Below are 54534 nucleotides of genomic sequence, written 5' to 3'. Positions count from 1 at the left end.
CGATGAGCGCGACGATCCGGACCCACGTCGCCCGCCCGCGGGTGAGCACCCAGGAGGCCGCGAACCAGAGCAGGGGCGCGGCGACGGCCAGCCACAGCCACGGCAGGAACATGGCGTCCGACACGAGGAAGGCCGCGCTCGGACGCAGCCGGAGCCCGCCGATCGCCCAGCCGACCGCGAAAAGCAGGTACGCGCCGCCGATCACCCCGTACGCGACGAGCGCGACGTTGCCGGTGCCCGCCGGCTCGTCGGTCTCGGTCCCGGCGCCGGTCTTCTCCTCGGACGGGGTCGCCGGCTCGGACGGGGTCGCCGGCTCGGGCGTGCGGTTCGGCGCGGGCGACGGGTCCTTCGGCGCGGGGCGCCTCGCGGGTGCGGCCGAGGGATCCGGCTCGTCGCCGTCCCAGTGCAGCGCGTCATCGGGATCGGAAGTCATGGTTCCAGCGTAGCGACGGAGATCGCCGCGCCCGGCCGCCCCGCTCCCGGGCCGCACCGCGACCGTGGCTGCGGCGCTCAGACCGGGTCGGCGACCGTGAGCACCGCGACGGGCTCTGACCGGAGCCCCTCCGGGATCGCGATGTCGACGGTCCCGTCCGAGCGCCGGACGAGCGGGGCGGCGGATCCGTCCGCCCAGCGGGCGTCGGCGGACCCGGCGAGCTCGGCCGGCAGTGCGAGGGTCCCGGCCGCGGGGTCGAGCGCGTGCACGTGCACGCCTGCGTTCGATCGCGTGTAAGCGCGCGGGGCGCCGACCGTCTCCCCGGCCCGGATCCAGGGTCGCGTCCCGTAGATCGACGCTCCGTTCGTCCGGAGCCAGGATCCGAGCTGGCGCATCGCCTGCCGCTGCAGCTCCGGGATCTCCCCGGCCGCGGTGGGTCCGACGTTGATGAGCAGGTTGCCGTTCTTGGCGACCACGTCGACGAGCAGGCGGATCAGGGCCGCGCCCGACATCGACTGCCGCTCGTCCTCGGCCTGGTTGTAGCCGAACGAGTAGCCGAGCCCGCGGGTGGACTCCCAGGGGCGGTCGATGATGTCGGGGATGTGCGTGTACTCCCGGGTGAGGAAGCCGTGGTACGGGACGCCCCAGCGGTCGTTCACGACCCCGTCCGGCACCCGCTGGAAGTAGCGGCGCAGCAGCGCGGCGACCGCGAAGTCGTCCCGCCCCTTGCCGCCGTCCGGCCACTCGATGTCGTTCCACAGCAGGTCGGGTGAGAACCGCTCGACGAGCTCGTCGAGCTGCGCCGCGGCGTAACGGGAGAAGGGAACGTCGTTGCGGCGGTACCGGAACAGGTCGGTGTCCGACTCGATCGCCGGGAAGTCGCTCGCGTGCCAGTCCAGGGCGCCGGAGAAGTACACCCCGAACCGTGTGCCGGCGCGGCGGGCGGCGTCGTGGAACTCGGCGATGAGGTCGCGCCGCGGGCCGCGGCGCGCGGCGGTGAAACCGGTCGTCGCGCTGTCCCAGAGGCAGAAGCCCTCGTGGTGCTTCGTGGTCGGCACGATGTAGCGCGCACCCGCGCCGACGAGCTCGCCGACGAACCCGTCGGCGTCGAAGGCCGAGGCGTCCCAGAGGTCGGCGAGGTCCTCGTACGAGGTACCGGAGCCGTAGAGCTCCTGGTGCCGCAGCCAGGTCGGGCTGCCGGCGATCCGCACGGTGTTGCCGTACCACTCGGCGTACTGGTGCCACGCGTACGCGTCCTCGGTGGGGATGTGCACGCCCTCGCCGTGCTGCACGGCCCAGGCCGGCACCGAGTACAGGCCCCAATGCACGAAGAAGCCGAGCTTGGCGTCGCGGTACCACTCCGGCACCCCCTGCGACGGGTACTCCGGCGCGGCGGCGCCGAGATCGGGTCCGGTGCGCTTCTCGAAGTCCATCATGCGGTGATCCCCTCTCCGCGGCGGCTCACGTGGGCCTCGAAAGCCGGAGCACCGCTGGTGTCGAACGGGTAGACGCCGGGTGCGAGGCGGTGGTGGCCGAGTCGCAGCAGGTCCTGGTCGACGCCGCCCGGGGTGAGCGCGAGGGTCCAGTCGGCGGAGAGATCGTAGAGCTCGGGCTCGAGATAGCCGATCTTGACGATGACGACGTCGGCGGCCTCCGGGTCGATGCCGAGCATGCGGAAGTCGTCGAGGTGGTGGAAGGGCTTGCGGCGTTCGGTGACGATCGCGTGCACGCTGCCCGCGCGGATCACGACCTGCGTCCCGGCCTCGGGATCGCCGCCGGTGATCGAGAACACCTCGCCGGTGATCGTCACCGGCCCGCGCGGGCCGGGATCCACCCGACCGCCCACCTCCAGGGTCACGGTCGCGCCGACGCCCGCGGCCTCGGCCTGAGCGACCGCCGCGGGGTCGAACACGGAGGCGTGCACGACGAGTCGGCCGGGCTCGGCGAGGTCCTCGCGGACGAGCAGCTCGCCGAGCGTCCAGGACACGTCGCCCGCGCCGCCCGCGGTGGGGTTGTCGCCCGAGTCGGAGATCAGGTAGGGCCGTGCCGCATCCGGCGCGAGGGCGCGGTCGAGGGCCTCGCCGAGCGTTGCGGTCGGGCCGACGAAGACGAAGTCGGCGCGCGCGTCCCAGTACTGCCGGGCCAGACGCTCGGCCTCGCGCGCGATCAGCTCGCGATCGTCGCCCGTCACCATCGCGATCGCCATGTTGCGCGGTTCGTCGGCCCAGGCGTAGCCGACCCAGATCGCCGCGTCGACGACGCCGTCCCGGGCCTCGACGTCCGGCACCTGGGCGTAGATCCCGCGTGCCGGCTCCAGCCGGGTGCTGGTCTTCTCGCCGGGCAGCAGCACCGGCACCGGCACCCACGCCTTGTACGGGCGACGACGGAGCGGATCGGATCCGTGCGCGCCGCGCAGGCGGGCGAGCAGATTCCACACCGCGCGCTCCTTCGTGTTCATCCAGTCCTCGTGCGGCGCCATCCGGTAGCAGGTGAGGAGGTCGAGCGCGTCGCGCAGCACCTCGGAGACGTTGCCGTGCAGGTCCATCGACGTCGACACGAGCGCGTCGTCGCCGAGCTCGGCGCGGACGGCCGTGGCGAGATCGCCCTCCGCGTCCTGCATGCCGGCGACGCTCATGGCGCCGTGGATGTCGAAGAAGAAGCCGTCGAACGGGCCGCCCTCGGCCATCGCGGCGCGGATCCCCCGCACGATCGCGTCCTTCATCCGACCGTAGGTCTCGGGCGCCACGGCCCCGCCCGGCAGCGAACGGCCGTGGTGGATCGGCACCCACTCCGCGGCCTCGCGCAGCTCCCGCCCCTCGTCGAGGAACGGGTAGTAGCCGAGGAGCTCGGCGCCCTCGCGGATCGTGAAGGCCTCGTCGCCGGAGATGTGCGGCGAGAAGGTGCTGGACTCGATCGAGATCCCGGCGATCCCGATCCTCGGCCGGGGCAGGCCGCCCTCGGCGAGCGGGGGCAGCGGTCCCATCCAGACGGTGTCCGCCTCGGCCCGGACGATCGGTTCCGTGCGCTCGGTCATGTGGTTCTCTCCTGTCAGGCGGGGGCGAGGGCGGTCGGGGCGGGATCCGCGATGCGGGCGGCGGCGAGCGCCGCGGCGCCGAGGGCGACCGCGTCGGCGGAGATCTCCGCCCGCACGATCCGCAGCGGGAAGCCGGAGACCGGGGCGTCGGTGCGGATGGTCTCCGCGATGGCGGGCTCGAGCAGGTCCCAGGCCGCGTGCACGCCGCCGCCGATCACGACCATGTCGAGATCGACGAGGGAGGCCGCGGTCGAGGCGGCCAGCGCCGTCGCCCGCGCGGCGTCGGCGAAGACCCGGGCGGCCTCGGCCTCGCCGGCCCTGGCGCGGTCCGCGATCTCAGGGGCGTCCGCGGCGGATCCGGTCGCGCTGCGATACCGCTTCGCGATCGAGGTCCCCGAGGCGAGGGTCTCCAGGTGGCCGGTCTGGCCGCACGTGCAGACGAGGTCGCCGTAGCCGGGCGTGTGCCCGATCTCCCCCGCCGCGCCGTGCGCACCATGGTGCAGCGCCCCGTCGAGGGCGATCGCGCCGCCGACGCCGGTGCCGAGCATGATGCCCAGGACGTCGCTCTCCCCACGGGCCGCACCCCAGCGCAGCTCGCCGAGGAGGAACGCGTTCACGTCGTTCTCGATCCACACCGGCGCACCGAGCCGGTCGCCGAGCTCCGCCGCGAGCGGGAAGCCGCTCCAGTCGGCGAAGGTCGCGGACGCCGCCACGACAACGCCGCGCTCCTGGTCGATCACGCCGGCTGCGCCGACGCCCGCGCCGGCGAGCGGCACGCCGTGCTCGGCGCACAGGCCGAGCACGAGCTCCGCGGCCGCGTCGGCCATCGCCGTCCCGCCCTCGCGCGCCGGCGCCGGGACGACTCCGCGCGCGAGCACGGATCCCGCCTCGTCGGTGAGCACGGCCGATATCTTCGTCCCGCCGATGTCGATCCCGGCGACGACGGGCGCGCCGTTCCCCCGAGTTCCTGCGTCGTCGCTCATCGGCCGCCGAGTCCCGCCATCGCGATGCCCTTGACGAGGTGCTTCTGCAACACGATCACGAGGACCGTGGTGGGCACCATCGAGATGATCGCCGCGGCCATCTGCAGGTCCCAGCGGGTGCCGGTGAGCCCGGAGAAGGTCGCGAGGCCGACCGGCAGCGTGCCGTGCGCGTTGTAGTCGACGGTCACGATGAGCGGCCAGAGGTAGCTGTTCCAGAAGGAGAGGAACGTGAACACGGACAGCACGGCCACGGCGGACTTCGCGAGCGGCAGGATGATCTGCAGGAACGAACGCAGAGGGCCGGCGCCGTCGACGCGCGCCGCCTCCTCGAGCTCGTAGGGGATGCCGCGGAAGAACTGCCGCATGAGGAAGGTGCCGAACGCGGTGAACGCGAACGGGAAGATGAGCGCCTGGTAGGTGTCCACCCAGTTCAGCCACTGCATGACCTGGAACATCGGGATCACGAGCACCTCGGCGGGCACCATCAGGGTCGCGAGGAACAGCACGAACACGGCGTCGCGGCCCTTCCAGCGCAGCCGGCCGAAGGCGTAGCCGGCCGTCGTGGACACGATGAGCACGACGAGCGTGCCGGCGATCGCCACGAAGAACGAGTTGCCGATGTAGGTGAGGAACGGCCCGTACGCGAACACGTCCACGAAGTTCGACCAGCGCACCTCGGTGCCGATGAGCTTCGGCGGCATCGAGAACATCTGCTCGTTCGGCTTCAGCGCCGAGAAGAACGAGTAGACGAGCGGCGACACGAAGATCAGTGCCGCGAGATAGACGACCACGTGCGCGACGATCGTGCGCGCCCGCTCCCCCGCCGACAGCGGCGCCTTGGGCCGTCCGCGACGCTCCTGGGGAGCCTCCTCGACCTCGGCGAGGTCGGCGATCGCCGCCTCCTGCAGATCAGTGCTCATAGTGCACCCACTTCTTCTGCGCGCCGAACTGCAGCGCGGTGATCACGATGATGAGCGCGAACAGGATCCATGCGCCCGCGGCCGCGATGCCGAGATCCTGGAACTTGAAGCCCTGGTTGTAGATGAACTGCACGAGCGGCTGGGTGGCGTTGCCGGGCCCGCCGCCGGTGAGCAGCTGCGGCTGCGCGAACACCTGCAGCGACGTGATCATCGTCATGATCGTGGCGAAGAAGATCGACGGCGAGATCATCGGGATGACGACGCTCCACTGCATCCGGAACCCGGAGGCGCCGTCGATGCGGGCCGCCTCGACCACCGACTCGGGCAGCTGCTCCAGCGCCGCGGAGAAGATCAGCATGTTGTAGCCGAGGCCCTGCCACACGCTCATGATGACGACCATCGCCATCGCCCAGAACGGGTCGGCGAGGAAGTTCGGCAGCTTCATGCCGAACCAGCCCTGCGCGATCCCGTTGAACAGGCCCTGCGGCTGCAGCATCATCTTCCACACCAGCACGCTCGCGACCATCGGCGTCACGACAGGGATGAAGAAGAGCACGCGCAGCGCGCCGCGTCCGCGGATCCGCGGTCCGAGCGCCATCGCGAGGGCGAGGGAGCAGACGATGCTCAGCGGCACGTACGCGATCGTGAACACCGCGGTGTTGCGCATCGCCGGCCAGAAATCGGGGCTCGACGTGAACAGCTTCACGTAGTTGCCGACCCCGGAGAAGGTCTTGTCGCCGAACGTCGGCCAGTTGTAGAAGCTCATCACGATGGAGAGCACGACCGGCACGACCGTGAACACGGCGAGGCCGATCAGGGCCGGGCTCGCGAACGCGAGCGCCTGACGGCCCTCCGCCCTGGCGAGCGATCCCCGGCGGCGGGGAGGTGCGGTGATCGTCATGATCCTCCGTTCCGGAACAGGTCCCGGGCCCGGCGGGGCGTCGCCGGACCCGGGAGGCGGATCACTTGGCGAACTGCTGCTGCGCGCTCTGCAGCACGTCGCTCATCTTGGCCTGGCCGTTGTACACGCTGACCAGTTGCGGCTGCACGTAGGTGCCGACCTTCGACCAGTTGTCGGTGACGTACTGACCCTGGACGTTCGAGAACGCGGCCTTGAAGACCTCCTCGACCTGCGCGCGGAACTTCTCGTCGATCGACTGGAAGTACAGCGGCTGGCTCTCGGTGCGCGCCGGGTAGCTGCGGCCCGAGGAGGCGATGTAGTCCTGGGAGTCCTTGCTGAGCAGGGAGCCGAGCACCTTCAGCGCCGCGTCCTTGTTCTTGCAGGTCTTGGAGATGCCGTAGCCGGATCCGAGGATCAGGCTGAGCGGCTTGCCGGAGTCGGACGGCAGCGGCGCCATGCCCGCGGTGAAGCCGGCCTTGTTCTTCAGGTAGCTGACGGCGTTCCACGTGCCGTCGACGGCCATCGCGGCGTTGCCGTTGGAGTACTGGTCCTCGCCCCAGCCGCCGTCGGACGCGGAGGCGACCGGCAGCGCGACCTTCTGCTCGGTGACGAGGCCGGCGTACCAGGCGGCGGCGTCCTGGAACTTCTTGTCGGTGAGCTGCAGCTTGCCGCCCTGCGACGCCGGCTGCACGCCCGCCTTGTCGATCGGCAGCGCCTGCCACTGGAAGTCGCCCATGCCGACCGCGAAGCCCTGCTTGCCGTCGCGCGTGGCGGCCTTGGCCGTCGCCTCGAAGTCGGAGAAGCTCCAGCCCGGCTTCGGGGTCGCGGCTCCTGCGGCCTTCAGCTGGTCGGCGTTGTAGTAGACGAGCATGGTCGCGGTGTCGAAGGGCAGGCCGTACAGGTCGCCCTTGTTCTTCAGGATCTCCGTGGTGCCGGCGGCGAAGTCGCTCTCCTTGAGACCGGCGGTCTTCATGTCGTCCGCGGTCAGCTTCTGGAAGCCCGCGGTGTAGCTGGAGAGCATGCCGCTGTTCATCCCGGTGACGCAGGCCATGTTGCCCGAGGCCATGTTCGTCGTGAGCTTCGTGAAGAAGTCGTTCCACGGTGCGGTGCGCAGCTCGATCTTGAGGTCGGGGTTCTGCTTCTTGGCGACGTCGATCTGCGCCTTCAGGGCGGCCGTGTCGTCGGCGGAGCCCGCCCACATGTCGACGACGACGGTCTTGTCGTCGGCGCTGGCGGCGCCCGAGGCGCCGCAGCCGGTCAGCGCCAGGGCGGCGCCCACCGTGAACGCCGCGGCGGGGACGAGGTGAATCTTCTTCATTGAAATGCCTCCTCAGGCACGAACAGGGGGAATCTTCGTTTGGAATCGAACGAAGTTGATTCGGATTGGTGGGATCATCCTGACAGATGACCGGCCACATCGCGACCCGAACATCCGATGTTTTCCGAAGATCGTGAGAAACCCGTGATATTCAGAGACAAACGCCCCGACAGGTCAGTACAGTGGTCTTTGTTCGATGGCGAAAGAAGATCTCATGAACCCCTCACCCGACCGCCTCGCCCACGACTCCGCGAAGCCGGATCCCGCGGGCGATCACGCCCGTCGGATCGTGGAGCTCGTCGCGCGCGGCGAGGCGGCATCGCGCTCCGACCTCGCCGGCCTGCTCGGGCTCGCCCCGTCGACGGTGTCCCTGCGCGTACAGGAGCTGGTGGACGCGGGGATCCTCCGCGAGGACGGCCAGGGTCGCTCCTCGGGCGGGCGCCGTCCGCGGCGCCTGACCCTGGGCAGCACACAGCATCGCGTACTCGCGGCGGAGCTGGGCGGAGAGCACGCCCGGCTCGGGCTGCTCGACTTCGGCGGACACCTGCATCGGGTCCGCACCATCCCGATCCGGATCGCCGACGGCCCGGAGGCGACCCTCGACCTCGTCGAGGAGGGCCTGCGCGCGCTCGCTGAGGATGCAGACATCCGAGGTATCGGCATCGCCCTGCCCGGTCCCGTGCGATTCGAGACCGGCAGCGTGGATCAGCCGTCGCGCATGCCGGGCTGGCCGGGCTTCCGTGTCGGCGAGGCCCTCACGGAGCGGTTCGGGGTGCCCGCCGCGGTCGACAACGACGCGAACCTGATGGCCCTCGGCGAGCACTATCGCAGCCTCACCCGCGAGCAGCACAGCATCACCGTGAAGGCGGGCACGGCGATCGGGTCCGGCATCATCGTCGCCGGGTCCGTGCACCGCGGCGCCACCGCTGCGGCGGGCGACATCACCCACACCCTGATCGACGACGCCGCCGACATCCCGTGCTCCTGCGGCAACCACGGCTGCCTGGAGACGGTCGCGAGCGGCGCAGGGCTGGTCCGTCAGATGCAGGAGCGCGGCATCGACGTGTCCACCGCGGCCGAGGTGCTCGAGCGGGCGCGCAACGGGGACCCGATCGCGACCTCGCTCGTGCGCACCGCGGGCACGCGCCTGGGTCAGGTGCTGTCCGGGGTGGTGAACTTCTTCAACCCGCACGCGGTGTTCCTGACCGGGAGCATGAGCGCCAGCGAGCCCTTCCTCGCCGCCGTGCGCAGCCGGGTCTACGAGGCGTGCCACCCGCTGGCCACGCAGACGCTTCGGATCGAGTCCGCGCAGACGGGCCCCGACGCGGCGCTGTACGGCGCGGCGCGGCTCGCGATGGAGCAGATCGACCCGGTCTCCTGATCCGGGCTCGGCCCCTCCGGGCTCGGCCCTCGGGGGCTCGACCCTCGGGGCTCAGTTCCCCGGCGCCAGGGTCAGTTCGATCACCGGGATCAGCACGTCCGGGCGCCGCACGGGCAGATGCACCGTGAGCGTGCCCGCGGCCTCCCCCGCCGGCGTCATCAGCGTCGCCTCCTGGTCGGGATCGGTCACCGACGTCTTCAGCCAGGATCCGTCGTTCAGCAGCCGCGCGTAGGTCACCCGCTCGGCGAGCCTCTCGAGGTGCACGAAGCCGAGCGGCCAGCTGAACAGGTGCAGGTAGAGCCGATCCCCGCGCCGCGTGTAGACGCCCTCGCGCGGGGCCGGATAGGCGGCATGGCCGGCTCCGACGATCGCGCCGCGGTGCAGCCGCATCCATTCGCCGATCTCGGCGAGCACCGCCTCGTCGCGCGGCGCGATGCTCCCCCGCCCGTCGGGGCCGACGTTGAGCAGCATGTTGCCGTCCATCGAGACGGAGTCGGCGAGCATCTGCGCGAGCAGCACCGCGGACTTCTGGTCGTGGTTGTCGCGGTGGTAGCCCCAGGATCCGTTGATCGTCTGGCACGCCTCCCATACCTGCGGGACTCCGTCGACGACGAGCGGCGCGGTGGGCTGGTACTGCTCGGGCGTCACGAAGTCGCCGGGGATCCCGAGCCGGTCGTTCACGAGCATCTGCGGCTGCAGCTCGCGGCAGAGCGCGAGGAGCCCCTCCGCGTCCCAGTCCGCGGGCCCCTTGCCCTCCCAGCCGCCGGACGGCGCGGGATAGGTGAAGTCGAAGAACAGGTAGTCGATGTCGCCGTAGCCGCTGAGGAGCTCGCGCACCTGGCCGTGCAGGTAGGCGCGGTAGCGGCCCATGTCCCGCTCGTCGTTGCGTCCGCGCTCATCCTCGTCGCCTCGGCGCGGGTGATTGCCGTCCACCGTGAAGTCCGGATGGTGCCAGTCGATGAGCGAGTGGTAGAGCCCGACGCGCAGCCCCTCCACCCGCAGCGCGTCGACGTACTCGCGCACGAGATCGCGCCCGCACGCCGCGACCGATGTGTAGTCCGTGAGCGCGGAGTCCCAGAGGCAGAAGCCGTCGTGATGCTTGGTCGTGAGCACGACGTAGCCCATCCCGGTCGCCTTCGCCCGACGCGCGAGCGCCCGCGCGTCGAAGAGGTCCGGATCGAAGTGATCGACGTAGACGCGGTACTCCTCCGATGTCAGCCGCTCGTAGTTCTGCACCCACTCGTGCCGTGCCGCCCCGCTGTAGACACCGAAGTGCACGAACATCCCGAACCGGGCCTCGTCGAACCACTGCTGACGCATCACCGCATCCTCTCGTCTGTCAGCGACCATCCTGTCACAGACATCCGATGTCTGACGAGGGGATCCCCCGGCTCGTCATCTTCAACACCGTCGATTGGCGAATAAGGGTTGCCTTACCTATATTGGTGATGTCCCACCCGTGAACCGAAGGATCCCCCGTGAACCGTCGCATCCGCCTGATCTCCGCTGTCGCCGCCACCGCCGCGGCAGCCCTGACCCTCGCCGCGTGCAGCGGAACCGCATCCCCCGCCTCCAGCGGCGGAGACCTGGCCGGGCAGACCATCACCGTCTACAACGCCCAGCACGAGACGCTCGGCAAGGAGTGGATCGACGCCTTCACGAAGGCGACCGGGATCAAGGTCCAGGTCCGCAACGGCGACGACACCGAGATGTCGCAGCAGCTCATCCAGGAGGGCGACCGCTCCCCCGCCGACGTCTTCCTCACGGAGAACTCGCCGTCCATGACGGCGGTCGAGAAGGCCGGGCTGTTCACCTCGCCCGGCGACGAGGCGCTGAAGAACGTCCCGACCGAGTACCGCCCGTCCTCCGGCAAGTGGGTCGGCATCGCCGCCCGCTCGACCGTGTTCGCGTACAACACGACCAAGCTCACCGAGGCGCAGCTGCCGAAGTCGCTGATGGACCTGGCCGACCCGTCGTGGAAGGGCCGCTGGGCCGCATCGCCGTCCGGCGCCGACTTCCAGGCGATCGTGTCGGCCCTCGTCCAGCTCAAGGGCGCCGCGGCGGCCGAGGACTGGCTCAAGGCCGAGAAGTCGAACTCGGTCGCCTACAAGGGCAACAACACCGCGATGAAGGCGGTCAACGCCGGCGAGGTCGAAGGCGCGATCATCTACCACTACTACTGGTTCGGCGACCAGGCGAAGACCGGTGAGAACTCGAAGAACGTCGGGCTGCACTACTTCAAGAACCAGGATCCGGGCGCGTTCGTGTCGATCTCGGGCGGCGGTGTGCTCGCCTCGAGCAAGCACAAGGCCGCGGCGCAGAAGTTCCTCGCCTTCATCACCGGCGCCGAGGGCCAGAAGATCCTGCAGACGGGCACCTCGTTCGAGTACCCGGTCGGATCCGACGTGGCCGCGAACGCCAAGCTCGTGCCGCTCAAGGACCTGCAGGCGCCCACCATCGATCCGGCTACGCTGAACTCGAAGCAGGTCACCGATCTGATGACCCAGGCCGGCCTGCTCTAGGACACGAGATCACCACCACGACCGCTACCCGAAGGGCGGACGGAGCGCAACGGCTCCGGCCGCCCTTTGGCGCCTCCTCCTGGGGAGTCGTCGCCGCCGGTGTCGTCGTGGCCCTGCTCTCCCTGCTGCCGCTGCTGTTCGTCGTCGGAACCGCCGCCGGGATCGGCTGGTCCGCGTCGGCCGCGCTGATCTTCCGGCCGCGCGTCGGCGAGCTGCTGACGAACACGGTGCTGCTGGTCGTCATCACCGTGCCGCTGTGCGCGGTGATCGGCGTGGGCGGCGCCTGGCTCGTCGAGCGCACCTCGCTCTCCGGCGCCGGTGCCTGGGGCGCGGTGCTCGCGATGCCGCTCGCGATCCCGGCGTTCGTGAACTCCTACGCGTGGGTGTCGGCGATCCCGTCGCTGGCGGGGCTCGGATCCGGCGTGCTGCTCGCGACCCTGTCGTACTTCCCGCTGGTCTACCTGCCGGTGCGCGCGGCGCTCAACCGCCTCGATCCGGCCCTGGAGCAGGCGGCGGCGAGCCTCGGGCGCGGCCCGGTGCGGGTGTTCTTCGGAACCGTGCTGCCCCAGCTGCGCCTCGCTCTGCTCGGCGGGGCGCTGCTCGTGGGACTGCACCTGCTCAGCGAGTACGGCGCGTTCGCGCTGATCCGCTTCGACACGTTCACGACCGCGATCATGGACCAGTACCGGTCCACGTTCAACGGCTCGGCCGGCAGCATGCTGTCGGGCGTCCTGATGCTGCTCTGCCTCGCGCTGCTCGTGCTGGAGAGCCGTGCCCGCGGGCGGGCCCGGTACGCCCGGATCGGGTCAGGCACCCCGGCGCCGCCGCAGCGGATCCGGCTGCGCGGCTGGCAGGTCCCGACGCAGCTCGCGCTGCTCGCCCTGGGGATCGCGGCGCTCGGCGTCCCCGCCGTCGTGATCGGCGGCTGGCTCGTGCACGGCGGCGCGGCGGTCTGGCGGGTGGGCGAGCTCGTGCCGACCCTCCTGCAGACCCTCGGCCTCGCTCTCGGCGGCGGGGTCGTCACCGTGATCGCCGCGTTCCCGTTGTCGTGGCTCGCGGTCCGCCGCCCCGGTGCGCTCAGCCGGCTGCTGGAGCGGACGAACTACATCACGAGCTCGATGCCCGGCATCGTGCTCGCGCTCGCGCTGGTCACGGTCTCGCTGTTGTTCGTGCCGGCCCTGTATCAGACCACAGCCCTGCTGCTCATCGCGTACGCGCTGCTGTTCCTGCCGCGGGCGCTCGTGCCGCTGCAGGCCGGGATCGCGCAGGCGCCGCAGAGCCTGGAGGAGGCCGCGCAGGCCCTCGGCCGCCGGCCGCTGCGCGCGTTCATCGGCGTCACCCTGCGGCTGGTCGCGCCGGCGACTGCGGCGGCCCTGGCGATGGTGTTCCTCGCCGTCGCCGGAGAACTCACCGCGACCCTGCTGCTCTCGCCGATCGGCGTGCAGACACTCGCGACCCAGTTCTGGAGCCTTTCGAGCGAGATCGACTTCGCGGGCGCCGCGCCGTACGCGACCCTGCTGATCCTGCTGTCCGCACCGATGACCTACCTGCTCTTCCGCGAGTCCGCGCGCGCCTCGACGGCAGGCGCGCCCGTGGACGAGTCCATCCCCTCGAAGCCGGAGAGTGCATGACCGCGCACAACCTCGGATCCCTCGGCGCCGTGCCCTCCCCCGGCACGGGCCCGCTCCCCACCGCGCACCTGCAGGTCGCCGGCGTCACCGCCTCGTACGGCAGCCGCCGCGTGCTGCACGGCGTCGATCTCGCGGTGCAGCACGGCGGCATCACGGCTGTCGTCGGCGCCTCCGGATCGGGCAAGACCACGCTGCTGCGGATCATCGCGGGCTTCGAGCGCCCGGACAGCGGCGAGGTCGTGCTGGGCTCGGTCCGGGTCGCCGGCCCGGACGCGTGGGTGCCGGTGCACCGCCGCGACATCGGCTATGTCACGCAGGACGGCGGCCTGTTCCCGCACCTGACGGTCGCGCGCAACATCGCGTTCGGACTCGAGGACATGGGTCGCGACGCCCGCCGCGCGCGCATCGCCGAGCTGCTGGATCTCGTGTCGCTGCCGCAGGACGCCGCGGACCGTCGCCCCGACCAGCTCTCCGGCGGCCAGCAGCAGCGGGTCGCCATCGCCCGGGCGCTCGCCCGCGAGCCGCAGCTGATGCTGCTGGACGAGCCGTTCTCGGCGCTGGACACGGGCCTGCGCGCGGCGACGAGGGAGGCGGTCGCGCGGATCCTCACCGACGCCGGGACGACGACGATCCTCGTCACGCACGACCAGTCCGAGGCGCTCAGCTTCGCGGACCAGGTCGCCGTGATGCGCGACGGCCGCCTGGTCCAGACCGGGCACCCGTTCGTCGTGTACACCCGCCCGATGGACCGCGGCGTCGCGGAGTTCCTCGGCGACGCGATCGTCCTGGACGCCTGGCTGGACGGCTCCCTCGCCTCGTGCGCCCTCGGCTACGTGCCCGTACGCAATCCCCCGGCGCAGGGCCGCGTGCAGCTCATGCTGCGCCCCGAACAGGTGCAGCTGGTCGCGGACTCCCCCATCCGCGCGACGGTCGAGGACGGCGTGTACTTCGGCTCGGAGACCTCGGCGCGGATCCGCCTGGAGCCCCGCGCCGGCATGGATCCCCGACTCGATCCCGTCCCGCCGACCATCACGATCCGGCACGCCAACGCCGCGCTCGCCCGCCCCGGCCAGCGGATCGCGTTGCGCGTCGTCGGCGAGGGCGTCGCCTTCCCGGCCTGAGCCCGCCTATCCGCCCGCCCATCCCCTCCGGGTCGTCGAGCGAGAAACCGCGTTTCGTCTCGCTCCTCGCTGCGCTCGGGGCTCGCTCAACGACCGAGGCGGACGCGAGAACGATCAGCGCGCGGCCGAGCCCTCCCCTCAGGGGTCGTTGAGCGAGGACGCCGCAGGCGACCGAGACGAAACGCGGCACTCCTGCGAGAAACCGCGTTTCGTCTCGCTCCTCGCTGCGCTCGGGGCTCGCTCAACGACCGAGCCAGACACGAGAACGGGCGCCCCCGAAGGGACGCCCGTTCTGCGGAACTCGAAGGATCAGCGCGCGGCCGAGCCCTCCCTTCCGGGGTCGTTGAGCGAGGACGCCGCAGGCGACCGAGACGAAACGCGGCACTCCTGCGAGAAACCGCGTTTCGTCTCGCTCCTCGCTGCGCTCGGGGCTCGCTCAACGACCGAGCCGGACGCGAGAACGGGCGCCCCCGAAGGGACGCCCGTTCTGCGGAACTCGAAGGATCAGCGCGCGGCCGAGCCCTCGACCCAGGCCCGAAGGGCCGGCGGCCGCCCTGCGGCCCGACCAGCACAGTCCTCCGGGACTACGTCGAGGTCAGCGCGCAGCGCTGCCCTCGACGTAGTCCTCGTCGCTCTGCTTCCAGGCGAACAGGGCGCGCAGCTCCTTGCCGGTGGCCTCGATCGGGTGCCCCTGCTCCTTCTCGCGGAGTGAGAGGAACTCGGCGGCGCCGTTGTCCTGGTCCTCGATGAAGCGCTTCGCGAACGCGCCGGTCTGGATGTCCGTGAGGACGTCCTTCATGCGCGCCTTGACGCCGGCGTCGATGATGCGCGGGCCGGAGACGTAGTCGCCGAACTCGGCCGTGTCGGAGATCGACCAGCGCTGCTTGGCGATGCCGCCCTCCCACATCAGGTCGACGATGAGCTTGAGCTCGTGCAGCACCTCGAAGTAGGCGATCTGCGGCTGGTAGCCCGCCTCGGTGAGGGTCTCGAAGCCGGCCTGCACGAGGTGGCTCATGCCACCGCAGAGCACGGCCTGCTCGCCGAACAGGTCGGTCTCGGTCTCCTCGGTGAAGGTCGTCTTGATGACGCCGGCGCGGGTGCCGCCGATGGCCTTCGCGTACGAGAGGGCGGTCGCCCACGCGGTGCCGGAGGCGTCGCGCTCGACGGCGATGATGTCCGGGATGCCGCGGCCGGCGACGAACTCGCGGCGCACGGTGTGGCCCGGGGCCTTCGGGGCGATCAGGATCACGTCGACGCCCTCGGGAGCGTCGATGTAGCCGAAGCGGATGTTGAAGCCGTGCGCGAACGCCAGGGTCTTGCCCTCGGTCAGGTTCGGCGCGATCGACTCGCTGTAGATGCCGCGCTGGTGCTGGTCCGGCGCGAGGATCATGATGAGGTCGGCCCACTGGGTGGCCTCGGCGACGGTCTTGACCGCGAAGCCCGCCTCGGTCGCCTTGGCGATCGAGGTGGAGCCCTCCTTGAGGGCGATGGCGACCTCGACGCCCGAGTCGCGCAGGTTCATCGCGTGGGCGTGGCCCTGCGAGCCGTAGCCGACGATGGCGACCTTCTTGTTCTGGATGATCGACAGATCGGCGTCTGCGTCGTAGAAGATCTCGGTGCTCACTTGTGTTTCTCCTTGTTGGGGGGTCTCGTTGTCGGTTGCGGCGTTTCGTCTCGCTCCGCCTTCGGCGGTGCTCGCTCAACGACCGGATGTCAGGTCAGCTGCGCAGGACGCGCTCGGTGATGCTCTTGCCGCCGCGGCCGATCGCGAGCAGGCCCGACTGGGCGAGCTCCTTGATCCCGAACGGCTCGAGGGCCTTCAGCAGCGCCTCGACCTTGCCCTTGTCGCCGGTGACCTCGACGACGAGCGCCTCGGGCGCGTAGTCGACGACCGACGCGCGGAAAAGGCTGACCACCTCGAGCACGTTCGACCGGGTGTTGTTGTCGGTGCGGACCTTGATGAGCATGTGCTCGCGCTGCACGGACGCGCTCTGCTCGAGCTCGACGATCTTGATGACGTTGATCAGCTTGTTCAGCTGCTTGGTCACCTGCTCGAGCGGGAGGTCCTCGACGTCGACGACCACCGTGATCCGGGAGATCCCCGGAACCTCGGTCACGCCCACCGCGAGGGACTCGATGTTGAAGCCGCGGCGCGCGAACAGGCCGGCGACGCGGGTCAGGATACCCGGGGTGTCCTCCACGAGGAGGCTCAGGACATGCGTGGACATGGATCAGTCCTCCTCGTCGAAGGCGGGCGCGTGGTCGCGCGCGTACTGGATGTAGCTGTTGCTGACGCCCTGGGGCACCATCGGCCAGACCATCGCGTCGGCGCTCACGACGAAGTCGATCACGACGGGACGGTCGTTCGTCTCGAGGGCGAGCGTGATCGCGGCGTCGATCTCCTCCTCCTTCTCGACGCGGATCGCGAGGCAGCCGTACGCCTCGGCGAGCTTGACGAAGTCGGGGATCCGGATCGTCCCGTGCCCGGTGTTCAGGTCGGTGTTCGAGTGGCGGCCGTCGTAGAACAGGGTCTGCCACTGGCGCACCATGCCGAGCGAGGAGTTGTTGATGATCGCGACCTTGATCGGGATCTCGTTGATGACGCAGGTCGCGAGCTCCTGGTTGGTCATCTGGAAGCAGCCGTCGCCGTCGATCGCCCAGACCACGCGGTCGGGCTCGGCGACCTTGGCGCCCATGGCGGCGGGGACCGCGTAGCCCATGGTGCCGGCGCCGCCGGAGTTCAGCCAGGAGTTCGGGCGCTCGTACTTGATGAACTGCGCCGCCCACATCTGGTGCTGGCCGACGCCGGCCGCGTACACGGCCTCGGGTCCGGTGAGCTCGCCGATCCGCTGGATCACGTGCTGCGGGGAGAGCAGGCCGTCCTCGGGCGGCGTGAACCCGAGCGGGAACTCGCTGCGCAGACCGTCGAGGTACGCCCACCACTCCTCGATGTCGCCCTGGGCGCCACCGGTGAGGCCGCGGAAGGCGACCTCGAGGTCGGTGAGGACCTCGCGCACGCCGCCGACGATCGGCACGTCCGCCGTGCGGATCTTGGAGATCTCGGCCGGGTCGATGTCGACGTGCACGACCTTGGCGTTCGGGGCGAACAGCTCGGCCTTGCCGGTCACGCGGTCGTCGAACCGGGTGCCCAGCGCGACGAGCAGGTCGGCCTCCTGCAGCGCGAGCACGGCGGGGACCGTGCCGTGCATGCCGGGCATGCCGACGTGCTGCGGGTGCGAGTCGGGGAACGCGCCGCGCGCCATCAGCGTGGTGACGACGGGAGCGCCCGTGGTCTCGGCGAGCTCCTTCAGCTCCTTCGACGCGTTGCCGCGGATGATGCCGCCGCCCACGTACAGCACGGGCTTCTTCGCCTCCGCGAGCAGGGTCGCCGCGGCCTGGATCTGCTTGCCGTGCGCCTTGGTCACCGGGCGGTAGCCGGGCAGGTCGTACTTCGGCGGCCACACGAACGGAGCGCTGGCCTTCTGCGCGTCCTTGGTGATGTCCACGAGCACCGGGCCGGGGCGGCCGGTGCTGGCGACCTCGAACGCGGCGGCGATCGCGCCGGGGATGTCCTCGGGCCGCTTGACCAGGATCGAGTGCTTGGTGACGGGCATCGTGATGCCGACGATGTCGGCCTCCTGGAACGCGTCGGTGCCCATCAGGGTCGAGAACACCTGCCCGGTGATCGCGACGATCGGGATCGAGTCCATGTACGCGTCCGCGATCGCGGTGACGAGGTTCGTCGCGCCGGGACCGGAGGTGGCGATCGTCACGCCCACCTTGCCGGACGCCGTGGCGTAGCCCTCGGCGGCGTGGCCGCCGCCCTGCTCGTGACGGACGAGGATGTGGCGCAGCTCCGTGGAGTCGAGCAGCGGGTCGTAGACCTCCATGATCGCGCCGCCGGGAATGCCGAACACGTCGGTGACGCCGAGCAGCTCGAGGGAGCGGACGACGGCCTGAGCGCCGGTGAGGACGGGCGCCGCCGCCGGGCGGGCGGGCGGACGCGGGACGGCTGGTGCGGTGTCAGCGGTCATGAGTGATCCTTGCGGTGGTGAACGATCGGCGGAAGCGGCGGAGCGGGGCCCCGTCGCGGACGACTTCCCGACCGGGTCCGCCAGGGGCGGAGCGCGCGGGTCGGGGATGCTGGGCTGGAACGCCTCGGGTGCAGCGCGGAGAGGACGGCTCGGCTCGTCGGAACACGCCTCGACGGCTGGAGCCCGGCTCTGGCTCCCCGACGAGTGAGTCGAGAGCGCGAGCCGCGATATCGACCCGATTCAGATCACCATCGCGCCCGGCGGTCGGAAAGACGGCCGGAGCTCTGCGTCCGATCCGGGATCCGGTTGTGCCGATCACGGTTCGAACGTGCGACCAGCCTAACGCATGATCCGCCGTGGCCCCGTCGGGGACGGGCACGGTGGGGTGAGTCGCCCCCACGGCACGCGGGACCGACGGACGGTCGGATCCGTGCGTCAGGGGCATGGGAGCAGTCTATTGCCCGGCGGCCTCGGGCGCCGCCGGGCCTCCGCCCGGCGAGGCGGCGCGGAGATCGGCGAGCGCGGACAGGAATCCGGCGAGCTGGGCGGGATCCGCCACCCGCAGCGCCGCGGCGGTGTCTCCCCCGCCGATCCGCACGCCCAGGTCCTCGGATCCGAGCGCGCGCATGCCGTCCTCGTCGGTCACGTCGTCACCGGCGAAGAGCACGGCCGTGGCGTCGACGTGCCCGCGCAGACGCGCGAGCGCGACGTCCTTGCCTTCGTCCCGCCAGGAGAACTCGCGCAGATGGTGCCCGGTCCTCCGCCGCCAGGACGGGATCCGCCGCGGCGCCCACTTCTCCACGCGGATGAAGGCGAGCTCCTCCTGTCCGGGCGCGGCGGTGCGGGTGTGCACCCCGAACCCGAACGTCTTCGGTTCGTAGACGACGCCGTCCAGGTCCGCGATGAGCGTGCGCAGTTCGTCGATCACCTCGGCCCGGTCGGCGGGAGCGGTGCTCAGGTCGGTCTCCTCGCCCGTGTCGGGGAACCAGTACTGCGCGCCGTGCGAGCCCGCCAGCAGCACGGGCGACGCGTCGTCGTGCTCCGCGATCTCGCGCAGGTCGTGCAGGCTGCGCCCGGAGACGTAGGCGACGGACGTGCCGGGCAGCGCGGAAAGCCGGGCGACGGCCCGGACCGCGTCGGGCAGGGCCCGCGCCGTCATCGGATCGCTCACGTGCGGTGAGACCGTGCCGTCGAAATCGAGCGCCACCAGCAACCGCGGCGTGCGGGCGAGCGCGGCGAGCGCCTCGTCGGGCGCACCGGGGATCCAGTCCCGGGTCATCGCGTCCTCCGCACCGCGTCGAGGGCCACGAGGAACTCGTGCGACCACGCATTCACGTCGTTCTCCAGCACCCGTTTGCGCAGCGCGCGCATGCGCCGGGACTGCTCGCTCGCGGGCATCGCCACGGCCCGCATGATGGCGTCCTTGAGCCCCTCGATGTCGTGCGGGTTGACCTGGATCGCCTGCTTCAGCTCGTCCGCCGCGCCGGTGAACTCGCTGAGCACGAGCACGCCGCGGTGATCGCCGCGGGTCGCGACGTACTCCTTCGCCACGAGGTTCATGCCGTCCCGCAGCGCGGTGACGAGCATCGCGTCGGCCGCGAGGTACAGCGCGACCATCTCCTCCCGCGGGTATCCCTGGTGCAGGTAGCGGATCGCGGTGTGCTCCACCGTGTCGTGGTCCCCGTTGATGCGCGCGACCGCGAGCTCGATCTCGTCGCGGAGCTGCGCGTACGCGTCGACCCGCTCCCGGCTGGGGCTGGCGACCTGCACGAGGGTCACGTCCTCGACCGAGAGCGTGCCCTGATCGAGCAGCTCGCCGAACGCCTTGATCCGATGGCCGATCCCCTTCGTGTAGTCGAGCCGGTCGACGCCGAGCAGGATCTTCTTCGGATGCCCGAGCCCCTCGCGGATCTCCGCCGCGCGGGCGCGGACGTCGGGGCGGGCGGCGAGCTCGACGTACGGGGTGGTGTCGATCGAGATCGGGAACGCCCGGGCGACGACCGTGCGCGGGACGGACCCGGGGACCGAGACCGTCGTCCCCTTCGTGTCCAGGTGCAGCCGGCGCCGGACCGCGGTGAGGAAATTCGACGCGTCCTGCCCGCGCTGGAACCCGACCACGTCCGCGCCGAGCAGTCCGCGCAGGACCTGATCCCGCCACGGCAGCTGCGAGTACAGGCCGTGCGCGGGGAACGGGATGTGGTGGAAGTAGCCGATCGTCAGGTCGGGGCGGAGCTCGCGCAGCAGCTGCGGCACGAGCTGCAGCTGGTAGTCGTGCACCCAGACGGTGCCGTCCTGGCTCGCGGCGCGCGCCGCCCGTTCGGCGAAGCGCTGGTTGACCTGCACGTACGACTCCCACCACTCGCGGTGGTACTGCGGCGGCGAGATCACGTCGTGGTACAGCGGCCAGATCGTGTCGTTCGAGAAACCCTCGTAGTAGTCCTGCAGCTCCCGCGACGAGAGCGTCACCGGCAGCAGCCGGATGCCGTCGGCCGTGAACGGGGCGAGCTCGAGATCGGCCTGGCCGGGCCAGCCGACCCAGGCGCCGTCGACATCGTGCATGACCGCCTCGAGGGCGGCGACGAGGCCGCCGGGCGAGCGTCGCCAGATCTCCTCGCCGTCGGGGCCCTGCACGCGGTCGACCGGGAGCCGGTTGGCGACGATCACGAACGAGGCGGTGGGCGGTGGGCTGGACATGGGACGCTCCTCACGATGGGTGGGATTGCCCCTCCAGGCTAACGAACCGGATCGGGGACGCGGGCGGAGGCGGCCCGGCGACGACGCGCCAGGGCGAGGAGGGCGTTGCCCGCTCCGGCCAGCAGCACGAGCCCCGCGGCGACCACCGGAAGCACGAGCGCGGGCTGGGCGCCGGCCGCGTCGGCGACCTGACCGGTCGTCACGGCGCCGATCGCCTGACCGACGACCATGGCCGCGCCGAGCATCGTCATGACGGTCGCGGAGCGGTCGGCGGGCCCGAATGCGGCGCCCAGGCTGTACTGCGTGACGAGGGTCGGTCCGATGCCGAATCCCATGACCGTGAGCGCGACGAGCACGGCCGGGACGTCCCGCACCCCGAGCAGCAGCAGGCTGCCGCCGAAGAGGATCCCGGCGAACAGGAGCCACCGCGCCGGCAGCGCGAAGCGCGCGGGCAGGAACGCGACCCCGAGCGCGAAGATCGCGGACCCGACACCGAGCGCGCCGTACAGGAGACCCGCCTCCTCGGCCCTGCCGTGCTCGGTCATGAACGCGGTGAGCGAGGTGAGCATGGCGCCGAAGAAGATGCCGACGCCGAGCATGCCGGCCACGACCACGAGCAGCCGGATCCGGAAGAGCTCGGAGACCTTCGACGTCGCCCGCCCGTCGACGCCGCGGTGGACGGAGACATGGGACGCGCTGGGGTGCAGCGCGAACGCGCCGACGAAGACGAGGATCACGGCGGCGGCGATCACGAGCGGCATCCACGGCGCGATGAGCGACGCGAAGAGTCCGGCGAGGAACGGGCCGAAGACGAACACGGTCTCGTCTGCGGCGGACTCGTACGCCATCGTCGACGAGGTGGTCCGGGCGCGACGTCCGGCGGGGATCCGCTCCGCGATGATCATCACCAGCCGCGACCGCGACATCGGCGAGACCTGCGGGGCGGTGGCGCCGATCGCGAAGGCGCTCAGCAGCACGAACGGATCCTGCGCCGGCGAGTACACGACGACGGCGAGCGCGACGAGGGCGGCCGCGTTCGCGACGGCGAGGATCCCCAGCACCCGCCGCTGTCCGTACCGATCGGCGGCGGCGCCGAGGAGCGGCCCGAAGCAGGCGGTGCCGATGCCCACCGAGGCGGAGGTCAGCCCTCCCAGTGACAGGGATCCGCGGGCCGCGACGACGAGGGTCAGCGTGCCGACGACCATCATCGCGAACGGCAGCCGCGCGACGAACGCGATGAGGAAGTACGGCAGTCCGACGATGCGGAGCAGGCTCGGTGCGGGCGGTGCGGCGGTCGGGCCGGTCGGCGGGGTGGAGGCGGTCGGTGTCATGGCTCTCGCGGCGTCCTCGCGAGGGAGGGCGCAGGTCGGGTGCCGCCGCTGTCCGCCGGAAGTGCCGACGGCCGGTAGATGCACAACGGTGCGGACCGGAGTCCTGACCCGAGTCTACCGTTTCGTCGTGTTTCAGGCCCGCCGCATAAATAGGTTAGCCTTGCCTTACCCTTCCCGACCCCCGATCGAGGATCCGTGCGTTCGCCCACCCTGTCCCCCGCCGTCGACCTGCTGCGCGGCGCCCCCGACGCCGTCGCCCTGTGGACCGACGCCGGCGCGCTGACCTACGCCGATCTCGTGCACCGCGTAGCGGAGCGCGGGGCCCTGCTCGGCACGACCAGGCGGCTCGTGATGATCGCCTGCCGGAACACGACCGAGACGATCGTGACCTACCTCGCCGCCCTCGCCGGAGCCCACCCAGTCCTGCTCGCCCCCGGCGGCGACGGAGACGCCGACCGGCGCACGAGAGCCGCCCTCGTCTCCACCTACGACCCCGACATCGTCGCCGCCGAGGCCGCCCTCGACGTGCGCAGGGACGGATCCGCGCACCTCCTGCACGAGGACCTCGCCCTCCTCGCGAGCACCTCCGGATCGACCGGCTCCCCGAAGCTCGTCCGGCTGTCGGCGGAGAACCTCCGCTCCAACGCCGCGGCGATCTCCGAGTACCTGGGCCTCGACGAGCGCGACCGCGGGATCACCGCGCTGCCCCTGCACTACTGCTACGGGCTCTCGGTGATCAACAGCCACCTGCACGCCGGCGCCTCGGTGGCCCTCACCGAGCGCTCGTACCTCGACGACCGGTTCTGGGCCGAGGCCGCGCGTGCGCGGATCACCGGGCTCGCCGGAGTCCCGTACAGCTTCGCGCTCCTCGAGGCCGCCGGCGGAACGGAACGACTGCCGGGCAGCCTCCGCTACGTCACTCAGGCCGGCGGACGGCTGCCCGCGGAGAAGGTCGCCGCCCTCGCCCGCGCGGGCGAGCGGCAGGGGTTCTCGTTCTACGTGATGTACGGCCAGACCGAGGCGACGGCCCGGATGGCGTATCTGCCGCCCGAGGACGCGATCCGCGCGGCCGGCGCGATCGGCCGCGCCATCCCCGGCGGGGCGTTCCGGATCGACCCCCGCGACGGGGCCGTGGGCGCGGGCACGGGCGAGCTCGTGTACACGGGACCGAACGTCATGCTGGGTTACGCGGAGTCGGCCGGCGATCTCGCGCTCGGTCGCACGATCGACGAGCTCCGCACCGGCGACCTGGCCCGGTGGCGCGAGGACGGCTACGTCGAGATCGTCGGCCGGCTGAACCGGTTCGTGAAGATCTTCGGTCTGCGCATCGACCTCGACGCCGTGCAGCAGCATCTCGAGTCGCTCGGGATCCCGGCGCGCACCGCCGCCGTCGACGAGCGGCTTCTCGTGTTCGTCCGCCGCGTCCGCGACGTCGGCGCCGCCCGGGACGCCGTCGCCCGCCGGATCGGCATCCCTGCGCGCGACGTGATCGCGCATCGCGTCGACGACTTCCCGCTGACGTCCTCCGGCAAGTCCGACACCGCGGCGCTCGTCGCCCTCCATCACGTAGCGACCGCCGCCCCCACTCCCCGCTCCGCGTCCGCGGCGGGCACCATGGCCGCCGAGATCCGGGACGTCCTGGCCCTGTGCACGTCCCGCCCGGACGCCACCGCGCACGACAGCTTCGCCACACTCGGCGGCGACTCGCTCGGCTACGTCGAAGCCGCCGTGCGGCTGGAGGACCACCTCGGCACGCTGCCCCGCGACTGGCCCTCCCTCACCGCGGCCGAACTGGCCGCCATCGTGAACGCCCCCGCCGTGACCGCCGCAGAACCCGCACGACGCCGTGGCCTGCGCCTGCGCGACCTGGAGACGCCCGTACTGCTGCGAGCGCTCGCCATCGTCCTCATCGTGGGGACGCACGCGCATCTGTTCCGGGTCCAGGGCGGCGCGCACCTGCTGCTCATCGTCGCGGGCTACAACGTGGCCCGCTTCGCATTGTCCCCGGCTCCCGGATCCCGGCCGCGTCGCCTGCTCGCCGCGATCGGGCAGGTCGCGGTCCCCGCGATGCTGTGGATCGCGGCTCTCGTCCTGTTCACCGGGAGGTATGCGCCTACGACCGCGCTGCTCCTGAACAACGCGATGCCCTACAGCGAGCAGTTCACCTCCCAGTGGCAGTTCTGGTTCCTCGAAGCGGTGGTGTGGAGCATGATCGGGCTCGCAGCGGTGTTCTCGATCCCGGCGTTCGACCGGCTGGAGAGGCGGGCGCCCTGGGCCGTCGCTCTCACGACGCTCGTCGCCACCGCGGGGCTGCGCTACGCCCTCATCGGCGTCACCGCGCACGACAACGACCGGTACGCCCTGCCGATCGTGCTGTGGTGCATCGTGCTCGGCTGGGTCGTCGCGCGCGCCGAGAACACGCGGCGTCGTCTCGTCGCGTCCGCGGCGACGGTCCTCCTGGTCGCCGGGTTCTTCGGCGAGCCGCTGCGCGAGACGATCGTGATCGCGGGCGCGTTGACACTGATCTGGATCCCGGCGATCCGGATCCCCGCGGCGCTGCGCCCCGTGATCGCCGCGATCGCGTCCGCGTCCTTCTTCGTGTACCTGACGCACTGGGTCGTGTACCCGCCGTTCTCGCAGACGTCACCGCTGTTCGGCACGGTGCTGTCGTTCGCGGTCGGCATCGCCGCGTCGTATGCGCACCGCCGCGTGACGAGGGCTGCGCCGCGCCTGCTCGCCCGGGCACGCGCCCGCCGGCCCCGGCCGGGCCGCTCGGTCGCCCCGGACTGAGAACGCGAGGTACCGTGGGGGCATGCGCAACTACGTCTTCGCCAGCGGCCTGTTCAGCGCGGTGACCAGTGGGATCGCGCTGCTGCGCGGCTCGCGCGACGCGCCCATCACGTGGCGGGCGCTGCTGGCCTGGGCGAGCTGGGGCATCACGATCGCGCTCGCGATCGGCGCGATCGTCGACATGCGCAGGGACGAGCGGGGCGAGGTCGTCGCCTACGACTCCCCCGTCGCCGCCACGCAGCTCAAGCGCGCACGCAAGCAGCTCAAGGCCGACCTGAAGGCGGAGCGCGAGGGCCGGAAGGCCTGACGCCTCTCCCTCTCCGGATCCGGTTCAGTCGAGCCCGATCTGGTAGTGGATGAACCCGCTCCGATCCGCCACGCGGTCGTAGAGCGTCCGCGCGGTCCCGTTGCTCTCGGCGGTCAGCCAGTACACCTTCGCGCTGCCCGCGGCACGCGCCGCGTCCGTCACGTGGGCGATCAGGGCGCGGCCGACGCCGCCGCCGCGCACGTCAGCGGCGACGAACAGGTCCTCCAGGTACGTGTACGGCCCGATCGCCCACGTTGCCCGGTGCTCGAGCCAGTGCACGATCCCGACCGCGCGGCCGGCGTCGTCGCGCGCGATCGCACCGTGCATCGGCTCGGCGGGGTTCAGGAACCGCGCGAACGTGGTCTCCGTCACCTCCGGGGCGATCACGGACTCGTAGAACTCCAGGTACCCGGCCCAGAGCGTCAGCCAGTCGGCACGGTCATCGGCGGTCAGGGCGGTGATCGTCGTCATGCGCCGATCCTAGGGGCCGTCCCCGGCACCCGCCGACCGTTCATCGAGTGAGGACGAGCGCCTCCCCCTGACCGCCGCCGCCGCACAGCGCGACCACGGCGGTGCCGCCGCCGCGGCGCGCGAGCTCGTGCGCCATGTGCACGACGAGCCGGTTGCCGCTCGCTCCGATCGGGTGCCCGATCGCGATGCCGCCGCCGTGCACGTTCACGATCTCGGGATCCAGCCCCAGCTCCGTCGCGGACCGGGCGACGACGGCACCGAAGGCCTCGTTGATCTCGACGAGGTCGAGGTCGGCCGTCGTGATGCCCTGCTTCTGCAGCGCACGCTCGATCGCCCGCGCCGGCTGCGCCTGCAGCGAGTTGTCCGGGCCGGCGGTCTGCCCGCTGGCGCCGATCGTGACCAGCACGGGCCAGCCCTTGGCCTCGGCGTTCGCGCGCGTGGTGACGACGACCGACGAGGCCCCGTCGGAGATCTGCGAGGAGTTGCCGGCGGTGATGGTCCCGCCGACGGCGAAGGCCGGGCCGAGCTTCGCGAGCGTCTCCACCGTCGTGTCCGGCCGGATCCCCTCGTCGGCCGTGAGCACGATCGGCTCCCCGCGCTTCTGCGGCACGTGCACGGGCACGATCTCGGACGCGAACACGCCCGAATCGCGGGCCGCGGCCGCCCGCTGGTGCGAGCGGGCGGCGACCTCGTCCTGCGCCTCCCTGGTCAGGCCGAAATGCGGATTGTGCCGCTCGGTCGACGCCCCCATGCTCTCGTTGTCGTAGGCGTCGGTGAGGCCGTCGTACGCCATGTGGTCCAGCACCTCGACGGATCCGTACGTCCAGCCGTCGCGCGAGCCCATCATCAGGTGCGGGGCGCGGGTCATCGACTCCATGCCCGCGGTGACCACCGTGAGCGCGTCGCCGGTGCGGATCATCCGCGCCGCGTCGATGACCGCGGTCAGCCCGGAAAGGCACACCTTGTTCACGGAGTGCGACGGCACGTCCCAGCCGATCCCGGCGCCGATCGCGGCCTGCCGGGCGGCGTTCTGACCGGATCCGGCGGCGAGCACCTGACCGACGATCACGGCGTCCACCTCGGCGGGGTCGATCCCGCCCTGCTCCAGCGCGCCGCGGATCGCGAGCGCGCCGAGCTGCGGCGCGGTGAATCCGGCGAGCTGTCCCTTCAGCCGTCCCTGCGGGGTCCGCGCCGCCGCGACGACGACGACGTCCTCCGGGCTGTTCTCCTGTGCGGCGCTCATGCTCGCTCCTCCAATTCGGCGGCCACCCGCAGTTCGGGTTCGGTGGCCTTGATCACATCCTGCACCGTCACACCGGGGGCGAGCTCGACCAGGAGCAATCCGTCCGGGGTGACGTCGATCACGGCCAGATCCGTGATGATCCGGTGCACGACCCCCCTGCCGGTCAGCGGCAGCGAGCAGTCGTTCACGATCTTCGGCGAGCCGTCGCGCGCCACGTGCTCCATCAGCACGATCACGCGGCCGGCGCCGTGCACGAGGTCCATCGCGCCGCCCGGACCCTTGACCATCTTCCCGGGGATCATCCAGTTCGCCAGATCGCCGGTGACGCTCACCTGCATGGCGCCGAGGATCGCGGCGTCGACCTTGCCGCCGCGGATCATGCCGAAGCTGAGGCCCGAGTCGAAGAACGCCGCCCCGGGCAGCGTGGTGACGGTCTCCTTGCCCGCGTTGATGAGGTCGGGATCGACCGCATCCTCGGCCGGATAGGGGCCGACGCCGAGGATCCCGTTCTCCGACTGCAGCACGACGGTCACGCCGTCCGGCACGTAGTTGGGCACCAGGGTCGGCAGGCCGATGCCGAGGTTCACGTACGACCCGTCGGACAGTTCGAGGGCGGCGCGTGCGGCCATCTCGTCTCTCGTCAGCGCCATGTCTAGACCTCCCCGGTCCCTGAGCCCGCCGAAGGGCGCACGGTGCGCCTCTCGATCCGCTTCTCGATGTCGGATCCGACCTCGACGATCCGGTGCACGAAGACGCCGGGCAGGTGCACGCGGTCGGGATCCAGCTCCCCCGGCTCGACGAGCCGCTCGACCTGGGCGATGCATACGCGCCCGGCCATCGCGGCGAGCGGATTGAAGTTGCGCGCCGCCTTGTTGAAGATCAGGTTGCCGTGCCGGTCGCCGAGCGCGGCGTGCACGAGGGAGAAGTCCGTGGTGATGGCCTCCTCCAGCACGAACTCGCGCCGCTCGCCGCGCACTTCGAACGCACGCACGTCCTTGGCGGGCGAAGCGACCGCGATCGTGCCGTCCGGGGCGTAGCGGCGCGGCAGACCGCCCTCGGCGACCTGGGTGCCGACGCCGGTCTGCGTGTAGAACGCGGCGATCCCGGATCCGCCGGCGCGGAGCTTCTCGGCGAGCGTGCCCTGCGGGGTGAGCTCGAGCTCGAGGTCGCCCTCGAGGAACTGCCGCTCGAACTCCTTGTTCTCGCCGACGTACGAGGAGGTCATCTTGCGGATCCGTCGGGCGTTCAGCAGGATCCCGAGCCCCCAGTCGTCGACGCCGCAGTTGTTGCTCACCACGCTGAGGCCCGTCGTGCCCTGCGCGAGGAGCGCCTCGATGAGCGCGATGGGATTGCCGGAGAGGCCGAAGCCGCCCACGGCGAGGGAGGCTCCGTCGGGGATGTCGGCCACCGCGTCGGCCGCGGAAGGCCATTGCTTGTCGATCACGCACCACTCCTTCGTGTGGGACTGTCCCCCTACCCTCCGCCTGATCCGCCCCCGGGTTCAAGCCCGAGCTTGCGATGTGGGCGCGCCGATCGCTAGCGTCCACACCATGGAACAAGCGGTTTCAACGAAGCGCATGGTGCCGGGGGCGCAGGCCATCGCGCGGGCCGCGGAACTGCTCCGCCTCGTCACCGCCTCGGCCGGCGGAGCCGCGCTGCACGAACTCGCCGCGAGCTCGGGACTCAGCCGCTCGACCGCGCACCGCCTGCTGTCCGCCCTGCGCGCGGAGGGCCTCGTGGACCAGGATCCGCACACCGCACGGTGGATGCCCGGTCCGGAGCTGTATCTCATGGGAACAGTGGCCGCCGCGCGCTACGACATCACCGAGCTCGCCCGCGACATCGTGCGCTCGCTGGCCGTGAAGACCGAGGAGAGCGCGTTCCTGTCCGTGCGCCGCGCCGATGAGACCGTGTGCCTGCTGCGCGAGGAGGGCGCGTTCCCGATCCGCTCGTTCGTGCTCAGCGAAGGCGTGCGCTTCCCCCTCGGCGTGGCGAGCGCCGGGCTCGCGATCCTGTCCTTCCTCCCCGACCACGATGTGGATGCGTACCTCGCGCGGCACCCGGACCTCGGCGAGCGCTGGGGCCGTCCGCACCGCGAGGCGCCGCTGCGCCGGCGTATCGCCGAGACCAAGGCGCGGGGATACGCCGTCAACCCTGGCCTCATCGTGGAGGGCAGCTGGGGAATGGGCGCCGCGGTGTTCGACCGTGACGGCCGACCGGAGTGGGCGCTCAGCCTCACCGGCGTCGAGTTCCGCTTCGGCCCCGACCGGTTGCCCGCGCTCGGCCGCACGCTGCTCGCGCACGCCCACCAGCTCTCCGCCCGGATCGCCGGCCGCGCCGTCCGCTGACCGGCACCCCGCGCCGTCCCTGGCGCCGGCTCGCCCTGCTCACCCCTCCCCCTGTTCGCTGGTCGCGACACGCCTCATTTCGCCCGGAGTGCGGCGTGTCGCGACCAGCGAGCAGAGATCAGCTCTTCCATTTAGATACCAGTGGGTATATACTTCTTGGTATGAATCGCGGTGAGATCCTCCAGTCCATCGTCTTCTCGGCACACACCCTCACCCGGATCGCAGCCCAGGAGGCCGGCAACGACGCGCCCGCCGCGCAGTGGCGGGCGCTCAGCCTGCTGGACACCACCGGCGACCAGCGGGTCGGCGAGCTGGCGAAGGCCAGTCGGACCACACAGCCCGGCATGACCCGCCTGATCGGCCAGCTCGAGCACGAGGGACTGGTCCGCCGCGACCCCGACCCCGACGACTCGCGCGCCACGGTCGTGACGATCACCGAGGCGGGCAGGAACGCACTGCACTCCTGGCGTCAGGAGCTGCAGAGGATCCTCGAGCCGCGATTCTCCGACCTCGACGAGACGGAGTGGCAGGTCCTCGCCCTCGCCGCCGAGATCATGCAGACGCACTCCTCACTTCTGGAAAGGACAGCACGTTGAGTTCCATCGGTTCGTCACCCTCGATCTGGAGGCAGCCCGCACAGGTATGGGCGGTCGCCTTCGCCTGCGTCGTGGCCTTCATGGGCATCGGCCTCGTCGACCCGATCCTCCCCGCCATCGCCGCCTCGCTGAAGGCGACCCCGGTGCAGACCGAGCTGCTGTTCACCAGCTACCTGCTCGTCACCGGCGTGGCGATGCTGTTCACGAGCTGGATCTCCAGCCGCATCGGCGCCAAGGCGACCCTGCTGCTCGGCCTCGCACTCATCGTCGTGTTCGCCCTCTTCAGCGCGCTGAGCGGCAGTGTCGACGCGATCATCGGCTTCCGCGCCGGCTGGGGCCTCGGCAACGCCCTGTTCATCTCCACCGCGCTGGCCACGATCGTCGGGGCCGCCAGCGGCGGATCCAGCGCGGCGATCATCCTGTACGAGGCCGCGCTCGGCCTCGGCATCGCGATCGGCCCGCTGCTCGGCGGGCTCCTCGGCGAGGTCGCCTGGCAGGGCCCGTTCTTCGGCGTCGTGGTGCTCATGGCGATCGGCTTCATCGCCGTGCTCACCCTGCTGCGCGGCCCGTTCGAGAAGCGCCGGCCCGTGCCGTTCTCCGCCCCGTTCCGCGCACTCGGTCGTCCCGCGCTCGGCGTCCTCGCCGTGGCCGCCCTGTTCTACAACATCGGCTTCTTCGTACTGCTGGCGTTCTCACCGTTCCCGCTGCACTTCACCGCGATCGGCATCGGCCTCACCTTCTTCGGCTGGGGCGTGGCGCTCGCGATCACGAGCGTGTGGGTCGCCCCGATCCTGCTGCGCCGCATGCGGATCACCCGGATCATCGTCATGGTGCTGCCGCTGCTCGCGATCGACCTCGTCGTGGCGGGGATCCTCGTCGCGAACCCCGTGGCGCTCGTGGTCTGCATCATCGTGGGCGGTCTGCTGCTCGGCATCATGAACACCGTGCTCACCGAAGCGGTCATGGAGGCGACGGACCTGCCCCGCTCGGTCGCGTCTTCGGCCTACTCGGCGGTCCGCTTCATCGGCGGCGCCGTGGCCCCGCCGCTCGCCGCGTTCATGTCCCACCTGTGGGGCGACACCGTGCCCTACGTGTTCGCAGGCGCCTCCGTGCTCGTCGCGGCCCTCGTCGTGCTGTTCGGCCGGAAGGCGCTCGCGCACATCGACACCGGCTCGCACGACCCGGCGGAGGACGCGGAGGCGATCCTCATCGGCGACGCTGCCTGAGCCGCTCGGCTCGACTGCCGGCCCCACCCGAGGGGCGTCGGAACGGCCCGTCCCGCACAACGGTGCGCGGGGCGGGCTTCGTCGTTCCTGCGACGTCGGTGCCGCACCGTACGCTGGAGTCATGCTGATCGGTGTCATCCGTCCCGTCGAGTCCCAGACCGCCACCGTGCAGGCCGAGGAGCTGGACGAGATCCAGGATCTGCTGGCCGCGCAGACCCCGCCGGGATGGCAGCTCGCCTCGGCCCCGGTCGCCATGGCGAAGAAGGACACGATCCTCACCGCCGAGGGCACGATCGTGCGCCGCGACGGCGTGCAGGAGATCGAGGCCGACGACATGACCTCGCTCGAGGCCAAGGTCCCGGACGGGTATCTGCTGCTGTCGGTGCGCTCGGTCTGAGGCCCCGGAGCCGGATCGATGCCCGACGACGAGGCGAGTCCCGAGGGCGTGCTGCGCCCGGGTCAGTCCGCGCGGATCCGGATCTGGGACCGGGCAACGGGCTCCGTCCGCACCGTCTTCGAGTCGCGCGACCGGCTGTACGAGGCGCCGAACTGGACGCCGGACGGTCGGCTCCTCGTCAACGGCGACGGCGCGCTCTGGCTGCTGCCGGCGGACGGATCCGCCCCGCCCGGGCGGATCCCCACGGACGGCCTCCCGAAGGTGAACAACGATCACGTGCTGAGCCCCGACGGCCGCACGGTCTACGCGTCGGCGATGGACTGGCGGATCTGGTCGGTCCCGGTCGCGGGCGGCCCGGCACACCGGATCACGGCCGACGACGGCGGCATGCACTTCCTGCACGGGATCAGCCCGGACGGCGGCCGGCTCGCCTACGTGCGGCTCGATCCGGCGGACGGGGACTGGTGGGCGTCTGCGACGATCCGCACGGTCGGCGTGGATGGGCGGGACGACGTCGCAGTGACGACGCATCCGGGGCCGGCGGACGGCGGCGAGTGGACGCCGGACGGGGCATGGATCCTGTTCAACACCGAGCAGTTCTCCCCCGGGCACGCGCAGCTCGCCCGGATCCGTCCTGACGGCACGCAGCTCGAGCAGCTCACGGTCGACGAGCGGGTGAACTGGTTCCCGCACGTCGCGCCGACCGGCGACGTCGTCACCTATCTGAGCTACCCGCCCGGCACGACCGGGCACCCCGCCGACCTCGATGTCGAACTGCGGCTGGTCGCGGTGGACGCGTGGCAGGATCCGACGGTCCTCGTGCGGCTGCACGGAGGTCAGGGCACGATCAACGTGCCCAGCTGGGCGCCCGACGGATCGGCCTTCGCGTTCGTCGACTATCCGATCGCGCCGGCAGGCGCCTGACAGCTCAGAGCGCGCGCACCCGGTTGTTGCGGGCGTTGTGCTCGAGCTCGACGAGGCCGAGGTGCTCGAGCAGCGGCGGCAGATACATCCCGAACCGGCCGCGGTAGCCCTTGCGCAGGCCGTACCAGCCGCCGACGGGGTTGTCCTCGGCCCGGCCGAACGCCTCGACCGTGCCGTCGGCGGCGGGCTTCTGCTCGTCCGCGGCGCCGAGCGGCACCCAGTCCCCCTGCGCGGCCAGCCACGCGTGCAGATCCTCGATCGCCCGCGCCTGGTAGCGCAGCGTCGTGGACCCGACCTGGCAGACCAGTTCGTCGCCGTCGCGGTGCATCGTGTACTCGCTCGATCCCGGTGCCGTGCGCAGCTGCCAGGGGTTCTCGGGTGTTCCTTCGGCATCGCTCATGGCGCGAGTCTAGTGAGCCGGGCGGTCACCCGCCAGGGTGGTTTTGGGGGCGCAGGGCGGCGCCGCGGGGGGTGGGTGCGGGCGGCTTCGCGCCGCCCGCACCCCGGACATCACACGATTTCGGCGGAGAACCGCCGCAGCGTCGCGTCGAATTCGAGCACCCGCACGTCGAGTGCGACGCCGGGCTCGGCCTGCACGCCCCGCGCGAGTCCCGGCACGCCGGCGTACTCCACGAGAACACCGAACGGCAGGGCCTTCGTCACGACCGCGCTGATGACATCGCCGGCTTCGAGAACCTGATCGTCCATGCATTCACCCCCTCTCCCGGATCGGGCGAAGGAGGACAGGAGGATCACGGGGCGGCCGGGTCGCCCTTCCGTGTCGTGCCGCGCAACGCGTCCAGCACCATCCCGATCTTCACGGAACGATCCTAGTCCGGTGCGGTCGTGCGGGGACCAGGAGAACCGCGGGCACGTTCGGTGCATGCACCGAAGCACCGTCCCGGAATCGACAAAAGAGCCGGTCGGGCCTTTTGCGGTCCGACCGGCTCTTTCTCTGTCGTGCACCCCCTGGGACTCGAACCCAGAACCCACTGATTAAGAGTCAGTTGCTCTGCCGATTGAGCTAGAGGTGCTCGGCGTGCCGGTTGCCCGGCCGAGGAATCACATTACCAGCGGACAGGACGGATGTGAAATCGGCGCCGTCCGGCCGTGCATCCCTGGCGTGTCGTGCGCGCCGAGCACACTCCGGGCTCTCTCCGACGGGCGGCGCCGGCGGCCGTCCCCGTATCCTGGAGGGGTGTCTGAGACTCGCGCCGATGCCGACTTCCAGAGCGACCTCGACCTCGCTCTCCGCCTTGCCGACGCCGCCGACGCGCAGTCGCTGCCCCGCTTCGACGCGGCCGACCTGCACGTCTCGCTGAAGGCGGACCGCTCGCACGTGACGGATGCGGACCTCGCCACCGAACGCGCGATCCGGGAGATCCTGCGGGCCGAGCGTCCCGAGGACGGGATCCTCGGCGAGGAGTACGGCTCCTCGGGCGACGCGCGCCGGCAGTGGATCATCGACCCGATCGACGGCACCGCCAACTTCCTGCGCGGAGTTCCGCTGTGGGGCACGATGATCAGTCTCGCCGTCGACGGCGTCGCCCGCGTCGGCGTGGTCAGCATGCCCGCACTGGGACGGCGCTGGTGGGCGGCCCCCGGCCTCGGCGCCTGGGCGTCGACCGGCGCCGAGCCCCGCGCGATCCGGGTGTCCGGCGTCGCGGATCTCGACGACGCGAGCGTCAGCTTCCAGAGCATCGGGCAGTGGGACGACGCCGGCCGGACCGACCAGCTCCTCGCGCTGTCCCGCCGGGTCTGGCGCGACCGCGGGTACGGCGACGTGTTCGCGTACATGATGCTCGCCGAGGGCCGGATCGACATGGTCGCGGAGTTCGACGTCAAGGAGTACGACATCGCCGCGGCGTTCGCGATCGTGACCGAGGCGGGCGGCACCGCCACGGCCTTCGACGGCACGCCCACGCTCTCCGCGCGGTCGGCCCTCGCCACGAACGGCGTGCTGCACGACGCGTTCCTCGGATTCTTCGCGGCCCCGTCGAGCCTGTGACGCACGCGCCCCTGATCCGCCGCTCCGTGCGCGTCCTCCTGCCGGCCGTCCTGGCCGCCGGGCTGATCGCCGTCGCCACGGCGTGCAGCCAGGGCGCCCCCGCCCCGAAGACCCCGCCCTCGGCCACGTCGACGGCGGAGGCGAACGGATCCGGCACTCCCTCGGCCTCCCCCGCAGCGAAACCGGCCGCGAGCAACGGCCCGCTCACCTGCGACACCCTGATCACCCCGGACACGGTCGCCGCCCTGAAGAAGCAGGGCTGGGCCGCGAAGCAGCGGGAGTTCTCGTTCGGGCCGAACGTGCTGCCGGGCGGTCTGCAGTGCATCTGGGCGGACCAGACCCAGGCGTCCGATCACGGGCTGCTCTACGGCTGGGCGCCGATCTCGGCGAGCGACGCGCAAGGCCGCGAGGCGCAACTCGTCGCCGAGGGCTGGATCCGCGAGGACAACGCACGCGGCGTCTACATCACCGCGGATCCCCGCTACTCGCTCAGCAAGGACGATCAGGGCTACGGCATGACGTACCTGTTCAGCGACGGCTGGGTGACGGTCTCCGACACGAAACAGGGCCTCGTCCTCATCCAGCCGCAGCGCTGAGTCCTGGACGCGGTCAGATCCCCCGGCGCCGCAGCTCCTGCGCGAGCGGCCAGGACGCGTGATCCGCGGTGCTCGCGAAATCGGGGACGTTCGTGGCGACGACGAGATGCAGCAGGTGGTCGCCCTGCAGCACGAGCGACTGGCTGGCGCCGTGGAGCCCCTGCGCCGCGCCGGGAACCATCTGCGCGCAGGTGAAGGCCGAATGCCGGGCGTCCTCCCATGCACAGGTCCCCGACACGCCCGATCCGCTCATCGCGGCGTAGCTCGCCTCGAACGCGGCCGACGTCATACCGGGAAGCCGCAGCACCTCCGCCGTCGCCGTGCGGCCGCCCGCGTCGGGCGTGCTCACGTAGCCGCAGCCGTGCGTGATGTCCTTCGTCGTCACGTACGGCAGTCCCGTGATACCGGCGACATCCTGCACCGTGACGCCGATCGTCGCACAGTTCCGGTCGGGCGCGGCGGACGCCGCGGCGGGCGAGGGCGAAGCCGCGACGCCGCGCACTGCCGTCGACGACGGGCTGGGCGCACCGACGGGCCCCGCGGCGCACCCGGCGAGGGCGGCGGCGAGAGCGGCGGCGAGGATCGCGGTCAGGGCGATCGCGGACTGTCGGCGGGTCGTCATCTCTTGCTCCCGGGTCGGACGGACGGGCCTCATGCTATCGGGAACGCGGTCGCCGATCTGATCCCCCTACGATCGACGGCCGGCCGTGCCGCCGGCTCGACGCATCGCTGCGAGGCGCGGGCAGCAGCACCCTGGCCGGTCGATTCGTCCTGGCGCGTCTGCGCCGGAACCGAGTCTCACCGCCCGCATCGCGGCATGATGGGCAGATGATGTGGGGACGGCTCCGCTCGGGGACGGATCGCGATGCGTCGCGCGCCGACTGGATGGAGCTGTTCTTCGATCTCGTGTTCGTCGCGCTCATCGGGCAGCTGGCGGCAGGCCTGCGCACGGATCCGTCGTTCGGCGAGATCCTGAAGTTCCTCGCCCTGTTCGCGTCGGTGTGGTGGTCTTGGGTGAACCTCACCTACACCGTGAACGTCCAGCTGGGGATGTCCCGGCGGACGCTCGCCGGCTACATGCTCGCGGCGATGGCCGCCGTCGGGGCGATCGCCGTCGCCGCTCCTGAGGCCGTGGGCGGGCGCGCCTGGCTGTTCGCGCTCGGCAACGCCGGGCTGCGCTGCGTGATGCTCGTGCTGTGGACGCGGCGGAGCTGGACCACGAGCGTCGCCTCCCGCGTCCGGCTGCTGTCGTACAACGGCGCGACCGCGGCGATCTGGGCGGCATCCGCGTTCCTGCCGGCGCCGGTGGACTACGCGTTCTGGGCCGTCGCGATCCTGTGCGAGGTCGTGCTGCTCGTCGCGAGCGCACCGGGGCTGCTGCGGCGCGTGAACACGCTGAACGCGGACCACCTCGCCGACCGGTTCGGCACCCTCGTGATCATCGCGCTCGGCGAGTCCGTGCTGGCCGTCGTGCTCACACTCTCCGGCGCGATGACGCCTATCGCGGCGGTCACGGCGGGGCTCGGGCTGATCGTCACCGCGGGGATCGCCTGGAGCATGTTCATGTTCGGCATCGACGCGATGCGCGATGGACTGGAGAGCCTCGCCGCGCGCGACGACTCCCGCGGCATCGTCGAGACGTTCGCGTTCCTCCCGTACTTCCTCGTCGCCGGGGTGATGCTCCTCGCAGGTGCGCTGTCGACGGCGGTGCGGGCACCCCTCATCCCCCTGCCGCCGGCCGCCGCGGTGTCGCTCGGCGCTGGGGTCGCACTCGCGTACGCGGCGAACGCCCTGATCTCCGCCCGATACGGTGTGCGGGCCCGGTTCGTGCTGTCCTGGGCGCTCCCCGCGGTGCTGCTGCCGCTGGCCTCGATCCCGCTGGCTCTGACCCTCCCGGCGGCAGAGGCGGTCGGCGGCATGGCCGTCGTGCTCCTCGCGATCGTGCTGATCGCCGAGGCACTCGCCCGGCGCTCGCACGCGGCCGGCACGACGGAGGGCCGCCGCTGACGTGGCGACGGCCCTCATCGGATCCGAGGACGGATCCGCGGATCACATGACGGGCTGCGTCTCGTAGACGTCGATCGTGCCGCCCATGGCCTTGTGCGGGTGCCCCTCGAGGAGTGCGGCGATCGCCTCGTACGAGTCGCCCTGGAGCAGCGAGTAGCCGCCGACGGTCGGGTCGGCGCCCGGCGAGACGGGCGCGGTCGGGTCGCCGAAGTTGACGATCGCGTCGCCGGCCCTCTCCGCCCAGCCCGTCCAGGCCGACATCATCTCGGCGGCCTGCTCGGGCGTGGGCTCCGGCATCGCCGCCATCGCGGCCGGGTCGGCGCGGTAGATCAGCAGGTAGGTGGTCATCGGAACTCCTCTGTTCGGTGGGTGGCGCGGACGGATGATGCAACTGAAGCCTGGCGCACCGCGCCCTCCGGCGGAACACAGCGGATCCGATTTGTCAGCATCTCCTGAAGCGTGCACACCCTCGCCGGAATCCTTGTCCCCCAAATGGGGGACAAGAATCGCGAAATCCGTATAACATCATCTCGATATACCGGTCCGCGAGATCCAGAGGGCCGGCCCCCTCCCGAGCAGAAGACAGGTGTCGTCTCGATGAAAAACAGGTTCCGCCGCGGACTGCTGGCGATCGGCGTCCCCGGCCTCGCGGTGCTTCTCGCATCGCTCAGCGTCTCCTTCCTCGGCAGCACCGGCACGGCGACGCCGACCGTGACCTCGGGATCGACCTCGTCGAACTTCGTCTACCCGATCTCCACGAGCACGTCGCCGCTTCCCAGCGGCGTCACGTTCGGGAAGTACACGACGAGCACGACGACCGGTTCGACGACGACCCTCTCGGTCGTTTCCCCGTCGTGGACGCCGATCGCGCAGTCGGCGACCACGGTGACGACCGCGGGCGACCTCGCGATCATCGACGCCTCCACCGCGAACCTCGGCACGCACACCGGGCTCACGGTCAGCCTCTACGTCACGAACCTGGCGAGCCTGCAGAAGGACTACAGCTCGTACTCGCTGCCGGTGAACGTCTACCAGTGCCAGACCGCGTGCACCTCGAACGCCGCCTGGACCCAGGCGACGGGCGTGAGCGTCAGCTACCTGACCTCGACGAGCGGCTACCTGACCTGGAACCTCCCGGCAAACTACTACTACGCGATCACCGTCGACACCGGGGGCAGCCTCTACAACACGGCGACGACTCCCGCGAACCTCTCGCCCGCGTACTACTTCACCGCCCAGCCCATCTAGTCGTGCGCGCCGTGCTCGACCCGATGACGTCGGAAGGACGACCGTCGGCCGCTCCGACCGGCCGGCGGTTGTTCGCGGTGGCCGGCGTCCTCGTCTCGTTGGTGGTGAGCGGCTCCTACTGGCTCGCCAGCACGGGCGGCTCCTCGCCTGCGATCTCGCCCCCCGCGGGCGCGCCGGCGAGCGGGGAGGTCGCCGAGGTGACGCCCCTGTCGTCGACAGTGACCCGCCCGAACGGCGGAGCGCTGCTCCAGTCCGGAGTGGCGCTGGCCAAGCTGCAGATGAGCTACCAGATGGCGAACGCGATCCGCGTCGACGTCTCCTGGACGAATGCGGTCCATGCCGCGCAGGTGCTGAACAATCCGAACGCCTTCATCTCCACCGGTCTCTACCACGCCATCCACACGGGATCGTGCGTGAATGCGACTGCGGGGAGCGTCGCCGCCCCGCTGGTCAACGTCACGGACACGGACTCGGTCGTCTACTGCGCCGCTCTCGATCAGGGCACGACGGGCATGGTCGACTCGGCGGGCAAGCTCCTGCTGGGAGGAAGCCAGGTCAACGGCTATCTCGCCCCTGCCATGGCCGGCAGCAACGCGTTGAGCGCCTGCGCCGCCGCGCCCGGCAGCCCGACCCTCGCCCAGGAGGAGGCCCAGGCCGCGTGCCAGCCGGCGAGCGCATCGAACGCGTCCCAGAACACGCTCTTCGTGATCGCGTCGATCGTGACGCCCGGCGGCATCCCGCAGGGCCAGCAGGCGTCCCTGTCCAGCCTGACGTTCTATGTCCGAGCCTCCGTGTCGGGCTAGATGTTCCTCGCCCGCGCAGGCGATCGGCCTTTCCCGATCAGCACCCCCACGGACGGCCGGCGTCTCCGCCGCACCGCCGGGGCCCCTCGCGGGCTGAGGCGGGCCCTGTCGTTCGCCGTGCGCTGGGTGCCCGCAGCGCTCGTCGTCGCGGGCGTCATCGGCTACTTCGCCCTGGCGGTCGTCAACCAGGCCAGTCCGCCCCTCGTCGCGGTCTCCGGCCGATCGATGACCCCGACCATCGTCACGGGCGAACTCGTCGTGCTCCATGGCGTGCAGCCGGCCGATCTCAAGGTCGGCGACGTGATCGCGGTGATCGTGCCGGCCGCCGACCAGAAGCAGTACGACCTGCCGTCCCACGTCGTGCACAGGATCGTGAAGATCGAGAACACCCCCGCCGGGCGCGTCTTCGCGACCAAGGGCGACGGGAACTCCGGCAACGACGTGTTCCAGACCTTCCCGAGCGGCGTGGTCGGCAAGGTCGTCGGCCACGTGCCCTACCTCGGCTATCCGATCCTCTTCGCGAGCAGTCCCCAGGGGATGATCTTCCTGGGCGCCGTGGCGCTCGTCGTCCTCCTCTATTTCCTGCTCGGACTCCTGGAGGGCCGGCGGAGCCGCCAGGAAGGGACCGCGCAGGCCATGCGCGCTCTAGCGGAGGACATCGCGGAGCTGAAACTCCTGCTGAGCCCCTCCGCCGACCGCCCCGGGGATCCCCCGCCCCCCGCCCCCGGCGAGGGCTCGGCCGTCCGGGACCTCGCCGCATCGGTCGCTCGGCTCGACGCCGTCGTCCGAGAGCTCGCGGCACGCGTCACGCACGCCGACGAGCCGGGCGCGTCCGAGCCCGCGGACAGCCGGGAGAACAGCGTGGTCTGACCGCACCGCGGCCCCGCGCGGGATCAGAGCGACGAAAAAAGTCCGCCTCCACCGGGATACCCCGGGGAGGCGGACCTTTCACAGCGACAGCGGCGCGGTTCTGACGAGCAGAGCTCGATGTGGAGCTGGGGGGAATCTCGGATGCTCCGTCTCTGATCAGGTGTTTTCCTGTTCGAACGGACGAATCCGTCTATTTTCTGCCTATTCGGGCGTGTCGCGCGCTCCGAGATCGTCGATCACGACGGGCACGTCAGCCGGGAGCGCGGCGAGGTAGGCGTCCAGGTCGGGCACGTCGCGCTCGACGGCATCCCTCCCCCAGTAGCTCTCTCGCGCGACGTGCGCGCCGTCGAGCGGTCGGAGAATCACCAGGAACGGCATCGAGCGATCCGAGCCGCCCATCTCCTCCAGGCCGCTCAGCCGTCGAGCCACGGTCATGCCGACCTCCGTACCGTGCCGACCGCGGCGAGCGGATCGCGTGCCGCGTCGGCATCCGTGAGCAGACGCTCCAGCCGCTCGACGCGCTCAACGGTGTCGATGATCGCGACCCAGCCGCCCGCGCTTTGGAGCAGCGCACGCGCCGCCGAGACCCGCACAGAGGAGGGCTCGGCCTCGTCGATCATGATCGAGTCCAGGACACGTACGGCGCGCGACACCGAGCCTGTGGCGGCCATGATCGCACTGTTCACGATGTCGGCGCGGTGCTCGCGCAACTCGGCGTCGAAGTCGTCGGCGTGCACCATGCGGTGCGCCGTCGTGCGGGGGATGCCGACCTCACGCGCCGCCTCCGCGACCGAGCTGCCACCGATGAGCGCCCCCATCAGCCGCTCGCGGCGCGTCCCGGTCACGATGCGCCTTCCTCACGATGACGGCGTGCCTCGCGCTTGAGACGGCTCCGCTCCGCGAGCGCGGCGGCGAGCGAGTGACCGGCCAGCTTGCGGCGACGCGCCTCGCGCGCCTTGTCCCGGCGACGGTCTCGGCTGTGACTCCTCGCGCTCATCGGAGCGGCCTTCCGGCTTCGAGGTCCCGGGAGTCCTGGCACACCGAACACGAGCACCACGGCGAGCAGCGCGGGATCGTCGGCTGGCGCGCCTCGACCGGCCTCGCGGCCCCGCCATTCGCGTAGACCGTGACGCGCGGCGGCTCGGCGGGCGTCTCCTCGGTCACGGCTTCGCCTCCTCGGCCTGGATGCCCATCGCCTCGGCGAGCACCCGCGCGTCGCGATCCTGCTCGGACTCTTGTTCGTTCCGCCCCGGAGCGGCGGGCACGCCGAGCGCCTGCGAAAGGATCCGGTCGGCCTCGGCGATCTCCTCGGGGATTCCGATCATGCCGTCACCCCCATCAGCTCAGCGATCCGCTCACGGATCCCGGGCAGCAGCGCCGGACGAGCCTGGCGTCCACCGGATCCGGGCACGAGGCCGAACTTCTCCCACGAGTTGACCGCCTCCTCGAAGAGCGCACCGCCCAGCGCCTCGCGGACGGTCGGGTCGGCGAGCGTGCCGGTCATGTCCCGGCAGCCGGGGCCGGGGTTCGCCGTGCACTCGTCGCAGAGGTTGAGGAAGCGCACGTCGAGCGTCTCCGCCGTGGACCCGTAGAGGTCCGTCACAGCCATGTAGCGCGGCCTCACGTCGCGACGCTTCTCGCTGCACGCGCCGTCGCAGGTCGCGTAGTTGTTCGGATCGGTCATTGGTTCGTCTCCTTGCTGTTGGTGGTCTCGGTGGTCTGTGGCGAGCGCATCGCCTGAAAGAGCGCGTAGTCGAGCGCGCCCAGTGTGGTCGGCGCGATCAGTGCGCTCGCGTCGATCTCGCCGAGCGGCAGAGCAGCCGCCTCGGTATCGGTGAGCCTCCGCAGCTCGATCACGAGCGGGCTCGCCGGGTCCGTCTCATCGGCGCGCCATGCGACGACGCGCGTCGTCGGCTCGGCGACCTCCTCGGGCGCGCTCACGTCGTCAGGCCTTCCCGCGTCGCCGTGGGGCGCGCCCATGCGTCGAGACTGGACGGGTCGATGCGCACCGAGCGCCCGAGGCGCACGGCCTCCAGCTCGCCGCGCGCTACGGCGCGTTCCAGGGTGCGGACGCTGAGGCCCGTCCGATGGGCTGCGCCGCTGTACGTCAGCAGCTCCCCGGTCATGTCGTCTCCCTTCGTGACGGGCTCTGTCCGTCTATGGGTGACCGTATGCGGCGCGTCGCGCCGGGCTCGGGAGGCCCGGTTATCGGGTGTCCGCGGGCAGAAGACCGCGTGTGCCCGCGCGTCGCGGGTACGCGGCGAGCGACTATCGGGAAACTCTCAGGAACGCTCGGGCTCCGAACCGTTAGCCAGCGGATAGCCGCTCCACGGACGCCGTGCCGCGTGAATCCGCGGAGATCCGGCCCGCTCATTCGCTGTACCGAATCTCCGCGGGCCAGTCAGAGCGCGCGGTAGGTCATCCAGCGGCCGTAACCGTCAGCGGCGAGCGCGCCGTCCGCGACAAGCTCGCGGAGCCGTCTTGCGAGCGCGGCGCTCGTCCACTCGACGCCGAGGCACCCGAGGCGCGCGACGATCACCGCGCGGCCGATGGGCTCATTCTCGTCGGCGACGATCCGGAGCAGCGCGTCACGGAGCGCCGCCGTGCGACGATCCCGCTCCCCCGGCTCACGCCGTGCGATCAGCGGTCGGCCGCGGGGCCGTCGCCCCTCGCGCGTCCGCGTCGCCGCCTCGGTGAGCGTGTGCTCGTGCTTCAGCCGTTCAGCCTCGGCGCGGCGCACAGCGGGGAGCAGCACGCGATACGAGCACTCCGTACACCAGACCAGTACGGTCTCGGCCGACGAATCGAGCCGGACCACAGCCGCGCTCATGATCGGCCTCGCGTGTCGTTGCCATTCGGGCTCAGACGTTCCGCGCACGCGATCAGCCAGCGCCCCGGCCCGCCCGTTAGGCACCCTTCGCCGGGCTCCAGCCAGTGGCCGCAGACGTGACACGGCCCGGCGAACCGGTTTCGGGCTCGGGGCTTGCCGTCCTTCCGCCATGCCGGGAGCGGGTCGGACGCGCGGCCGGGCATCCCGCACCGCGGCGAGCGCGCCGCTCGGCCGTCCTCGGACCCTGCCGACGAGCTGCGGTAGGACGAAAGGACGAAACGTCCTACCCCCCTATCCCTTTCCCGGAAATACATGAAAGAGAGCGGTATCCCGTCGTTGATAGGAGACCCCCTCAGGACGAAACGTCCTGGCGTCCTTTTCGCGTATTTCCGCGGGAAACGTCGTCCTACTAGGACGGTTCTAGGACGGTTCCGCGACCGGATCCCGCCGCCGCCCGGTGACGCGGGAGAGCACACCTCCGCCGCCACCGATCGGCGCATTTCGGCGATCACGCGGTTACCATCCCGCGCGCGACCAGATCCCGGAGGATCGTCTTCTGATTCCCGTTCAGCCTCTGCTGCGCTTGCGGGAACGTGAGTCCGCCCTTCATCAGAACCTCCATGCGGTCGAGCACGGTCTGTTCCTTACGGCGCTCGGCGCGGTCCTCCAGCGCCACGGCGAGATCCGCCTGACGCTCGGTCGCACGCCGTGCGCGGTCGGTCTCGGCTTGCTGCATCCGCTCCCGAGTGCGGTCGCTGTGCCCCATGACGGCGTTCGCGAGGATCCAGTCCTCGGAGGTGAGCGCAGCGCGGCCGTCCAGCACCATGAGCGCCACGGCGACCTTCACGCGCACGAGCAGCGAGTGACCATCGATGGCGCTCACATCGCCCCGGTTGGCGCGGTGCTTGTGCTCGCGGTGCTCGGCGTCCATCTCCGGCAGCGCGACCACCTCGGGCACGTCGTCGAGCGCGAACTCCCACGCGACCGACGGCACCGCGAACGGTTCCACCGGCGTGAGATCGTCCGGCAGCCGCTCGTCGGTGTGCAGCCAGAACCAGAGGAACCGGCCGGGCAGACCTCCGGCCACGGCGTCCTCGTTCAGCAGCACCTCGGCGCGCTCCGGCTGCGCCGCCACGGTGAACGTGGCGCGGTACTCCCCCGCGGCTGCCGTCAGGCCGGTGCCGTCCGAGCGCTGCCCGCCGAGATCGGACCCGCTGACTCCCTCTTTCAGGTACTCCAGGATCGTCGAGCCCTGACGTCCGCCGAGCTGCGCCAGCTTGCCCACCTCGTCGAAGTACACCCTGACGGCGTGGTCCTCGTGCAGCCAACCCGGATAGGGCCGCTTGTCTTCCCCCTTCTGCCAGCCGACGAGCGTCGCCACGACGGCCTCACCGGAGCGCACAGCCGAGAACCCGCGCGGCTCCTCGGGGAACGTCACCGCCTCACGCGCGGCACTCTCCAGCATGGTCTTCCCGCCGCCGCTCTTGCCACAGAGCACGGCGGCCGCGTTCAGCGAGGTACGCACGCCGACCGATGACCGATAGGTGACCTCCCACGGCACCACGGCGAGCGCTCGCATGAGCACCGCGCCGAGCAGCGCCTCGGGAGCCGTGAGTGTCCGAATCGCGTTCGCCCGGATCGCGGCGAGCACCGGCCGCGCGTTCCAGAACTCTTCCGGCGCGTCGATGAGCATGCGGCGCTGACGCCGGTGCTCCTCCAGCTCCTGCTTCGTCTTCACCATGCGCCCCCGTTCTCCCACGGGTGGGGAACCGGCGTCGGCACGCCGTTGACGAGCCGGTAGCTCTGTGCGGCGCCGTGCGCGTCGTCGCTCACCGCGATACCGGCCGCCTCCAGATCCTCCAGCAGAGCCGCGATCCGCGCTTCCAGCGCGGCAATGCGGGCGTCACAGTCTCCGTGGTCACGTTCCCAGCTCACGAGCGATCACCGCCCGTACGCGCCGCCAGCGATGCGAGCGCTACCGTGGTGCCCGTAGACGTGTCGTTCTCCAGCCCGTCGAGCCGCCCCAGCTCGGCGGGCTTCCTCATTGCCCGCATCGGTCAGATCACCTCGATGGGCGTCGTGCCGCTGTCGAGGTTCACGCGGATCATGCGCGGACCGAGGCGCACCGCCTCGACGTATCCGCCCCGGATCAGGCGGTCCAGCGTGGTGAGGTCGATCCCCCACGCGCCGCAATAGTCAGCCTTCGTGCCCCAGCGCTTCGCCGTGGCGGTCTTCGTGTTGGGCTTCACAGCCATGTCGGTTCCTTCAGTCGTAATGACTGGAAGGGCCGACCCGCGGCCGGGTCTCCTTGCCTTGCCACGGCCAGCGCAGAATGCGCCCGTGGCGGCTCACGTGTTCTGTCGCCACCGAGGTGCCAGCCCGGTGGAAGGAAGCATTCGACGGCTCCGCGTCTCTGTCCGACACACTATCCTGCGGCAAGCTGCCCGCGCAAACCGTATTTGCCGTCTGACCAGGCAACTTACACCCTTAGAGGGGGATGCCCCCTGATCAGCCAGAGATACGAATAGGCGTCCGGATAGCCGGTCGGCGAGCACGACGACGGCCCCGGCCGCGTGATTCCGTGAGCCGGGGCCGCTGAGGTAGATCTCCCCCGCGCGGCGCGTCAGAGCAGCGCGGCCAACTCGCGGTCCCGCTCGGACGACGGGTGGAAGTATCGCATGGTCACCTTCGGGTCAGAGTGCCCAACGCGGTTCTGTAGCTCGGCGAACGTCACGCCGGGGAGCTGGCCATAGAAGGTCAGGCCCGTGTGGCGCAGACCGTGGAACGTGAAGTCGTCGCGGCCCATCACCGCGCGCTGAACCTTCCGCCAGGTGCGGTCGAGCACCGATGACGGCAACGGCTCCGAACGGTCGCTCACGCTCGTGAGGATCGGCGACCCGGAGCCCGGCTCGGTGTGGCTCCCGAGGTGACCACGGAGCGCGTCGAGCATCCGAGCGGGCACCGCGAGATCACGGCGCGAGGCCTTGGTCTTCAGCGGCCCGCGCTTGCCGGTCTTGGTGCTGATCTGCGTCCGGACGAGCAGCGTCGCCGCGTCCGCGTCCTTCGCCGCCGAGGGCTTGCCGCCTTTCGTCCACCTCACATCCTGCCGTCGGAGCCCCAGCACCTCACCGAGCCGGAGCTGACACCACACGCCGAGGTACACCGCGAGCCGCCACCGATCCGGCATAGCTTCGTACAGCACCTCCACCTCGTCGCGCGTTGCAACGTAGTCGTCTTGGTCGTCCTTCTCGCGTACGGCCGTGTGCAGCGGCTGCGGCACGGTCGGCACCGCGTCGAGCCAACCGAGATAGACGGCATCGTCGAACATCTGCCGGAGGTTCGCCGCGACCCACGACGCGACGCCGTTGCCCTTGTCGGAGTAGCGCGAGGTCTTCGCCTGGAGCGACTTCACGAGCGCGTCAACGTGCTCCTGTGTGACGGCCGAGATAGCCAGCTCGCCGAACGGCACGCCGTCCGGCGTCAGCCACGGGAGCGCGTTCGCCTTGATCCGGCTCCGGTAAGTGATGATCGTGGACTCGCGGAGACCGGGCACGACGCGGCCACTCCGGCGCGTGTGCTCCGCGCCCTTCCACGCGAGCCACTTCTCGGATGCCTCGGCGACTGTGACCGAACGCGCAGCCTCCGCGGCCCGTGCCTTCGCGGCCTCAGCCTTGACGACGGCGGGCGGTTGCCAGGTGCCGTCCATCACGCTCGTGTGAATCTTCGCGAGCGCGGCGCGTGCGTCGCCGATGGTCGCGAACGTCCGGCCGCCTGTGTACTTCTTCCCCGCGACCGTGTAGCGGATCCGGTACGCCTTCGGCTTGCCCTCGACGGATCCCCAGCCCTTGCCACGTCCCACGGTGCCCCTCCTCGGATAGCCAGCCTGTCTATTTCGCGGCTAACTATAGCCAGCAGGTGCCGTTTCGTGCCGTCTTATGCCCTATCAGCCGACCAACGCAAAACCGCCCCGCTCCCCTACTCTCGTAAGGGATCGGGGCGGTTTCATGCGGCAAATCCGACCATGCGACAGCGGCCATTGTGGAGCTGGGGGGAATCGAACCCCCGTCCAACGCTGAGTCTCCACGCCTTCTCCGGGCGCAGTCTGTGCAGACGTTCTGCTCGGCTCCGACCTTTGTCACAGACACCTAAGTCGACAAGCCCAGCCTGGGAAGAGTCCCGCGTGACGTCCAGACGCCATCACACAGCAAGATTCCTAGATGACGCCAGGATCCGTATCGGAATCACATACGGTCTGACGGACTATCGGGCTCGCTTAGGCAGCGAGGGCGAAGTCAGTGCGCTTAACGTTGGCACTTATTGGTTCGCAGGGAGCGTTCACGAGATAACCCTGCATCCTCGGCCCGCTTCTCGTAGATTCACAGGCGCTGTCGAAACCGATCAGCCCCGTGTTCCTTCTCTCGAAGGAGCCGCTGTCGCACTGTGGATTTGTCAGAGGGCGCGCGAAGCGCCCGAGCATCACACAGTACAACGGTTTCGACCCCGCCGCCATTCCACGCCCGGCCGTGCGGTGCCGATCCGAAATCTCAGGCACGCCGTCGACGGACGAGGACCAGCGCCGCGGCGCCCGCCAGCAGCAGGGCCAGCCCCACGCCGACCGCCGGCAGCGGATCCGCGCCGGTGGGCGCGAGGGCGCTCACCCTGCCACCGCCTGCCGCCGGCGAGGTCGTCGTGGGCGCGGGGTCGGGATCCGGCGCGACCTGCGCCGGCGCGAGCACGAAGTCCTGCCCGTCGATCAGTTCGCCGGCCGCGGTGATCGTGAAGGCGCGGCTGGTCGGGGTCGAGCCGGTGAAGCCGGGCGGAACGGTCACGTCGATCGTGTAGTCGCCCGGAGCGAGGTCGCCCAGCTCGTAGGTGCCGTCGGCGGCCGTCGTGGCGGTCAGAGGGCCGCCCTGGGCCGCGACCGACACGGTCGCACCGGCGTGCGGCGCGCCGCCTCCCTCGGTCACGGTGCCGGCGACGGATCCGAGCCGGGAGAGCGCGAAATCGACACCGGTGACGTCCCCCGCGCCCACGGTCTCGGTGCGCGATCCGGATCCGACGACGTCGTATCCCTGCGGAGCGGCGACCGTCACCGTGTAGTCGCCGGACGGGCTCTTCGGGAACGCGTAGGTGCCGTCGGCCGCAGTCACGGCCTGCACGGTCCCGCCCGGGCCGTTCGCCGTGACGAGCACGCCGCCGATGCCGGTGCCCGCCACGGCGACCGTGCCGGAGATGGTCGGCGGCGCCCGGAGCACGAAGTCCTGGCCCGTGATCGGGGTCGTGCTGCCCAGCGGGACGGTGAACGGCGCGGGAGAGGAGATGAGCGTGTACCCGGCCTGGGGGGTGATGGTGAGGACGTGCGGGCCGACCGGGACATCGTCGAGGAGGTAGGCGCCGGTCGCGTCGGTGACGACCGTGCGGCCGCCGTCGAGCACGACCGTCGCGCCGGCGATCGGAGTGCCGTGCGTGTCCTTCACCGTGCCGGAGACCGGGACCGGCACGATGTCGCGCACCGAGAAGTCGACGGTGCCGTCCTGGTTCGTGACGTCGACCGTGCCGCGCGGCGCGTCGCTGATCCTGCCCGGCGGCGGGGCGATCTCGACCGTGTAGCCGTCGGCCGCGACGACATCGGCGAAGGAGTAGGTGCCGTCCGGGGCGGTCGCGGTCTGGCCGATCACCGTGCCGTCCGGCGCGACGAGCCGCACGGTGGTGCCCGCCGACGGGGCGGAGGCGCCGGTGTCGGTGACCGTGCCGGACACGGTCCGGGTGATCGCAGCGAACCAGGTCTGGTACACGGGGAACCCGGCCCGGCGGGTGAAAGCGAAGGTCAGTGAGGAGACCGGGGTGTTCGGCTCGAACCATGCGGCGGCGCCGCTCGTGTCGACAGCCCCGAGGTTGCCGGTGAGGGTCGCGGTCGCGGGGTCCCAGCTCGGCACGTCGGCCGGATCGCCGGTGCAGGACGGCGCGCCGGGGGCGCCGGTGGCGCAGTAGTTGAAGCCGCCGCGGAAGCCGAGCTCGGCGGCGGTGAGCCGGTGCCCGTCCGGCCCGAGAGCGGCGATCTGCACCTTGTCGGCGTCGATGTCGCCGAGCACGAACGTCCAGCCGGACGCCGTCGTCGCGTGCGCGAACGTGTACGTGGTCTCCGACGGGGCGGTCGGGGTGTCCGCGCGCGGACGGAGGTTCAGGTACTGCTGGTCGCGGCTGCTGCCGTACTTCTGCCCGACCGGCGTCGCCGCCGAGAGCCAGGTGCTGGCGCCCGAGATCACCCCGACGGATCCGCCGCGGGAGTCGCTCGTGTACGTGGCACGAAGCTGCGGGGACGCGATCTGCAGACCGCCGGTGTACGCCCCGGGACTGCCGGACATCGGCGTCCAGTCCGCCCACGGCGTGCCGGTCGCGGCTGCCGCCGGAGCCGCGGCGAAGGCGAGTGCGGAGAGGGCGAGCAGGACCGTCACCACAGCCGAGGCGGCGCGTCTCATACCGGTATATTGACAGATCCCGCGCCGCCTGCGCACGTGTCTCGTCGCACGACGTGCGACGAGACACGTCAGTCCGCGAAGGGCGCGAGCTCCGCGGCGAGACGCTCGGAGACGTGGGCGTGGATCCGCGTCCCGCCCTCCTCGTGCACGACCTCGAGCAGCAGCCCCGTCTCGTGCACCGCCGCGACGAGGTCTCCCCGGTCGTACGGCACCACGGCGCGGATCTCCACGGCCGGCTTCGGCAGCATCTCGTCGATCGTCGCGCGGAGCTCGGCGATGCCCTCGCCGGACCGCGACGACACGAAGTGCGCGCCCGGCACCAGGCCGCGCAGCACCATCCGCTCGTCCTCGTCGATCAGGTCCGCCTTGTTGAAGACGACGATCTCGGGGAGCTTCCGCGCGCCGACGTCGCCCATCACGTCGCGCACGGTCTTGATCTGACCGGCCGGGTCAGGGTGGGATCCGTCGACGACGTGCACGATGACGTCGGCGTCGGCGACCTCCTCGAGCGTGGAGCGGAACGCCTCGACGAGCTGGTGCGGCAGGTTGCGCACGAAGCCGACCGTGTCGGTGAGCGTGTAGATGCGGCCGTCCGCGGTCTCGGAGCGGCGGACCGTCGCATCCAGGGTCGCGAACAGCGCGTTCTCCACGAGCACGCCGGCGCTCGTGAGCGCGTTCAGCAGGCTCGACTTGCCGGCGTTCGTGTACCCGGCGATCGCCACCGAGGGGATCGTGTTGCGGCGGCGCTCGGCGCGCTTGGCCTCTCGGGCCGGCGCGAAGTCGCGGATCTGCTTGCGCAGCATCGCCATCCGGGTGCGGATGCGACGGCGGTCGAGCTCGATCTTCGTCTCACCGGGACCGCGCGATCCCATGCCCGCGCCGCCGGCGCCGACCTGGCCACCGGCCTGGCGGCTCATCGACTCGCCCCAGCCGCGCAGCCGCGGGAGCAGGTACTCGAGCTGCGCGAGCTCGACCTGGGCGCGGCCCTCGCGGCTCTTGGCGTGCTGACTGAAGATGTCGAGGATCACAGTGGTGCGGTCGATGACCTTCACCTTGACGACGTCCTCGAGGGCGCGGCGCTGGCTGGCGGCGAGCTCGGTGTCGGCGATGACGGTGTCGGCGCCGACGGAGGCCACGATGTCCTTGAGCTCCTGCGCCTTGCCTCGGCCGAGGTAGGTCGCCGGGTCGGGGTGCGGGCGGCGCTGCAGCAGTCCGTCGAGGACCACGGCGCCGGCCGTCTCGGCGAGCGCGGCCAGCTCGCGCAGCGAGTTCTCCGCGTCGTCCTGCGCGCCCTGCGGGTACACGCCGACGAGCACCACGTTCTCCAGGCGCAGCTGCCGGTACTCGACCTCGGTGACGTCCTGAAGTTCGGTGGAGAGCCCGGGCACGCGGCGCAGGGCGTGCCGCTCCTCGAGATCCCATTGCTCGCCGTCGGCGGAGGAGTGACCGGCCGTCGTCGCGTCCTGCAGCGCCTGGGCGGATCCGAACACGTGCGATTCCGCACGCCGCTCCCCCGCCGCCAGGACGCGCTCCACCGCGTCGCCGTGTTCGTCGTGTGTCGTGGACTGCGTCATCCGCACCTTTCTCGTGCCCGTCGAATGAGGCGGGCGCCTTAACTTTAGCTGTGAGTGTCCGCTACGCTCGCTGCATGGGGTCCGACCACTACTTCACTGCGGCCCCCGCAAGCCCTGAGAACCTCCGTCGGATCCGGGTCGTGCTTGCGGGCCGCGAGGTGGAACTCACCACCGCCGCGGGAGTCTTCAGTCCCGATCATCTCGACGTCGGCACCTCCGTGCTGCTCTCGAACACCCCGCCGTCGCCCCCGGGCGGGCATCTGCTCGACCTCGGCTGCGGCTGGGGCCCGATCGCCCTGTCGCTCGCGGTCGCCTCTCCGCATGCCACGGTCTGGGCCGTCGACGTGAACGAGCGCGCCCTCGATCTGGTGCGGCGCAACGCCGCGGCGCTCGGCCTCGACAATGTCAACGCCGTCACCCCGGACGATGTTCCCGAGCACGTCTCGTTCCGCACGATCCGCTCCAACCCGCCCATCCGGGTGGGCAAGAGCGAGCTGCACGGCCTGCTGGAGCGGTGGATCCCCCGGCTCGACGAGCGTGCGGACGGCTGGTTCGTGATCAGCCGCAACCTCGGCGCGGACTCGCTGCAGCGCTGGCTCGCGTCGACGTTCGACGACGGCTACAGCGTGTATCGCACGGCGACGGGCCGCGGCTTCCGCGTGCTCAAGGTGCGCCGTCACGGCACGCCGCGCACCGAGGGCATCGTCCTGCCGTAGCGCCCGGCAGACGTCCGCCCGGCTCACGCCGGGCGTCGGCGCGCAGGCGTCACGCGAGGTCGATCTCGCCGCGGTAGGAGAGCTGCGCGGTGCCGGAGAGGAGGGCGTGCTCGCCGTCCTCGCGCGAGACGACGCGGACGCCGAGCGTGCCGCCGGGGACCTCGACCCGCCACTCGTCGGGCGCGCCCGCGCCCGCCCAGTGCCGCACGGCGAGCGCGGTCGCGACGATGCCGGTGCCGCAGCTGAGGGTCTCGCCCACGCCGCGCTCGAACACGCGCATCCGGACGTGCCCGACACCGTCCTGCACGAGGGGCTCGGCAGGCACGACGAACTCGATGTTGGCGCCGTGCTCGGGCATCGGGGCGAGCTCGGGGGCCTTCGCGAGATCCAGGCCGTCGAGCTCCGCATCGGAGGCGATCGCGACCACGACGTGCGGGTTGCCGACGTCGATGCCGAGGCCGGGGCGCGGCACGCTCAGGCCGGTCGCCCGCGCCAGAGGATCCTCGCCGGACAGCCGCCAGCGGCCGATGTCGGCGCGGTAGCCGTCCTCGCTGCGGGTCACATCGCGCACACCCGCGCGCGTGCCGATCGCGAGGGATCCGCCGTCCGCCATCTCGGCGAGACCCGCGCGCAGCAGGTAGTGCGCGAAGACGCGGACGCCATTGCCGCACATCTCGGCGATCGAGCCGTCGGCGTTGCGGTAGTCCATGAACCACTCGGCGTCCGGGTTCTCGGCGAGCGCCGCCGCGCCTTCCGGAAGGGCCTTCGAACGCACGACCCGGAGCACACCGTCCGCGCCGATGCCGAAATGACGGTCGCAGAGCGCGGCCACCTGGTCTGCGCGCAGGTCGATCTCCCCGTCCGGGTCGGCGATGATGACGAAATCGTTGCCGGTGCCCTGCCCCTTGGTGAATGCGACCATCCCCCGATTCTAGGGGCGCGCGGGGAGGCGGTCGCTGAGCCGGGATCCGGCCCCTGGACAGGCTCGGGGACAGGGGCCGATCCGCCGTGGGCTGATCCGCTTGGGGCGGATCCGGCTGCGCCCGAGGCCGGCGCGACGCACGCTGGGGACATGACCGATGACGCACCCCGCAACCTCTTCGACGCCGACACGCGTCGCATGCTGTTCGCGCGCCGGATCCTCGTCCTCGACGGGGTCCTGGACGACGACAACGGCGTACTGCTCATGGCTCAGCTGCTCGCCCTCGCCGCCGACGACGCGGTCGCCGACGTCACCGTGTGGATCCACTCCCCCGGCGGATCCGTCCCGGCGATGCTCGCGATCCGCGACCTCATGCGCACCGTGCCCTGCGACGTCGCGACCGTCGCGTTCGGCCTCGCCTGCAGCGCCGGGCAGTTCCTGCTCTCCGCGGGCACGAAGGGCAAACGCAGGGCGCTGCCGCACAGCCGCATCCTGCTGCACCAGGGATCCGCGGGCATCGGCGGCAGCGCGGTCGACGTCGAGCTGCAGGCCGCCGACCTGCGGCACACCCGCGACACCGTGCTCGGCCTCATCGCCGAGGACACCGGCCAGCCCGTCGAGCGCGTCTTCGAGTACTCGCTGCACGACCGCTGGTACGGCGCCGAGGAGGCCCTCGCCTACGGCTTCATCGACGAGATCACCGCGGACTTCGCCGCCGTGATGCCGCCCGTCACCCGCCGGAGCATCGGCCTGACCGCAGAAGGAGCCTGACATGCCGTCCTTACTCGTCCCGAACGTCATCGCGACCTCGCCCCGCGGAGATCGCGTCCTCGACGTGTACTCGCACCTGCTCTCCGAGCGGGTCATCTACCTCGGCACCCCGCTCGACGCGGACGTCGCGAACGTTCTCGTCGCACAGCTGCTGCACCTGGACGCGACGGGGAGCGACCGCGACATCCAGCTCTACATCAACTGCTCCGGCGGCGATCCGAGCGCGATGCTCGGCCTGTACGACACGATGCGGTTCATCCGCTCCGATGTCGCGACGTTCTGCGTCGGGCAGGCCGTCTCGGTCGGGGCCGTGCTGCTGGCCGCGGGCGCCGCGGGCAAGCGCGCCGCGCTGCCGCACGCCCGGGTGATCCTGCACCAGCCGGCCGCGCAGGGTCGCGGCACGATCCCGGACCTCATCCTGCAGGCAGAGGAGGTCGTGCGGGTGCGCGGCGACCTGGAGCGGATCCTGGTGCGGCACACCGGGCAGAGCGCCGAGCGGCTGCGCGCGGACACGGACCGCGACCTGGTGCTGACAGCGGAGGGCGCGCGCGAGTACGGGCTCGTCGACCACGTCGTCACCCAGGCGGTCGACGCGCCGACCCGCGCGGCTCAGGCGGCCAGCGCGTAGGCCGCGCGGACCACCGCCGGCTGGGCGACCGTGCCGGCCGGCGCGGCGGATCCGACCGCGATCCGCTCGGCGACGCCCAGGGTCAGATCCCGCAGCGTGAGGTCCAGGGCGCCGGAGACGGCGGCGAGCATCTCGCTGGACGCCTCTTTCCGCCCGCGCTCCATCTCGGAGAGGTACTGCGGGGAGACACCCGCGCGGCGGGCGGTCTCGACGAGCGTCTCGCCGCGGTCCGCACGGGCGTCGCGGAGCAGCTCGCCCACGACGGACCGCCACAGCCTCTCCGGCCCGGTCGGCGTGCGGTCCGGACGGGGATCCTCCTGCGGCTGGGTCATGGCGTCATGCTAGGCACGCTCTCCGGACCCGCGCGAGCGGATCCGCTCTGAGCAGAATCCCGGGCCGCCGCTGCCGTTCGCTGGTCGCGACACGCCGCTCTCACCCCCGGGGGGCCGCGGGTGGCGGCCCCCCAGCGGGGGAAAA

At 71.2% G+C, this 54534-nt stretch carries 57 protein-coding genes, 1 tRNA gene and 1 other RNA gene (1 of these 59 only partly in view); 20 read left to right on the top strand and 39 right to left on the bottom strand.

What is annotated here, in order from left to right; genetic code table 11:
• From RBR11_RS01110 to RBR11_RS01080, 7 genes are all read right to left on the bottom strand, one after another.
• Window positions 1-433: the 5' portion of a hypothetical protein gene (locus tag RBR11_RS01110; protein WP_308487448.1), read on the bottom strand. It extends 59 nt beyond the left edge of the window; 433 of the gene's 492 nt are visible here — the first part of the coding sequence; it begins with the start codon at window positions 431-433; its stop codon lies off the left edge, out of view.
• Window positions 434-510: 77 nt separating this feature from the next.
• Window positions 511-1869: an alpha-L-fucosidase gene (locus RBR11_RS01105; RefSeq protein ID WP_308487447.1), complete on the bottom strand. Its 1359-nt coding sequence runs from the start codon at window positions 1867-1869 to the stop codon at window positions 511-513.
• On the bottom strand, window positions 1866-3416 hold the full coding sequence (locus RBR11_RS01100; protein ID WP_308487784.1) for a M81 family metallopeptidase: 1551 nt from the start codon (window positions 3414-3416) through the stop codon (window positions 1866-1868). Before RBR11_RS01100 ends, RBR11_RS01105 begins: the two co-directional genes overlap by 4 nt.
• A gap of 65 nt (window positions 3417-3481) precedes the next feature.
• Window positions 3482-4450 carry an ROK family protein gene (locus tag RBR11_RS01095; RefSeq protein ID WP_308487446.1) on the bottom strand — a complete coding sequence of 323 codons (969 nt, stop codon included), beginning with the start codon at window positions 4448-4450 and terminating at the stop codon, window positions 3482-3484.
• Complete coding sequence (locus RBR11_RS01090; protein WP_308487445.1) at window positions 4447-5370, bottom strand: carbohydrate ABC transporter permease; 924 nt, start codon at window positions 5368-5370, stop codon at window positions 4447-4449. Before RBR11_RS01090 ends, RBR11_RS01095 begins: the two co-directional genes overlap by 4 nt.
• Window positions 5360-6271 carry a carbohydrate ABC transporter permease gene (locus RBR11_RS01085; protein ID WP_308487444.1) on the bottom strand — a complete coding sequence of 304 codons (912 nt, stop codon included), beginning with the start codon at window positions 6269-6271 and terminating at the stop codon, window positions 5360-5362. Before RBR11_RS01085 ends, RBR11_RS01090 begins: the two co-directional genes overlap by 11 nt.
• A 61-nt stretch (window positions 6272-6332) precedes the next feature.
• Window positions 6333-7589, bottom strand: a complete 1257-nt coding sequence (locus RBR11_RS01080; protein WP_308487443.1) for an ABC transporter substrate-binding protein — start codon at window positions 7587-7589, stop codon at window positions 6333-6335.
• Window positions 7590-7803: 214 nt separating this feature from the next.
• Here RBR11_RS01080 and RBR11_RS01075 point away from each other — a divergent pair, with 214 nt between their 5' ends.
• Window positions 7804-8970, top strand: a complete 1167-nt coding sequence (locus RBR11_RS01075) for an ROK family transcriptional regulator (protein WP_308487442.1) — start codon at window positions 7804-7806, stop codon at window positions 8968-8970.
• 51 nt (window positions 8971-9021) lie between these two features.
• Here the strand turns inward: RBR11_RS01075 and RBR11_RS01070 are convergent, their stop codons facing one another.
• Window positions 9022-10290: an alpha-L-fucosidase gene (locus RBR11_RS01070; protein ID WP_308487441.1), complete on the bottom strand. Its 1269-nt coding sequence runs from the start codon at window positions 10288-10290 to the stop codon at window positions 9022-9024.
• A 158-nt stretch (window positions 10291-10448) separates the two neighbouring features.
• Between RBR11_RS01070 and RBR11_RS01065 the strand changes: the two genes are divergently transcribed.
• The 3 genes from RBR11_RS01065 to RBR11_RS01055 all read left to right on the top strand — a co-directional run bounded on the left by RBR11_RS01065 (window position 10449) and on the right by RBR11_RS01055 (window position 14244).
• Window positions 10449-11492 carry an iron ABC transporter substrate-binding protein gene (locus tag RBR11_RS01065; protein WP_308487440.1) on the top strand — a complete coding sequence of 348 codons (1044 nt, stop codon included), beginning with the start codon at window positions 10449-10451 and terminating at the stop codon, window positions 11490-11492.
• A gap of 107 nt (window positions 11493-11599) precedes the next feature.
• On the top strand, window positions 11600-13123 hold the full coding sequence (locus RBR11_RS01060) for an ABC transporter permease (protein WP_308487439.1): 1524 nt from the start codon (window positions 11600-11602) through the stop codon (window positions 13121-13123).
• Complete coding sequence (locus RBR11_RS01055) at window positions 13120-14244, top strand: ABC transporter ATP-binding protein (protein ID WP_308487438.1); 1125 nt, start codon at window positions 13120-13122, stop codon at window positions 14242-14244. Before RBR11_RS01060 ends, RBR11_RS01055 begins: the two co-directional genes overlap by 4 nt.
• 595 nt (window positions 14245-14839) lie before the next feature.
• Here RBR11_RS01055 and ilvC read toward each other — a convergent pair.
• The 6 genes from ilvC to RBR11_RS01025 all read right to left on the bottom strand — a co-directional run bounded on the left by ilvC (window position 14840) and on the right by RBR11_RS01025 (window position 22303).
• Entirely contained in the window at window positions 14840-15868 is a 1029-nt protein-coding gene (gene ilvC / locus RBR11_RS01050) for a ketol-acid reductoisomerase (protein ID WP_308487437.1), read from the bottom strand.
• A gap of 94 nt (window positions 15869-15962) precedes the next feature.
• Window positions 15963-16472: an acetolactate synthase small subunit gene (ilvN, locus tag RBR11_RS01045; RefSeq protein WP_308487436.1), complete on the bottom strand. Its 510-nt coding sequence runs from the start codon at window positions 16470-16472 to the stop codon at window positions 15963-15965.
• A gap of 3 nt (window positions 16473-16475) precedes the next feature.
• Window positions 16476-18278: an acetolactate synthase large subunit gene (locus RBR11_RS01040; protein ID WP_308487435.1), complete on the bottom strand. Its 1803-nt coding sequence runs from the start codon at window positions 18276-18278 to the stop codon at window positions 16476-16478.
• Between the two features lie 454 nt (window positions 18279-18732).
• On the bottom strand, window positions 18733-19557 hold the full coding sequence (gene otsB, locus RBR11_RS01035) for a trehalose-phosphatase (RefSeq protein WP_308487434.1): 825 nt from the start codon (window positions 19555-19557) through the stop codon (window positions 18733-18735).
• Window positions 19554-20972, bottom strand: coding sequence for an alpha,alpha-trehalose-phosphate synthase (UDP-forming) (locus RBR11_RS01030; RefSeq protein WP_308487433.1), 1419 nt, complete (start codon window positions 20970-20972; stop codon window positions 19554-19556). Before RBR11_RS01030 ends, otsB begins: the two co-directional genes overlap by 4 nt.
• 38 nt (window positions 20973-21010) lie before the next feature.
• The gene (locus RBR11_RS01025) at window positions 21011-22303 is read right to left on the bottom strand and encodes an MFS transporter (RefSeq protein WP_308487432.1); all 1293 of its coding nucleotides are present in this window, start codon (window positions 22301-22303) and stop codon (window positions 21011-21013) included.
• Window positions 22304-22498: 195 nt separating this feature from the next.
• Here RBR11_RS01025 and RBR11_RS01020 point away from each other — a divergent pair, with 195 nt between their 5' ends.
• Window positions 22499-25093, top strand: a complete 2595-nt coding sequence (locus RBR11_RS01020) for an AMP-binding protein (protein ID WP_308487431.1) — start codon at window positions 22499-22501, stop codon at window positions 25091-25093.
• 22 nt (window positions 25094-25115) lie between these two features.
• Window positions 25116-25400, top strand: a complete 285-nt coding sequence (locus tag RBR11_RS01015) for a hypothetical protein (protein ID WP_308487430.1) — start codon at window positions 25116-25118, stop codon at window positions 25398-25400.
• A 24-nt stretch (window positions 25401-25424) separates the two neighbouring features.
• Here the strand turns inward: RBR11_RS01015 and RBR11_RS01010 are convergent, their stop codons facing one another.
• Genes RBR11_RS01010 through RBR11_RS00995 form a run of 4 tightly spaced genes read right to left on the bottom strand, consistent with a single transcriptional unit; the run spans window position 25425 to window position 28558 of the window.
• Window positions 25425-25871, bottom strand: coding sequence for a GNAT family N-acetyltransferase (locus RBR11_RS01010; protein WP_308487429.1), 447 nt, complete (start codon window positions 25869-25871; stop codon window positions 25425-25427).
• Between the two features lie 40 nt (window positions 25872-25911).
• Entirely contained in the window at window positions 25912-27114 is a 1203-nt protein-coding gene (locus RBR11_RS01005; protein WP_308487428.1) for an acetyl-CoA C-acetyltransferase, read from the bottom strand.
• Window positions 27111-27764 carry a CoA transferase subunit B gene (locus RBR11_RS01000; protein ID WP_308487427.1) on the bottom strand — a complete coding sequence of 218 codons (654 nt, stop codon included), beginning with the start codon at window positions 27762-27764 and terminating at the stop codon, window positions 27111-27113. Before RBR11_RS01000 ends, RBR11_RS01005 begins: the two co-directional genes overlap by 4 nt.
• 2 nt (window positions 27765-27766) lie before the next feature.
• The gene (locus RBR11_RS00995) at window positions 27767-28558 is read right to left on the bottom strand and encodes a CoA transferase subunit A (RefSeq protein ID WP_308487426.1); all 792 of its coding nucleotides are present in this window, start codon (window positions 28556-28558) and stop codon (window positions 27767-27769) included.
• A 106-nt stretch (window positions 28559-28664) separates the two neighbouring features.
• On the opposite strand from RBR11_RS00995, the gene RBR11_RS00990 reads away from it, so the two are divergent.
• The 5 genes from RBR11_RS00990 (at window position 28665) to RBR11_RS00970 (ending at window position 32605) form a co-directional block, all read left to right on the top strand.
• Window positions 28665-29462, top strand: a complete 798-nt coding sequence (locus RBR11_RS00990; protein ID WP_308487425.1) for an IclR family transcriptional regulator — start codon at window positions 28665-28667, stop codon at window positions 29460-29462.
• Between the two features lie 161 nt (window positions 29463-29623).
• Window positions 29624-30058, top strand: coding sequence for a MarR family winged helix-turn-helix transcriptional regulator (locus RBR11_RS00985; protein WP_308487424.1), 435 nt, complete (start codon window positions 29624-29626; stop codon window positions 30056-30058).
• The gene (locus tag RBR11_RS00980) at window positions 30055-31284 is read left to right on the top strand and encodes an MFS transporter (protein ID WP_308487423.1); all 1230 of its coding nucleotides are present in this window, start codon (window positions 30055-30057) and stop codon (window positions 31282-31284) included. Before RBR11_RS00985 ends, RBR11_RS00980 begins: the two co-directional genes overlap by 4 nt.
• A gap of 121 nt (window positions 31285-31405) precedes the next feature.
• A complete protein-coding gene (locus RBR11_RS00975) occupies window positions 31406-31681 on the top strand; it encodes a hypothetical protein (protein ID WP_308487422.1) in 276 nt (91 codons plus the stop codon).
• Between the two features lie 18 nt (window positions 31682-31699).
• Window positions 31700-32605, top strand: coding sequence for a TolB family protein (locus RBR11_RS00970; RefSeq protein ID WP_308487421.1), 906 nt, complete (start codon window positions 31700-31702; stop codon window positions 32603-32605).
• Window positions 32606-32609: 4 nt separating this feature from the next.
• Here the strand turns inward: RBR11_RS00970 and RBR11_RS00965 are convergent, their stop codons facing one another.
• The 3 genes from RBR11_RS00965 to RBR11_RS00955 all read right to left on the bottom strand — a co-directional run bounded on the left by RBR11_RS00965 (window position 32610) and on the right by RBR11_RS00955 (window position 33639).
• The gene (locus RBR11_RS00965; RefSeq protein ID WP_308487420.1) at window positions 32610-33005 is read right to left on the bottom strand and encodes a DUF6855 family protein; all 396 of its coding nucleotides are present in this window, start codon (window positions 33003-33005) and stop codon (window positions 32610-32612) included.
• A 110-nt stretch (window positions 33006-33115) separates the two neighbouring features.
• Entirely contained in the window at window positions 33116-33313 is a 198-nt protein-coding gene (locus RBR11_RS00960; RefSeq protein WP_308487419.1) for a hypothetical protein, read from the bottom strand.
• A gap of 253 nt (window positions 33314-33566) precedes the next feature.
• Window positions 33567-33639, bottom strand: a tRNA-Lys gene (locus tag RBR11_RS00955).
• Window positions 33640-33803: 164 nt separating this feature from the next.
• Here RBR11_RS00955 and RBR11_RS00950 point away from each other — a divergent pair.
• Both RBR11_RS00950 and RBR11_RS00945 read left to right on the top strand, forming a co-directional pair.
• On the top strand, window positions 33804-34613 hold the full coding sequence (locus RBR11_RS00950) for an inositol monophosphatase family protein (RefSeq protein WP_308487418.1): 810 nt from the start codon (window positions 33804-33806) through the stop codon (window positions 34611-34613).
• A complete protein-coding gene (locus tag RBR11_RS00945; protein ID WP_308487417.1) occupies window positions 34610-35209 on the top strand; it encodes a hypothetical protein in 600 nt (199 codons plus the stop codon). Before RBR11_RS00950 ends, RBR11_RS00945 begins: the two co-directional genes overlap by 4 nt.
• 13 nt (window positions 35210-35222) lie before the next feature.
• On the opposite strand, the gene RBR11_RS00940 is transcribed toward RBR11_RS00945, so the two are convergent.
• Entirely contained in the window at window positions 35223-35831 is a 609-nt protein-coding gene (locus RBR11_RS00940) for a hypothetical protein (RefSeq protein WP_308487416.1), read from the bottom strand.
• Between the two features lie 206 nt (window positions 35832-36037).
• On the opposite strand from RBR11_RS00940, the gene RBR11_RS00935 reads away from it, so the two are divergent.
• Window positions 36038-37216, top strand: a complete 1179-nt coding sequence (locus tag RBR11_RS00935) for a low temperature requirement protein A (RefSeq protein ID WP_308487415.1) — start codon at window positions 36038-36040, stop codon at window positions 37214-37216.
• Window positions 37217-37258: 42 nt separating this feature from the next.
• Here RBR11_RS00935 and RBR11_RS00930 read toward each other — a convergent pair whose 3' ends face one another.
• A complete protein-coding gene (locus tag RBR11_RS00930; protein ID WP_308487414.1) occupies window positions 37259-37564 on the bottom strand; it encodes a YciI family protein in 306 nt (101 codons plus the stop codon).
• Window positions 37565-37813: 249 nt separating this feature from the next.
• Here RBR11_RS00930 and RBR11_RS00925 point away from each other — a divergent pair, with 249 nt between their 5' ends.
• From RBR11_RS00925 to RBR11_RS00915, 3 genes are read left to right on the top strand one after another with little or no spacing between them, the layout of a single operon-like run.
• Window positions 37814-38464 (top strand): hypothetical protein, encoded by a 651-nt coding sequence (locus tag RBR11_RS00925; protein ID WP_308487413.1) that lies wholly within the window; start codon window positions 37814-37816, stop codon window positions 38462-38464.
• A gap of 2 nt (window positions 38465-38466) precedes the next feature.
• Window positions 38467-39267 (top strand): hypothetical protein, encoded by an 801-nt coding sequence (locus RBR11_RS00920; protein ID WP_308487412.1) that lies wholly within the window; start codon window positions 38467-38469, stop codon window positions 39265-39267.
• The gene (locus tag RBR11_RS00915; protein WP_308487411.1) at window positions 39268-40137 is read left to right on the top strand and encodes a signal peptidase I; all 870 of its coding nucleotides are present in this window, start codon (window positions 39268-39270) and stop codon (window positions 40135-40137) included. It abuts the gene before it with no gap.
• Between the two features lie 201 nt (window positions 40138-40338).
• Here RBR11_RS00915 and RBR11_RS00910 read toward each other — a convergent pair whose 3' ends face one another.
• The 14 genes from RBR11_RS00910 to hflX all read right to left on the bottom strand — a co-directional run bounded on the left by RBR11_RS00910 (window position 40339) and on the right by hflX (window position 51020).
• Window positions 40339-40572: a hypothetical protein gene (locus RBR11_RS00910; RefSeq protein ID WP_308487410.1), complete on the bottom strand. Its 234-nt coding sequence runs from the start codon at window positions 40570-40572 to the stop codon at window positions 40339-40341.
• Window positions 40569-40982 (bottom strand): hypothetical protein, encoded by a 414-nt coding sequence (locus RBR11_RS00905; RefSeq protein ID WP_308487409.1) that lies wholly within the window; start codon window positions 40980-40982, stop codon window positions 40569-40571. Before RBR11_RS00905 ends, RBR11_RS00910 begins: the two co-directional genes overlap by 4 nt.
• Window positions 40983-41297: 315 nt before the next feature.
• Window positions 41298-41462: a hypothetical protein gene (locus tag RBR11_RS00900; protein WP_308487408.1), complete on the bottom strand. Its 165-nt coding sequence runs from the start codon at window positions 41460-41462 to the stop codon at window positions 41298-41300.
• Window positions 41459-41821: a hypothetical protein gene (locus tag RBR11_RS00895; protein WP_308487407.1), complete on the bottom strand. Its 363-nt coding sequence runs from the start codon at window positions 41819-41821 to the stop codon at window positions 41459-41461. The genes RBR11_RS00900 and RBR11_RS00895 overlap by 4 nt, the downstream gene beginning before the upstream one ends.
• Complete coding sequence (locus tag RBR11_RS00890) at window positions 41818-42078, bottom strand: hypothetical protein (protein WP_308487406.1); 261 nt, start codon at window positions 42076-42078, stop codon at window positions 41818-41820. Before RBR11_RS00890 ends, RBR11_RS00895 begins: the two co-directional genes overlap by 4 nt.
• Window positions 42075-42263: a helix-turn-helix domain-containing protein gene (locus tag RBR11_RS00885; protein WP_308487405.1), complete on the bottom strand. Its 189-nt coding sequence runs from the start codon at window positions 42261-42263 to the stop codon at window positions 42075-42077. Before RBR11_RS00885 ends, RBR11_RS00890 begins: the two co-directional genes overlap by 4 nt.
• A gap of 275 nt (window positions 42264-42538) precedes the next feature.
• Window positions 42539-42967, bottom strand: a complete 429-nt coding sequence (locus RBR11_RS00880; RefSeq protein ID WP_308487404.1) for a hypothetical protein — start codon at window positions 42965-42967, stop codon at window positions 42539-42541.
• Between the two features lie 508 nt (window positions 42968-43475).
• The gene (locus tag RBR11_RS00875) at window positions 43476-44708 is read right to left on the bottom strand and encodes a hypothetical protein (RefSeq protein WP_308487403.1); all 1233 of its coding nucleotides are present in this window, start codon (window positions 44706-44708) and stop codon (window positions 43476-43478) included.
• A complete protein-coding gene (locus RBR11_RS00870; protein ID WP_308487402.1) occupies window positions 44702-44902 on the bottom strand; it encodes a hypothetical protein in 201 nt (66 codons plus the stop codon). The genes RBR11_RS00875 and RBR11_RS00870 overlap by 7 nt, the downstream gene beginning before the upstream one ends.
• Before the next feature lie 122 nt (window positions 44903-45024).
• Complete coding sequence (locus RBR11_RS00865; protein ID WP_308487401.1) at window positions 45025-45222, bottom strand: hypothetical protein; 198 nt, start codon at window positions 45220-45222, stop codon at window positions 45025-45027.
• Between the two features lie 368 nt (window positions 45223-45590).
• Window positions 45591-46826: a tyrosine-type recombinase/integrase gene (locus RBR11_RS00860; RefSeq protein ID WP_308487400.1), complete on the bottom strand. Its 1236-nt coding sequence runs from the start codon at window positions 46824-46826 to the stop codon at window positions 45591-45593.
• 177 nt (window positions 46827-47003) lie between these two features.
• Window positions 47004-47373: a transfer-messenger RNA gene (gene ssrA / locus RBR11_RS00855) on the bottom strand.
• Between the two features lie 138 nt (window positions 47374-47511).
• Complete coding sequence (locus tag RBR11_RS00850; RefSeq protein WP_308487399.1) at window positions 47512-49446, bottom strand: MSCRAMM family protein; 1935 nt, start codon at window positions 49444-49446, stop codon at window positions 47512-47514.
• Between the two features lie 68 nt (window positions 49447-49514).
• On the bottom strand, window positions 49515-51020 hold the full coding sequence (gene hflX, locus RBR11_RS00845; protein WP_308487398.1) for a GTPase HflX: 1506 nt from the start codon (window positions 51018-51020) through the stop codon (window positions 49515-49517).
• Window positions 51021-51094: 74 nt separating this feature from the next.
• Between hflX and RBR11_RS00840 the strand changes: the two genes are divergently transcribed.
• Window positions 51095-51736 (top strand): class I SAM-dependent methyltransferase, encoded by a 642-nt coding sequence (locus RBR11_RS00840; RefSeq protein ID WP_308487397.1) that lies wholly within the window; start codon window positions 51095-51097, stop codon window positions 51734-51736.
• 49 nt (window positions 51737-51785) lie between these two features.
• Here RBR11_RS00840 and dapF read toward each other — a convergent pair whose 3' ends face one another.
• Window positions 51786-52658, bottom strand: coding sequence for a diaminopimelate epimerase (dapF, locus tag RBR11_RS00835; RefSeq protein WP_308487396.1), 873 nt, complete (start codon window positions 52656-52658; stop codon window positions 51786-51788).
• Window positions 52659-52808: 150 nt separating this feature from the next.
• Between dapF and RBR11_RS00830 the strand changes: the two genes are divergently transcribed.
• Together RBR11_RS00830 and RBR11_RS00825 are read left to right on the top strand one after the other, a co-directional pair.
• Window positions 52809-53429 (top strand): ClpP family protease, encoded by a 621-nt coding sequence (locus RBR11_RS00830; protein WP_308487395.1) that lies wholly within the window; start codon window positions 52809-52811, stop codon window positions 53427-53429.
• A 1-nt stretch (window position 53430) separates the two neighbouring features.
• On the top strand, window positions 53431-54057 hold the full coding sequence (locus tag RBR11_RS00825; RefSeq protein ID WP_308487394.1) for a ClpP family protease: 627 nt from the start codon (window positions 53431-53433) through the stop codon (window positions 54055-54057).
• Here the strand turns inward: RBR11_RS00825 and RBR11_RS00820 are convergent.
• Window positions 54039-54389 (bottom strand): helix-turn-helix domain-containing protein, encoded by a 351-nt coding sequence (locus tag RBR11_RS00820; protein ID WP_308487393.1) that lies wholly within the window; start codon window positions 54387-54389, stop codon window positions 54039-54041. The genes RBR11_RS00825 and RBR11_RS00820 overlap by 19 nt on opposite strands.
• Window positions 54390-54534: the final 145 nt, after the last annotated feature.

This window comes from Microbacterium capsulatum, assembly GCF_030865425.1.
Classification (GTDB): Bacteria; Actinomycetota; Actinomycetes; order Actinomycetales; family Microbacteriaceae; genus Microbacterium; species Microbacterium capsulatum.
The sequence above is the reverse complement of the archived record's forward strand: the minus strand, read 5'-3'. Positions and strand labels throughout refer to the sequence as shown.

Bases quoted from the DNA above. Each gene is read 5' to 3' on its own strand.
- RBR11_RS01105 (WP_308487447.1), bottom strand. From the start codon at position 1,869: ATGATGGACTTCGAGAAGCGCACCGGACCCGATCTCGGCGCCGCCGCG.
- RBR11_RS01100 (WP_308487784.1), bottom strand. From the start codon at position 3,416: ATGGGACCGCTGCCCCCGCTCGCCGAGGGCGGCCTGCCCCGGCCGAGG.
- RBR11_RS01095 (WP_308487446.1), bottom strand. From the start codon at position 4,450: ATGAGCGACGACGCAGGAACTCGGGGGAACGGCGCGCCCGTCGTCGCC.
- RBR11_RS01090 (WP_308487445.1), bottom strand. From the start codon at position 5,370: ATGAGCACTGATCTGCAGGAGGCGGCGATCGCCGACCTCGCCGAGGTC.
- RBR11_RS01085 (WP_308487444.1), bottom strand. From the start codon at position 6,271: ATGACGATCACCGCACCTCCCCGCCGCCGGGGATCGCTCGCCAGGGCG.
- RBR11_RS01080 (WP_308487443.1), bottom strand. From the start codon at position 7,589: ATGAAGAAGATTCACCTCGTCCCCGCCGCGGCGTTCACGGTGGGCGCC.
- RBR11_RS01075 (WP_308487442.1), top strand. From the start codon at position 7,804: ATGAACCCCTCACCCGACCGCCTCGCCCACGACTCCGCGAAGCCGGAT.
- RBR11_RS01070 (WP_308487441.1), bottom strand. From the start codon at position 10,290: ATGCGTCAGCAGTGGTTCGACGAGGCCCGGTTCGGGATGTTCGTGCAC.
- RBR11_RS01055 (WP_308487438.1), top strand. From the start codon at position 13,120: ATGACCGCGCACAACCTCGGATCCCTCGGCGCCGTGCCCTCCCCCGGC.
- ilvN (WP_308487436.1), bottom strand. From the start codon at position 16,472: ATGTCCACGCATGTCCTGAGCCTCCTCGTGGAGGACACCCCGGGTATC.
- RBR11_RS01040 (WP_308487435.1), bottom strand. From the start codon at position 18,278: ATGACCGCTGACACCGCACCAGCCGTCCCGCGTCCGCCCGCCCGCCCG.
- otsB (WP_308487434.1), bottom strand. From the start codon at position 19,557: ATGACCCGGGACTGGATCCCCGGTGCGCCCGACGAGGCGCTCGCCGCG.
- RBR11_RS01030 (WP_308487433.1), bottom strand. From the start codon at position 20,972: ATGTCCAGCCCACCGCCCACCGCCTCGTTCGTGATCGTCGCCAACCGG.
- RBR11_RS01025 (WP_308487432.1), bottom strand. From the start codon at position 22,303: ATGACACCGACCGCCTCCACCCCGCCGACCGGCCCGACCGCCGCACCG.
- RBR11_RS01015 (WP_308487430.1), top strand. From the start codon at position 25,116: ATGCGCAACTACGTCTTCGCCAGCGGCCTGTTCAGCGCGGTGACCAGT.
- RBR11_RS01010 (WP_308487429.1), bottom strand. From the start codon at position 25,871: ATGACGACGATCACCGCCCTGACCGCCGATGACCGTGCCGACTGGCTG.
- RBR11_RS01005 (WP_308487428.1), bottom strand. From the start codon at position 27,114: ATGAGCGCCGCACAGGAGAACAGCCCGGAGGACGTCGTCGTCGTCGCG.
- RBR11_RS01000 (WP_308487427.1), bottom strand. From the start codon at position 27,764: ATGGCGCTGACGAGAGACGAGATGGCCGCACGCGCCGCCCTCGAACTG.
- RBR11_RS00990 (WP_308487425.1), top strand. From the start codon at position 28,665: ATGGAACAAGCGGTTTCAACGAAGCGCATGGTGCCGGGGGCGCAGGCC.
- RBR11_RS00985 (WP_308487424.1), top strand. From the start codon at position 29,624: ATGAATCGCGGTGAGATCCTCCAGTCCATCGTCTTCTCGGCACACACC.
- RBR11_RS00975 (WP_308487422.1), top strand. From the start codon at position 31,406: ATGCTGATCGGTGTCATCCGTCCCGTCGAGTCCCAGACCGCCACCGTG.
- RBR11_RS00970 (WP_308487421.1), top strand. From the start codon at position 31,700: ATGCCCGACGACGAGGCGAGTCCCGAGGGCGTGCTGCGCCCGGGTCAG.
- RBR11_RS00965 (WP_308487420.1), bottom strand. From the start codon at position 33,005: ATGAGCGATGCCGAAGGAACACCCGAGAACCCCTGGCAGCTGCGCACG.
- RBR11_RS00960 (WP_308487419.1), bottom strand. From the start codon at position 33,313: ATGGACGATCAGGTTCTCGAAGCCGGCGATGTCATCAGCGCGGTCGTG.
- RBR11_RS00940 (WP_308487416.1), bottom strand. From the start codon at position 35,831: ATGACGACCCGCCGACAGTCCGCGATCGCCCTGACCGCGATCCTCGCC.
- RBR11_RS00935 (WP_308487415.1), top strand. From the start codon at position 36,038: ATGATGTGGGGACGGCTCCGCTCGGGGACGGATCGCGATGCGTCGCGC.
- RBR11_RS00930 (WP_308487414.1), bottom strand. From the start codon at position 37,564: ATGACCACCTACCTGCTGATCTACCGCGCCGACCCGGCCGCGATGGCG.
- RBR11_RS00925 (WP_308487413.1), top strand. From the start codon at position 37,814: ATGAAAAACAGGTTCCGCCGCGGACTGCTGGCGATCGGCGTCCCCGGC.
- RBR11_RS00915 (WP_308487411.1), top strand. From the start codon at position 39,268: ATGTTCCTCGCCCGCGCAGGCGATCGGCCTTTCCCGATCAGCACCCCC.
- RBR11_RS00910 (WP_308487410.1), bottom strand. From the start codon at position 40,572: ATGACCGTGGCTCGACGGCTGAGCGGCCTGGAGGAGATGGGCGGCTCG.
- RBR11_RS00900 (WP_308487408.1), bottom strand. From the start codon at position 41,462: ATGATCGGAATCCCCGAGGAGATCGCCGAGGCCGACCGGATCCTTTCG.
- RBR11_RS00895 (WP_308487407.1), bottom strand. From the start codon at position 41,821: ATGACCGATCCGAACAACTACGCGACCTGCGACGGCGCGTGCAGCGAG.
- RBR11_RS00885 (WP_308487405.1), bottom strand. From the start codon at position 42,263: ATGACCGGGGAGCTGCTGACGTACAGCGGCGCAGCCCATCGGACGGGC.
- RBR11_RS00880 (WP_308487404.1), bottom strand. From the start codon at position 42,967: ATGAGCGCGGCTGTGGTCCGGCTCGATTCGTCGGCCGAGACCGTACTG.
- RBR11_RS00875 (WP_308487403.1), bottom strand. From the start codon at position 44,708: ATGGTGAAGACGAAGCAGGAGCTGGAGGAGCACCGGCGTCAGCGCCGC.
- RBR11_RS00865 (WP_308487401.1), bottom strand. From the start codon at position 45,222: ATGGCTGTGAAGCCCAACACGAAGACCGCCACGGCGAAGCGCTGGGGC.
- RBR11_RS00850 (WP_308487399.1), bottom strand. From the start codon at position 49,446: ATGAGACGCGCCGCCTCGGCTGTGGTGACGGTCCTGCTCGCCCTCTCC.
- hflX (WP_308487398.1), bottom strand. From the start codon at position 51,020: ATGACGCAGTCCACGACACACGACGAACACGGCGACGCGGTGGAGCGC.
- RBR11_RS00840 (WP_308487397.1), top strand. From the start codon at position 51,095: ATGGGGTCCGACCACTACTTCACTGCGGCCCCCGCAAGCCCTGAGAAC.
- dapF (WP_308487396.1), bottom strand. From the start codon at position 52,658: ATGGTCGCATTCACCAAGGGGCAGGGCACCGGCAACGATTTCGTCATC.
- RBR11_RS00830 (WP_308487395.1), top strand. From the start codon at position 52,809: ATGACCGATGACGCACCCCGCAACCTCTTCGACGCCGACACGCGTCGC.
- RBR11_RS00825 (WP_308487394.1), top strand. From the start codon at position 53,431: ATGCCGTCCTTACTCGTCCCGAACGTCATCGCGACCTCGCCCCGCGGA.
- RBR11_RS00820 (WP_308487393.1), bottom strand. From the start codon at position 54,389: ATGACCCAGCCGCAGGAGGATCCCCGTCCGGACCGCACGCCGACCGGG.